Here is a 48,495-nt window from a genome sequence, read left to right as displayed (position 1 = left end):
TTAATAGACTAAATGAGCTATTTGATAATCAGATTGACTTTACAAGGGAAGGAGACGTTGATACCTTATATCTTTTTGTTGATAAAAGGATACAGTATCATGATAATGGAACAAATCGGCATGTCATTCCAATTTTTATGCTTGCTTATTTATTTGAAAATAATTCATCTAAGAGGCAATTAATATTAAGTGATGTGTTCTCGGAAATACGGGAAATGAAAAGTAGGGTGAGATATGAAAGAATTAAACTAAAAGAACCAGTACATCTTGGGGAAATAACAGTTATATAAAGTTGATGACCCATGGATATAAGTTATTTTGATTCGGTAGATTTCAGCTTGCAGTAATAATGTAATCATAGTAAACATACTAGTTCAATTCTTGGGGGATGCTTCATACTGGTCCATGGTACTGAATTAGTAATATATAGTAACACTTAATCAAAGAAGAAAACGCTGACAAGGAGGTAACATGGGAGAGATTGTTGGACTATGTATTGGAAGTTATGAATTTTTATCACGCAAAAATACTTTTGGTGATTTATTATCAATTTTTAGTCAAGATGATTTGACGATAGAAGAAGTATTTGACAAAGAACTAGATGAAAGTATTACTAGACGATATTTTACTACGACTGTTAATAATGCAAAAATGTGTTTAGATGTAATGGGACATACAACTCTAAAGGCAAAAAGTTTATTTGAATACCATAAGAAGAATTATTTAGACTACTTAGAAGAAGATTTTGATGATGAAGTCGATAGTGACAATATTGAAAGAAAGTATACCTTTGAAAATTGGGCCCGAGCAGTAAAAAAGTATTCTTCAATATTAGCGTCCGATATTTATGAGAATGGTGATTATATATCATTAGAGAAATGCAGGGGAGAGAACAATTCTCTGTGCGAGAAAATAGTATTAGACTCATTACCACATTGTAAGGATGATACATATTTTGGCATTGATTTCTATTATTTAGATGAAGAAATAGGATCACCGTGGGATGTATTTCGTATTATTTTAGAAGCATTTAAATCGGAAGACATAATTACTCTTGATTATACAAATCTATTTGAGGGTGGATGGTGTGATGAGGTTCCAGAGGAAAAAGAGTATTTAGTATCTAAGACAGTTATACTTACAGAAGGTAGTACAGATGCAAGAGTTATATCTGAAGCAATGAAATTGTTGTATCCTCACATGGTAAAGTTTTATTCTTTTATTGATTTTTCAACTTATGTTGTGCAGGGAAGTACAAATTACTTAACGCATTATTTAAAAGCATTTATTGCTGCTGGAATCAGGAATAGAATTATTGCATTATATGATAATGATTCAGCTGGTTTAAGTGAAATAAAAGTTTTAAAAAATATTCCAATTCCATCAAATGTAAGAATTATGCACTTGCCAGATTTAGAAATGTGTCTCCATTATCCAACTATTGGACCGGGAGGAAGTTCAATAGACAATATTAATGGTCGTGCTTGCTCAATAGAAATGTTTCTTGGTAAGGATATTCTGAAAAAAAGTGGAGAATACGAGCCTGTTCGTTGGAAATCCTATATTGATAAAGTAGATGCATATCAAGGTGAAATAGTTTCTAAATCAGAAGTGTTGAAACAGTTTAAATTGAAGGTTAAAAGAAGTCAGGATCAACTTGTTTTAGATGAATGGGAAGAGTGCGATTTGCTACTTAGGGAAATTTTTGCTGCTTTTGAAAAGTAACCGCTTAATTTTTAGGTATGATAGAAAAAATCCCCGACTACTTTTCAGTAGCCGGAGCACCTTGACAATTCACATATGATTGATTTGATTCGTTTGCACGACGTTTGATTTCAGCTTTGACGGTTTCGTTCCATGGCGCCAGAAGTTCTAATTCATCATCACTCATCCTATCATCAGGCAGTTTTTCCAGCAGATAGGTAAGATATTGATAGACGTTTACTCCATTGGCTTTTGCCATTTCTACTATTGTGTACACGATGGCACTGGCCTGGGCTCCGTTTGGTGTATCGCAGAACAGCCAATTTTTACGGCCTACTGTAAACGGGCGGATCGCATTTTCGCTGAGATTATTAGAAAAACTGCAGCGGCCATCTTCCAGATAGGTGGAAAGATAGGATCGGCAGTTCTGAATGTAGGTGACAGCTTTATCCATTCTGCTTCCACGGGTAGGGCTCTGCTGATCAAGCCACGACAAAAAGCCTTCTACTACCGGCTTTTCTTTTTCAAGACGCGCCTTTTTGATAGCATCGAAGGAAGAATACTTTGATCTGATCACATCTTCCAGATGGAAGAGCTGGTTAATGTACAGCATTCCCTGTACGGATGGCTGGGTATAATCCAGAGCCTTTCCCTTAGGGATGGCATCTGTCAGATATCTTCTGCAGTGTGCCTTATCCAAGTACTCGAATAAGGCACACTGCAGACGTCGCTTCTATGATGCGTTAGAAGTCATCCCGAAAGCGCATCAGAAAGAATCTATCCTGCATCTGTTTATAAAACAGATACAAGCCATTTACCGGGAAGAAGGAAAACTAGCAGGTCTTTCATCAGAAGAAAGGCTTGCCCAGCGTCAACTGGTGGTGAAACCACTAGTGGATGCTTTCTTTGCGTACCTAAAACAAAATGAGACTAAAGCTCCAAAAAGCGGAAAAACAAGGGAAACTTTTACCTACGCTTTAAATCAGAAACGGTATCTTAGAGTGTTTCTGGACGATGGTGATCTTCCAATCGATAATAACGCCAGTGAACGTGCAATCCGAGGTTTCTGTATTGTAAAGAAGAACTGGGAGATGATTGATACGATCAACGAAGCAACAAGTTCAGCAATCATCTATAGTATCGCAGAAACAGCAAAAGCGAATAATCTGAAGCCTTTTGATTATTTTGAATATCTGCTGACAGAAATCCCAAAGCATGCAGAGGATAAAAACACTGACTTTTTAACGGAATTTCTTCCATGGTCTAAGTCTTTACTCGAACATATCCGGAAGTCTAAGAAAGCAGTTGAAAAATGATATGGCCGCTGAAAGCGGCCTAATATTTTGCAAATTATGCTTAAACGGAATGCCAGTTCCGCTACTGCGGAACGGCCATTCCATTTTTAACGGTACGAAGTACCGCTAGATGATATCATTCCGTTTCACGCATATTTATACCGTTCATCTCCAAACGATATGTATGATGTTTATCTGTGATACGTGTAAGGCATGCATCAGCGTAGGTGTTATCGGCAAACATATCAAACCATGTACTGACTGGAAATTGTGAGATAACTACAGTTGATTTTCTTCCATCCCTGGTATCAAGGACTTCAAAGAGATCCCGACATTTATCAAGGGCGAGATCCATAAGACCGAAATCATCGATCACAAGCAGATCCAGTTTGGTCAGTTTATTCAGGTAATCCAAATTTGTGGATTTGATGCGTGCCTGTTCCATTTCACTCATAAGGGTGTTTGCCTTTATATACTTTACACTTTTAGACTGCTTCATTGCAGTTACGCAAAAAGCATTGATAAGATAAGTTTTTCCGCTGGCAGAAGAGCCTGTTACAATGAGATTTTTTCCTTCCTCTATCCAATGGCAGGTGCTCAGCCGTTCTATTGTCTGGGTGTCAAGCTGACGTTCCGGACGGTAAATGGTTTCGTCAAGATCTGCCGCCGGGTATCGCAGATGCGCTTCTTTCATTAGACGATTAAAACGTTTATCTGCCCGTGCCTGCCACTCTGCATCAACCATTGCTGTCATGCGTTCCATAAAAGTGTTCAGATCTGCATTGGGATCTTTCAACTGTTCTTCCAGGATATGTGCCATTTCTGGAACACGGAAACTCTTCAGACGCATGATCAGAGCCTGTTCCTGAGGCGTTAATGTAATGTCATGGGATGAACTCATTTGTATGCCTCCTTTCCGCGGATATTTGTATGGGAAGGAAGTTTTCCGGTTCCGTTCATACCGCTGTTGGAATGATTGTTCCGGACCATGCCAAGTGCTTTCTTGAAATAAGAATACTTGCAGGCATTGGCTTCTACGCATTTCTCAGCAGCCTTCTGAACCAGTCTGTGTGGAACATCCTTACAGGAATGGAGTACACCGGCACAGCTGTTGTATGCCTGTTCCTCATGTTTGGGACTGCGGAGTATCCTGTCAATAAGAGTTACCATAGCCTCTCCATAAACAGATGCCCACCGTCTGTAATAAGCTCCGTCATGTGCATTCACTTCTTTATAATACAGGTGTTCTGGAGGCATATGATTGTCATCTGTAATGTAAAGAGGAAAATCACGGTAAGATCTTGGATGGCGGCAGATCAGCCGGTTATACTCATCACAGATCCGTATCTCCGTCATTGTAGCCTTAAGAATTGCAGGCTTCCCTTTATAGGTATACAATACAGAGTAGTAGTGGGCATCATACTCAAGGTGGTAATTATCTGGAACTTTAAGAAAGTATTTATAATCACAAAGTGTATAACTTTCGCCTGGAAGCTGGTTCATACGCGGTTTGTCGTACTTTTCGAATCCATTCATGCGGGATTTTCGAATGTCAGATTTTTTCTGGAAAGGACGCTGGTTGATGTCCGCTACGATCTTTTTGACCGCAGCATTCAGAGCTTCCAGAGAGGTATAAGTATCTTTCTTTAATTCTTCTACCAGATGCGTCTCCAAGAAACGCACATGATTTTCAACTGTTGGTTTGCCTTTCGGTTTCCTTGGTGGTGGCGGCAGAATGATCGTATCATAAAAAGTTTCCAGATCTGAAAAAGCTGACTGCAACACAAGTTCATCTTTACTATGCCTGGTAACAGCTGTTCTCAGATTGTCCGGGACAAGATATTTAGGAACTGCCCCATAATAAGACAGTGCATGTACTGTGCCGGCAATAAAATGTGGAAGTTTCTCATCCAGAAAGATCTCTGCATAAACAAGACTGCTAAAACCAAGTGTAGTCGTAAAAATATGAACTTTTCGAAGTTCGCCAGTAGTTGTATCCAGTAGCAGTTCCGGCTGGTCGCCTACCCAGTCAATATACATCTTTTCGCCAGGGATCCGTTCCACGGGCATTGAGGTTTTAGAAGTACCGTAAGTATCTACCATAAAATCGCGGTACAGCTTATAAAACTGGGCGAGCTGATAACCATTAGGATGTTCTTTTTTGTAATCAATCCATAGAAAACTTAGATCAGCATGTTTCCCCATCTGAACCATCTGTTCATGTATTTTTCCAAAATCAGGCAGTGGAATATCCTTGTGTCTGAGGTTTGCTTTTGGATAGATAAGATCAACCACTTTTGAGGCAGGCATTTGCCGAAGATCATCCAGTGATAATCCGGACTCGTTATAACGTTTCATAATCAATGTGATTCCACTTCGACCAATCCGGTAACGTTTTTGTACGGTATCATAACTGACTTTGCTAAGTCGAAGTTCTATGACACCAAGAATAGTATTGTAGTCGTGCATAATAGTTCCTCCTTTGCACTGTGATGAATAATAGTTACATCACAATAATAAAGGAAAAGCGTACCGATTGGAGCAGAAAACGTGTACCGCTAAATCAGAATGAATGTACCGCCGATTTCAGAATAAGTGTACCGTTCGGGCAGAATTTGCTGTTGGGCGAGAAAGCATTTCAGTTTTCTCCGGCTGAATGGCTGACGATTCATCGCAGACTGTTTGAGGGCGTGTTTACCCATGCCGGTCAGATTCGCCAGTATAATATTACAAAAAAGGAATGGGTATTAAAAGGCGATACCGTCACCTACGCAGCGTGGAACAGTATCAAAGACACGCTTGATTATGATTTTGCAACGGAGAAACAGTATTCTTATGAAGGCTTATCCGTGGAGCGTTGCGTAAAACATCTTGCCAAGTTTGCTTCGGATATCTGGCAGATTCATCCGTTCTGTGAAGGCAACACCAGAGCTACGGCTGTTTTTATAATTAAGTACATGAAAACATTCGGGTTCAAAGTAAACAACGATGCTTTTGAGAAGAACTCTTGGTATTTCCGCAACGCCTTGGTAAGAGCAAATTATAACGATCTGCAAAACAGCGTTCATGCCACAACAAAGTTTTTGGAAATGTTCTTCAGCAATTTAATTTTGGGAACGGAATATGAGCTGAAAAACAGATATATGCACGTGGACTATGTGGATGATAATTCCCAAAGTGTCACTCCAAAAGCTCCAAAGTCTCAATTTGACACTTTGGAATGTACTTTAGAGGAGCTAGCGTTCTTGGAGTTGATTTACAAGAATCCGTCAATTAAGCAGAAGGATCTTGTTGCTGAGACCGGAAAATCGCTCAGCACCGTAAAACGAATTATGGAGTCCTTGCAGAAAAAGGAATATATCCGTAGAGTGGACGGAAAAAGATATGGAAAATGGGAAATATTGATTTGAATAAGTATTAAGAAAGAGGAACTGCACCTCATTTGTTAGACAGTATGGTATACTATCTAATAAGTGAGGTGCAGTTTCATAATTGCGAGGGATTTAAGGAGCGCTGGTACGATAAAGAAGGAACGTAGAAATCCGAATGATCCTGCTCGATTCATAGGGAAAGTCGCAGTAACTGAAGATGGAGAAACTGCAAAGATCTACAATTATCTGGACACAGAAAAGATCGAACAGGAAGCCTTATATGATGGGATGTATGCAGTAACTACAGACCTCTTAGACGATGACGCAAAAGATATCTTAAAAGTCAGCGAAGGTCGTTGGGAAATCGAGGAATGTTTCCGTATAATGAAAACTGATTTTGAAACAAGACCAGTTTTTCTTCGAGATGATATACGCATAAAAGCCCATTTCCTTATCTGTTTCCTTGCATTAGTGATATATCGTTACCTCGAAAGAGACCTGAAAAATGCCTTCAGCTGCGAAACGATCTTGGATAAATTAAGAACAATGAATTTCGCCGATATACAAGAACAGGGTTTTATTCCACTTTACACACGAGACAAGCTAACCGATGCATTGCACACAGTTTGCGGCTTTGGAACGGATTATAAATTTATCACCAAAAGGCAAATGAAAAACATTCAGAAAAAAAGCAAAGGCCGGGAATAAAATACTATATTCCAAAACGGCACAAAAAATCGCCGAACCCCAGTAAATTCAAGAGGTACAGCGATTTTTTTGTTTAGCAACTGTCAAAGACAGGATTATAGCACAAAAACATAAAATCTGTGTTAAATTTCTGTTCTTAACGAAAATTTTATATCCGATGTGCTACAATGACGCCAGAAAATGAAAGGAGTGATTGAATTGACCAGAGCAAAAAAGGCTTTATCACAGGCAGTACTGCTTATTTCGGGAGCTATTATGCTCGGCTTCGGTGCGATGCGTGGCGAAGTTGAAACCGTTTTGAGCAAGGCAATCAGGCTTTGTTTGGAGTGTGTAGGAATTGGATAAAAAGAAAACAAAGAATAAAAACCATAATAAGAAAAAACATTCGGCATCTAACCAATTAGCCAAATTCCGAGGATGGATTCAGGCAGGAGCAACTCTGCTGACAAATATTCATCTGCCAAACTTTTTTAAAGGCGAAATTTATCAAGGCAAAGGCAAGGCCGTTTGTGTGCCGGGTCTGAACTGCTATTCCTGTCCTGCCGCATCGGGTGCTTGCCCAATCGGCTCATTTCAGGCGGTAGTCGGCTCGTCAAAATATAAGTTTTCCTATTATATAACAGGATTTCTCATTTTGTTGGGAGTTCTGCTCGGACGCTTTATCTGCGGATTTTTGTGTCCGTTTGGTTGGTTACAGGATTTGTTGCACAAAGTCCCGACCAAAAAGTTTTCAACAAAAAAACTCAAGCCACTGACATATATCAAATATGCAGTACTGCTGTTGGCAGTTGTTTTATTACCGGTGCTCATAGTAAATGATTTGGGGATGGGCGACCCATATTTCTGCAAATATATATGTCCGCAAGGTGTGCTTGAGGGTGCGTTGCCACTTTCGGCAGTCAACGAAGGTATCCGTTCGGCATTGGGAAAACTGTTTTCGTGGAAACTTGTTGTGCTGATTTCGGTAGTCGTTTTGAGCGTGCTGTTTTACAGACCGTTCTGCAAATGGATTTGCCCACTCGGTGCATTCTATGCACTGTTCAACAAGGTTTCGCTGTTTGGGATGAAGGTAGACGAGCACAAATGCGTTTCGTGCGGAAAATGTGCAAAGGTGTGCAAAATGGATGTTGATGTTACAAAAACGCCTAACAGCACCGAATGTATCCGATGCGGAAAGTGTATAAGTGCCTGTCCTACCGACGCAGTCAGCTTTCAATACGGCTTTGGCATGCTTGGAAAAACAGTAGACGAAAACGCAAAAATCGAAAACAGAACAAACAAAAAAGAAACAAAAGAGGAATTATAACGGAGGAATAATTATGAAGTTTTCAAAACTCTCAAAAATCTTAACAGTAGTATTATTAGTTTCTGTGTTGGCAATCAGCCTTATTGCTTGCTCAACATCAAAGGACAACAAAGACGAAAAACAATCAACAGATTCAAGCATTTCAACCTTGATGGCAACAGAGCCAAGTGATGCTGATGAAGCTTTAAAGCTCTACAATCAGCTTATGAAAAAAGAAAACGAAATTTTGTCAACAGACAAAGCCCTTTGGGAAAAAGTATTTATGGCTTCAAACAAGGAAACCCCAATGATTGAGGACGGCACAAACTACGGCGACTTTCTTCTCAAGACAATCGAAAGTGCAAAGGACCAATTCACAGATGAGGAATACAAAAAACTCGTTGCCGGTGCAGAACAAATCAAGGAAATTGAGGGCAAGCTCACAATCTTGGAACAGAAATATCCTGAATGTGCAAAGGCTCCGGGCAACGGCGACAGCGTTCCGGCTGACAGTAACGGCGTTGTTTTAAACAGCAGTGACGCAACAAGTTTTCCGTCATTTGACGGCAAGGACCTTGACGGCAACGATGTAAAGAGCAGTGAACTTTTCGCAAACAGCAATGTAACAGTTGTTAACTACTGGTTCAGCACTTGCAAGCCTTGTGTCGGCGAACTTTCCGAATTGGAAGCACTCAACAAAAAGCTTGCAGAAAAAGGCGGTCAGGTTGTCGGCATCAACACTTTTACACTTGACGGTGACAAGACAGCAATTTCAGAAGCAAAGGATATCCTTTCAAAGAAAGGTGTAACATACAAGAACATCTGGTTTGATTCAAACAGCGATGCAGGCAAGTTCACATCAGGCATTTTCTCTTACCCAACAACATATGTTGTCGACAAGAACGGCAACATTGTAGGCGAGCCAATCGTTGGTGCAATCACTGAAAAAAATCAAGCAAAGACACTTGAAAAACTCATAGACCAGGCTTTACAGGTCAAATAAGAATAAAGCATAAAGTGATAATCTCTCCCGAATTGAACTGCCCCAAGTTGTGCAGACAGCACAAAAAAACAGGTCTATGGTAGAATAATTAAATTTTAAGCAACAAACTGATTTCGTTTTTCTAACGGAGTCAGTTTTGTTTGAATATGGTAATTGTTGTGCGAGATTGAGAACAAATTAAAAACTATTATATCTGGTAGTCTTCAGGAATATTTTGGTACATCTTGGCTAGTTAAAGGCCTTCCTAAAAACACCTATACCAAGGCAAAGAAACTGGCCGATGAGAAAGCATATGATCTTCAGTTAAATAGCGGTGACGATGCAGAGGATGTTAATGTCTGGGATTTTGTTTCATTAGCGGATTATGTTTCGATTGTAACCAATGGAAAAAAATGGTCTTCTTTCTTTGAAGAGATGTTAGTTAGACCGGAGGAAACAAGGATTGCAGGAGGCAAAGAAGCTAAGACACAATGGATTCTTAGATTGAGTGCAATTAAGAATAAACTATCCAAAGAATCATATAGTGTTCCAGTTGACGAATATAGTTATGTAAAAAGTGTTTACGACTGGATTATGGAAATGTTGACATTGTAATGAACGATGCAATTACTAAAAACACTGAAAAGAAGCGCAGGCGCTTAGCCATAGTGTTTGTGGGTCTTTCGCCTATTACTACTTGCTCTGTAAAGTCAAAACAGTTGCACTGCAGCAGGCCGGATTCGTTGAACTGCCTGTGCCAGACTCAAAATCTGTTCCGGTAAAAAGCATTCTTCGAAGAAGTTGACGGTTATGTTCCTACAATCAGCATAACTGCATTGTAAAAACAACTGGGAGAAATCCCATGTTCGATATACTATGTAGCATCCGTCAGTCCACTCTGTCTGCATTCCGTTACTAGTTCCATCCATTCATCCAGGAACCGCCCCGGAGTACGTTTATGACTCAAAATGAAACCTCCAGTTGTAAGGATTTCTGCTTCCTATCAAAAAATGAAGTAAAAATCTATTTACTATCATTATGAGTGATAAAGTGTTTTTTGCAAGCACTTTTTGGATAAGTGACGAATGTCTAGCTATCCAATAATTAAGCGCTTACGATATAATAGAGCACAGCAACTGTCTGAAGAGTTTCAGATGGGTGCCGTGCGTTTTTATTCTATTATTCAATGATTTTAGCTTTTAGAATGTTCTCCGTATTAATAATATAACTGAAGAAATCTTTGGTTTTGATACGGACACTTGCAGAATTGGAGCCACCGCCCATTATCACATATTCGGTATTGATGCGATCTACATTAAGTAGATAAATCTGTTCCCTGCAGTCGGATTTTCTCTTTAAATCTGTTATTACAGTAAGCGGAGATATGGTTCCCTGATAGAATCTTCTTACAACAGATGGCTCAGGAACAAGTTCGAACTTGGTATGATCGAATGTCACCCGTTTATCATATGGTAGAATGGCATAAATCCATGTGTGTCCGTTCTCTTTTCGATTCCTATTCTGTAAAATAACAGTCTTGAGAAGAGTGGCATTAGTTGCTGAAATATTATTTGCCTGAAGACTCCGACGCAAGCTCTTTGAATCAGGGGAGAGCATATGCGTAATTGAATCAAAAGGAATTCCTTTGCTCTGAAGATGATCTAGCACCATAGATTGATCGGTAGGAATATCTCGATAATTTCTTTTATGGGCAATCAAATTTATTAATTGTCCATGAGAGCCTTTTTTTGCATACAATTTATCAGCTTCACGAATCTCATCCAAAATCTCTCGTGAGTATTCACCGGGATCAATCAGGGCAGAGATATATGGATACGTGGACAGACTGATTTTCCCCTGATCGAAAAATGGCAGGAAAGCTGACAGGAAGTTTTCTGGAGAATATGCCTTCAGTCTTTTCAGCATAGAGCCCTGCTCACTGGTTGTATGGGTCCAGTAATCAGCGATATATGTAGGAGAAATCTCAAAACGCTGATCATGAATATGATGTTTATTTAGAACGATAGCATCCTTATTATACACGGATATGAACATGATTCCGTTTTCTGACAGCCAGTTATAAGCATACCGGATAAAACGTGTCAAATCGTTGATCTGACTTCCAGCACCATATCCTATGACAAGTAGATTAACTTTTCCATTAAGCTCTTCAGGATACTGGTGCATCATATATTCCGGATTCAGATGACATAAGCGTAAGGACACATTCTCAGGAAGATAACGATGCTTAGATTTTTCTTCCAGCGTATTCATAACGTAGTAAGCATTTTGCGAAGCAGTAAGCAGAATGACTTTTTGGCAACGTTCGATAATGTTAAGTGTTGTGAGTGAGTTTGGAGAACATACTTCAACCACAAGAGGGAGTTTTTCTTCCTTCGAATTTAAGACTTTATCTACTTCTTGAGCAACCTGTGTTCGTTCGTAATAAATTGTGTGTCTAGATAAATACGAATACTGACAGATATCTTTGAGTAAGGTGTGTTTGGCATAATGCTCAAAGTTCCGTTTATTGGTACGTTCACTATATGAGACCAGAATTTCGTTCAAGGCTTTTTCGGCTGTTTCGTCATCTTTTGCTCGATCGAGTTCCTTATGAAGTTTTTCACGATAAGGAACAAAGATAATTTCATTACTAATAACGGCCAGATAAGACATTAGCCTCTCGAAAATCAGCTGTGCATATTTGTGGCAATCAATAATCTGAGCAAAATTTGCGGCATCCTCCTACTGAAGTTGCAATCCCTGAATCGAAATCTGATCCAATGTTTTGCGTGTTATAAACTCAAAGAAGAGATTGTGCTTTTCCATTAATGCCGATTGAACAGAAAATGATACTGATTTCTTGTCTATATCGGTAACAAAAAGGATCATACTCAGGTTGTTTGAACTCTTTAAGCGATCTATCATATATGAAAAATAGCCGAGTTTACTGGTATCTGAATAATCTATAGGATAATTCGACAATAAGATACCAACATGATATGCATTAGGAAATTTCAAAATTAAATAGTTAAGTTGACTAACCCCATGAATTGGTTGTGATGTATATCCAGAGCTATATATCAAAGGAGCATAAGCAGGCTCTAATCCATTTTCATTGTCATGTATAACCTGCTCACTGACCTGAAAATAATCTCTGAAAGGTGAAAGTAATACTTTAGCCTTTTGAATAATATTTTCGGTACCAATTCGATCCTGCAAATAGTATTCCTCAGAGAAATCAAGTAGTAGCAACTGATCTATCATGGTTTTGAATGGTTTATTATCATCAAATATTTCCTGTACATATTCCCTGATAATACCATTATTTTCCAATACGGACAGTGCATATTCGGAAAAATCATTGAAATGTAAGGAGATTTCGTTCTGTAAAGCATTAATCACAGTATTAAAGTTTCTGGTTTGCACACGTTGATTCTTTTGAATAGACCATGCTTGCAGTGATTTTATATCTTTTCCGGTTTTCTTTTCTAACTCATAAAATGACATTTCTTTCTTTTCATTGAAATATTTCAGAATAATGGAAAGAAGCAGTTCTTTCGTGATTTTCATGACTAATTCTCCATAGGGTAAACAACGGTTTCATGTAAAGTATACCATATAAACATAAAAATGTGTCAAAATCATCATAAAAATAGTGGAATTTAGTGGAATTTGTAACTGCTTAAATAATAAAAAATCCCTCTAATCATCTCTTACAATTTCTGTGTCCATGTGGTAATAAATTGATATGAGAAAAAAGGGAGGAAAACTATCATGGACAAACAAAGAATCGAAAAGATCGCAGTGAACCGGGAAAAGAGCATCGAGGATATGCTGCCAATTGCGACAAAATGTGATTGATGTTGCTTAAAACTATGGGCAAAAGGATTCTGTTATTATATTATCACAGAATAAATAGGAAGGAAAGGTGAGCAGATATGGAAAATATTAAGTTTAAAGAGAACTTTAATAATTGTCGTACATCAATTTACAAACCTGAAACAAGACAGTTCTTACTGTCAAGAATTGCTGGAAGCGAACAGGAAACAGACATGTCTGTTCCTTCTAACTGTGATGGCTTTGGACGTATCCATCATTTTAGACGTAATGTTGATAAATGGGTACAGGATCCGTTACCAAATGATCCGGTATGTAAAGCACTGGAAATTCCTTATACTGATGTGCTTGAGGCACAGGTGTTTCAGATTGCATCATGTAATGCTCATTGCTGGTATTGCTTTGTACCAGATGAGTTGAAGCGTGGGAAAATGGTTAATGCAAAATGGCTTACAGCTGAACAGATGGTCGAGTTGTATAAGAAATCAGATACTGACATTAGAGTGATAGATTTGTCAGGAGGAAATCCGGAATTAGCACCAGAATGGACCTTAGATACAATGAAGGCTCTCGAAAGGAATGAACTCCAAAATAAAGTATATCTGTGGACTGATGACACATTGACCACTGATTATGCTTTTGAGTACCTTTCTAAGGAAGAATTAAGTTACATGGCGTCATACAGAAATTTTGGTAAAGTCGGTTGCTTTAAAGGTTTCGATGCTCATTCATTCGCTTTTAATAGTAAGCTTCCGGAAAACATGTACGAAAAACAATTTGAACGGTTTGAAAGATATGTTGATATGGGATTGGATATATACGGATATGTAACATTAACCTCTGATAACTATGATGGTATTGAAGAGAAGATGGGGAAATTCGTAGATCGTTTGCAAAAGATTCATCCAATCCTGCCATTGAGGACTGTCCCTCTTAAAATTTTTATTTTCACACCAACTGGTTCAAGATTAAATGATCGCTACAGCATGGCACTTGAAAATCAGACTCGTGCTATTAAAGCATGGAAAGTTGAGCTTTCAAAACGTTATTCTAAAGAACAGCTTGCTGGTAGAATTTCAGACAACACATATTAAAATGAATAGGTAATTGCGAAACTCGCGATGCTCGTTCGCACTCTTGAACTTAAACGGGGAAGAATTCGTGCAGAGCACGAATTCTAAGATAAAAAAGTGGATATCTGCCAGTTTTAGGCGCACTCTAATAAGCCCCTGGCTTTATGGAGTTGGTAAGTCCTATGCTATGAGAGGCTTTATGCTTCGAATGTATTCATGATGGTTGATTTTGTCTGCAAGAACAACAGTAATGAGTTGTGTGATACCGGCAAGAATCAGATCTGCATACAGAGTCTTTTCATTTTGAGTCCGGCGCCCTGCAAGACACAGATTATCCTTGATATGGTTGATATCTCTTTCCACTACAGTCCTGATTTTATAGGTATCATCCCATTCTTCGGTTTCACGGATTGTCCCGGGATAAGCACGAAGGTTCTTTTCAGGATATATGTATACCATGCGACCGCATTTGAAGAAAGTACACGGGTTTTCACAAAAACATTGGCGATGTGCTTTTCGAGTCGTTTTGTCATAGACCCATTTCATTTTTGGACAGACAAACTTGAAAGTTGGTATACCGCTTCGTAAGTTTGATTTACTGCCCTCGGGTTTCATAGGCAGAGAAGGGGCGTGAGGGCAACAGGGAACACCATTTTCATTAATGGAATAATCCTTATTTTCAAGACCCGATCTTGCATTCAGAGGGATATAAGCTTTCGAGAAATGGTTATCATCACCGAAGGTGTCACCGGTAAGGAGGTTCTTATAAAGCTCAACGGTATCAAAAGCCGCATCTCCGAGGAAGGTTTTCGGATTAATTAGCGGATGTTTGGAAAAGAAGTCTTTTAGTGTTGGAATCAAAAGCTTTGAATCATGAACACATTTATCTTCGTCAGGAAAATCGGATTTCTTTTCGACAACGATATCCGGATGAGACAGCATAAATTTTTTGTTATAAAAAGAGATATGTCGGATAATGCCCAGCCCGTTGGTGACAATGCCAAATTTGAAGACATAGCAAAAATGCCCATTGATATATAGCTGTTTAATCTCAGGATTAGCAGAGGCATGGGAAGGCATGGAGCCATAGGCAGCCTTGTAGGGATCATAAGATTTATCAAAGCCATAAGCTTTCGCATACGCCTTAAGCTGTTTGATGATCCTGTTCGCATACTTCGGATTATTTTCGGTAACAAATGCTTCAATACCGGAAGAATCAAAGATGGTTATATCTGCTTTCGCAGAGTCAATTGCCTGGCAGATAGGTTCGGTAACATCAACAAGCTTATCGAATATGAACTGTAAGTCAGCTAAAAAGTCCTGTTTGAAACGTGTGATTTTGGAAGCGTCAGGGACTTTGGTAAAGCCGCAGAACTCACGAAGCGGTTTTGAATAAGCGAGAAAAGTCAAGAGAAGCTGATCTGTAGGGATAGAGAAAATACGTTGTATAATCAAAGCCCACAGAAAAGCTTGCAAAGGGTATTTACGGGTTCTGCCCGTCGATGCATAGAAATGATTTCTGAAAGAAAGCGGAATAAACTCATCAATATCGATATGGGTTTCCAATAGAGAAAGAAACGCAGGTTTGTCATTTTCAAATTTTTCCTGGCAATCTGAAAAAATATCTGCCAAAGAAAGCTGTTTATATGGTATCATAGGTATCAGAATAACTCCTTTCTTGGATAGTGGATTTTAGTTTTTGGCAACTCTATTATACCATATCCGGTGAGGAGTTATTTGTTTTTAGGTAACAAAAAATGCCGTATTTATGCGGCTTGTGGCGTTTCGCAAACGCCTAATTAAAATGAAGTAAGAAAGGAGATTACCATGGTAGTTGATAGCATTTTACAGTTTATGAGTCAGATGGATGAGACAGTATTAGCTTTAATGGATGATTATGATGACTTTTATATGATTATGAAGAATAATCGTGGTATTCATCCAATCGACCTTCAGAAATCTATTAAGAGACTGTATAGATCAAACAAGATTAGAAAATCTAAATATATTAGAATAATGGCATCGGCATCAAACACGAATATTCACGGTTTTGAAGATATGCCAGATGTACTTCCAGTTCCTCATATTCTGGATTATGACTGGCGATTTAGCCGTCAGGGACTTGAGTATATGGCTAATGCCGTTAAAAAAATCATAAAAAAGAAAAATGCAGTGATTGTTTTCCTCGGAGCTCCAACATTATTTAGATATTGCTATAATAAGTCTTTTTTACATGCAAAACTGGTACTGGTGGATATTAATGCGGACAAGCACTCTATCGGAATTGACCCAAATCGTGCATTATGTATTAACTGTAATTTAAATGGTTCCTGTACAGAGCTTCTTTCAATTCATGCAGATATTGTTGTGATGGATCCGCCATGGTACTTAAACTACTACCAGCTCTTCTTTGATAGAGCTGCTATTATGAGTGCCCTGGATACTCAGATTATGTGTATTATGCCGCCAAAGTTTACCAGGGCAAAGACAGAGAGTGAAACCTACTCACTGTTGGAGATGATCAAGAAGGATTATGGCTTTGTTAAAAAGCATTATTTCACTGGCGTAGTAACTTATCATACTCCGCCATATGAACAGAATGTTTTAAAGACAAATGGAATTTACTGTAATCCTGAAAATTGGAGAATCGGTGACCTCCTTATTGTTGAAAAGGTGTATAATGTTATTACCACATGTACACATGATGTCAGTATTATAGAACCTGAATGGGATGAAGCATGTGTAAATAACATCCGTATCAAATACAGAACATGTGAAAGCAAGATTGATAATTATAACATTGAGTTAGAACGTATTTTCAATGATGATATTTATCCATCTGTGAAAAGAAGCTTTGGTGGGAAGAAAACTATCAATGTTTGGACCAGTGGCAACCGCGTATTCTGGTGTAATAATATGGCGGTTTTAAAAATGATCCTGCGTAATATTGATAGAGATATCTTTGAAGTTATTGTGGAAAATGGCTATAGAATTCCTAATAAGGAAGAACTGGAGCAGCTTGAGAAAATTCAGGGAAAGCTTCTAGATGTAATACGTCTTGAAGCAGAGGAATATGGTTCATCATGGAGGATTGCAATATGATTGATAAAGAAATGATTCTGACACAATTAACTGATCGAATTAAAGCATCTGGAGACCAGTACTGGATCTCAAAAATTGAAGTTCTTCGTGACAGCCATATTCATGTGGCTGTCATGGTTGAACCTTATATAACAAAGATTATGAAAGGGGAAAAGACCATTGAATCTCGATTTTCACAGAATAAAATTGTACCGTGGAAGAGAGTATTTCCTGGTGATATTATAATCATTAAACGGTCTGGAGGAGGTTTTGAATCTGTTTTTGAGGCTGGCAAGGTGATTTCAAAGGAGATAATGTCTCCTGCTGAAGTAGAACAAATAAAAAATGATTTTAATGATCGTCTGTGTATAGAAGATGATTGGTGGGAAAGAAAATCAAAAAGCAGATATGCTACTTTGATTCCAATAACGCATCTGTTGGGGTTCGACCCGTTTGTAATCAAATTTAAGAATCGCCAGGCTTGGTTGGAACTATATCAGCCCAATCAGGATGATAAAGAGCTAGCGTCGGAGGATGTTATAGGAGACGAGGAACCTTCAGTTGCTTCAAAGATGATGCAGGCACCAGTATATTGTATTTCTGGAAAAATTGGAAGCGGCAAAACAACTATTGGTAAAATGATAGCAAATGAAATTGGTGGTATACACGGTTCAGTAAGTGATTTCTTGAAAGCTGAGTTGAAAAAACAAGGCATTACAACGCCAACAAGAGAACAATTGCAGGATCTTGGAGTAGCCTATATCGAAAATGGTTGGGTTGAATTTGCATCTCAAACAGTGAAACATATTGGACGCAAGAAGGAATTACCTTTTGTAATTGATGGAATTCGCCATATTAATTTTTTAAATGCTATAAAAATGATATGTTGGCCTGCACCTGTTTACGAAGTTGTTCTTCATGCTAATGACGATACTCTTCAGCAACATATCTCTATTCGTGGAGCTGAAGTATTTGATTCTACACATCGTGCTGAAGGAGATCTGGAAGGACTTCTTGCCATCGCAGACATTGTGATAGACATTGATGGAAAAGAAAAAGAAGAGGTGTTGAAAGAACTTTTAATGAAACTTTCAGATGCAACAGCATTATCAGATGATAATTTACCTCTTTGTCAAATTCGTGAATTTATTGATCTGTTTAACAAAGATCGGAAGTGGAAATCGTATCACAATGCAAAAGACTTGATTGTAAGCATTAATATAGAAGCATCGGAACTGTTAGAAATCTTCCAGTGGACGAATAAGAAGACTGAGCCGTCTCCTGAAATGATGGAACGTATAAAAGAGGAGCTAGCAGATGTTCTGATATATAGTATTGATCTGGCCAATGCTTACGGTATAGATATGACTCAGATGATTATGAATAAACTCGTTAAAAATGCTGAAAAATATCCGGCTAAATAAGTACTTGCAGAATCATTAGATGCGAGATTTTGTAACAGTAGTGCACTCTGTAAGTGGCACTGGGGGTCAGACACAAATGCGGTCAACTTAAGCAATCCGACAGTATGACAAATTTTGAAATTGCGGTTTGAAATTTTATTATAGCGTATGCACTTGAATTTCCCAGAGTTCAGTTGGCTGTTTTTTGTGTTATGGGCGCAGTGGTAGACTGAAAATAGATGATGCCATACCGGCAAGTATTAAAAGATGCATAATGCGCCAGCTTTGAACATTCTTTTGACTTGCGGGAATGTTCGTGCAAACAGTATTATGACTTCTGACAGACAGGCCCGGGACTCACCGCCTTTCATGAATATTGCATATGTAAGATAAGGAAGATCCTTATACTGATGATTTTTTTATGATTGAAATGGGTTCGTATATTATCCTTCTTCTTTTTGCGCGAAAACTTCCGGCCTGGCTATATTTGAGACCGATGTCTGGAAGCGGAGCGAAAGAGATCATATATTACACTGCGTTGAAACTCTCAGCAAAGTAACCTGATAACCAGGTATTTTAATCGGCCAATAATATAGGAGCGGTTTGCCTGATACTGATATTCATTATCTGGTCTGGAAGATGCAGCTATTTTCTCATCAGCATCGTTCTTAACGATTGCACAAAGGTTGGAGTAAAGCATATTGATATAAAATTCCTGTTCAACAGAGACGGGAGTTGCACCGGAAAATTCTTTCATCTTAGGCTGGTAGGAGCCGGTTGCTTCTGCAAGGTCTTCTTGAATTAGATTTCGCTCCACACGAATATCTTTCAGGATGTTGCTGATTGCCATCCAATCACTTCCTTTAACTTTATTATTGTTTCAACGGCCAGTTTGAATGGCACGGACTGTATTACGATTATTGAAAACCGGGGATGTCGGAAGCATCACACTTGCCGACAACTCTGCCGAATATTTTAAAAGAGTCCGATTCCTGAATTGCGATAGGTTTGTATTTTTTATTCAGGGAGATCAGGAATAATCCATCCGGTTCATCATGGAGTTTTTTGATGTAGGCATCTCCATTGAGGTAGAAAATACCAACCTCTCCATTGCAGATGCTGTCTTTTTGCTGGATCCATGCAATTTCCCCGTTGTAGTATTCCGGTTCCATACTGTCACCAGATATCCGGACTCCGAAGTCTACATTGTCCGGGGCAAGATCGCCAACTTCATAAGATTCTTTTGGCGCATCTGTCAGGAAATTACCGGTACCTGCAGAAACAGCATCTCCGAAGATGTCCATAAATATTTCTTTTTTGCGGAAAGGAATAATGTTTGCAACTACTGGTTCAAACAAGCCGGAGGCTTTTAGTATTTTTGCGTAATCTTTTATTTTATCTTTTCCTTCCTGATTCAGACCGTCCATTACACTGTATGGGTTTTTCCCAAAATAAGCATCATAAATATCTTCAATATCCAATAATTTACAGAGAGTCAGAAAAACATGCAGTCCTGGTTCTCGTGCATTCGTCTCCCATTTGGAGATTGCCTTCGCTGTAACGTCAATGCCCTGCTGTGAAAGTAATTCTGCAAGTTCTGGCTGCGAAAGCCCTTTCTTTTTTCTGTTTTCTGCAATAATCCTGCCAATAGAACGCATATATTCGCCTCATTTCTATGAAATTCCGTTAGATTTTTATAGATGCATTATACAGCACAAATACAATAAAATCAAGAGAAATCTCCAAAATGTAGATAATACAACCAAAATATCAGTTAACTATCTCCATAATGTCGACTTATACTAACCATGCAAGGAATGATAAGAAAGCCGGACGGAGGTGAGAACAGGATGGGTGACAGGACAATTTTACATAGTGATATGAATTGTTTTTATGCCAGCGTAGAAATGCTGCATCATCCGGAACTAGAGGGAAAGCCACTTGCTGTAGGCGGCGATCCGGAAGCAAGACATGGTATTGTGTTGACGGCAAATTATATTGCGAAGAAATGCGGGGTAAAAACAGGAATGGCACTTTGGCAGGCAAAACAGGCTTGTCCGGAAATCATTTTTGTGCCGCCGAGGATGGATCTGTATTTGAGATTCTCCAGTATGGCGAGAGAAATCTATTCAGAGTATACGGACAAAATTGAGCCGTATGGAATAGATGAAGGATGGCTGGATGTGACAGAAAGCAGCATCATCAAAGGTGATGGAATGAAGATCGCCCAGGAAATCAGTGACCGGATTAAGTACGAACTTGGTATTACCGTGAGTATTGGCATTTCTTGGAACAAGATATTCGCAAAACTTGGCTCTGATTATAAAAAGCCGGATGCCATCACACAGTTTCATCGTGGCAATTACAAAGAAATCGTCTGGGGGCTTCCAGTGTCAGATTTACTGTATGTTGGCAGGCAGACAAACAAGAAATTGCAAAAACTGGGGATCCATACCATTGGCCAGCTGGCACAGACAGATGAAAAGCTGCTGGACAGCCATTTTGGAAAATCGGTCTGGTGTTATGGGCATTTGCAAATGGATATGACTCGGATCCGGTTTGTACGGAAGGATATGAAGCTCCGGTCAAGTCGATTGGAAACAGTACAACGACACCGAGAGACCTGGAAACGGATCTGGATGTGTGGATTATTCTGATGGCGTTATCGGAAAGTGTATCTGCCAGATTACGGACACATGGTTTCAAATGTAATGTGGTGGAAATATCAATCCGGGACAACGGGCTGGACAGCATCACAAGGCAGATGCATATCAGCCAGCCAACGAATATTACGGATGAAATTGTAAAAGCAGCATTTGAATTATTTAAGAAACATTACAGATGGGAGCATCCGATACGGAGCCTTGGCGTGAGGGGGTCTGATCTGGTAATGGAAGATATTCCGGTTCAGCTTGATCTATTTGATAATCAGGAGAAACGGGAAAAATTAGAAAGGCTGGATCGGGCTGTGGATGAGATCAGACGACGGTTTGGATATTTCAGCATACAGCGGGCAGCAATGTACCAGGATAAAGTCTTATCCCACTTGGACGCCGGTACACATACGGTCCATCCTCACAGTTATTTTCATGGATAATGGGAGGGATAGATTTGAAACAGACATTAACCAGAAAACAGGAAGAAAGCTATCAGTGCATTGTAAGATTTACCGAGGAGCATGGATTTCCGCCAACGGTCAGGGAACTGGGGGCATTACTGGGAGTTGCTTCAACATCAACGGTATTTTCAAGGATCAGGCAGTTAGAGAAAAGTGGATATATCCGGAGATTTCCGGCATCCCCAAGAGCAATCGAAATCCTGTGATGGAGGTGGCGGTATGAATAAGGTATATGTTGATGTGGTAGCAGAGTTCAGTAAGGAAGGCTGCCTGATTCCAATCTTATTTGTTTGGGAAGACGGCAGAAAATACAAGATTGATAAGGTGCTTAAGATTGAACGATGTGCCAGCAGAAAAGCAGGCGGTGTTGGTACGATGTACACCTGTATGGTACAGGGAAAGGAAAGCCATTTGTTTTTTGAAGTGGACAAATAGTTCATGGAAAGGAAGATTTCATAATTAATAAGAAGAATATTAACCGGCGGAGATAGTCACTTTCCCTTTATATCCCGTTGGTTTTACATAAGGATCCGTATTCTGATCAGCTGGTGTTCCCCACAAATACCATTTGGAATATGGATTCTGCAAAGAGTAATTTAGATTGCTTTCCATCAAAATCATGGGGAAGGCGAACTGGTCTGCAAGACCTACCAGTTAGTGTGATTGTTGATAAGGAGAAATAAAGATTTATGACAGACAGAGATTATGCAATTAAATCAATGAAAGAGATTACGTTCCAGATGGCAACCCATGCACAGGATTATCTGGAAGTAAGCATGGACAGGCATTATGAAGACATAAAGGCATTGATGGTGAATTACCAAAAATTGATTTTGGAAAATAAGATGGTACTGAAAGAACTGGAAATGGAGTGCCAGGAGAAGATCAATGAGGATATGGCATATGCGTTGAGCTATCTTGATATTTACGGGAAGCAGCTGAATGTAACGAAACTGAGGCATGAAATGAACAATCTGATGGTCATATATGGATTGTCGGATATGGTTTACCGGGGGATTACACTGGTAAAGTACTATGTGCCGGACGGAGTGATGCTCAGTGAGATTATTCATTCCTGTTTTTGTAGCCATTACAATAAAACAGATGTGGAAGTCCAGCAGGAACTTGGCATTGGAAGGACTTCGTTTTATAAAATGAAGAAACAGGCATTGCGGTATCTTGGGTTCTACTTTTACGAGATCGTAGTGCCGCAGGCAAAAAACAAAAGATTCAAACCCTCCTTGGGTGTGGAAGAAGAGTAGGTGATTGGGATGAAATACGAAGATTCAATGGTAAAGATTGCAGATGATATTATCCAAGAGCAGAGAGAAGATAACAGGATTTGGTATACAGAGAAAAAAGTACGATGAATAGTTTACTTTAATTCGTTATCTGCAGAAGTATCGGAAACTTGCAGGAGAGAGAAGTTCAGCTTTAGGTATGAATTGAATAGTGATGATTATAGACAGACTTAAGGATAAATGTATATATAATGTACAGGAACAAACTAGTTTAATCAGTGGATTTGTGATATGCTTTTCTATAAGAAATTGAGCTAATAGAAAGGGCAAAGCAAAGATGTATTTACTGCTCAATCAATTAAAATGGGAAAGATGTAAATGATACAAAGGCACAAATGCACAAACGCTATGTTTCTTGTGGTGACTGAGATTGTTGAGATATATAATAATGTTATTGCGAATATATAGATCTGATAAATCCTTGGCAATGTTAGAAACACTGAAAAAACAACAGATGGAGGGCTAAATAATTGGATAAAAAGATAAAAACAATACATGATGTCTTTAAGCTTGGGAGTAGAGCTGTTATTAATAATCAGGATTATCAATTAGAGGAAATCATGATTTGGGGAACCGCTGAGATTATATATACAATTTTGAGGTTTATCGCTAAAAATGGTAAGAATATTGTTTGTAGTGTGGATATTGAAACAAATGAAATTATGCCGTTGTCATCTGAACAAAGTACGTTGTATCATGAAAATCTAAATATGCATAAGGAAAGATTGGTTAAGACCGATTCTGCAGGTATTCTGAATTACAAAGCCAATAGTCATAGAACCGAAAACAAAGTTGCTATTGAGAAAATAATTAAACAAAGAAACGTAAAATGGGTTACGTCAATAGTATCACTGAATGATGAAGATTATAAAATTACTTGGTTTAGTTTTTTGTGTAATAAAGAGGGAGATTCATTATTGGTTTGTGTTTCGGAAGAAGAGATGCAACGTGGATTGTCTACACAATCGTTATATTGTGATGTGGAGCTATCGGTTGATTTACCGGAATATGATTTAAAATATAGGGGAAATATTGTTAGAATCGAGAAATGTGATGCAGAGTACTTGTTATATATTCATCCATATCCAATAGAAATTATGCAGTCCACTCAATGCAAAAATACTCTATTTGAGAATATTTGCAATCCATTTTCAATGATGGATTTTATTGTAAACCATGCGGATAGCAATGTGAATGGAGTAGTATTTCCTAATTCAGATGAAAAACATATACATAATTATATAGTCGTAGGTTTATTAAAAAATATAGAAATAGACATAGAAGATTGTGTTATTGGAAATGTTAGGATTGGAAATGGGATTAATGTATCGGAAAAATTTAAACAATATCTAACTGATTTATCAGAAGAATGTGTTACAGTTGCCTGGGTAAATATAAAATCCGATTCTTTATATAATGCGTTCTCTTCAGGGAAAAAATTATTAATTTTAGCGACAGAGTTCTTATCATTCATGTTAAAAAATGATATGTATACTGATTGGTTTGGAACTGGACAGTTCGATTATAATGTTTGGGATATAAGGAGTCATTATCCACGTATTAGTCTCGGTTCGGTGTTTTATATTGAGAACTGCATTTTAGGGGAGTCAATAACTCTTGCAGATGAAAATATGAAGATCCCGGCATCAATCAAACTGGATGATAATGCAGAGTATTTGTTTGATTATGATTGGATTGAAAGCTTTTTCTGTAAGCTGCAGACGGAAAACAAAAAGATTCTTAGATTACAGTATGCATTAAAATGGATTGTACAAGCATGGAACACCGATGATGTTTATGATAGAGTGATTTATTGTTCTATGGCACTCGAATTCATTGTAAATGGTGAAAAAGGAAAAAATATTTTTGATGAATATGCTGATAAAGCTGGTAGAGGTTGTTTTACGAAACCAGAAAGAAGAGTTCTTACTAATAGCATAATTGAAAAAATAGAAATTAAGGAAATTGATGGCTTTTCGGAAGATAATATAGTTGCAATTAATGAAAGTATCCAAAAAATGGTACAGAGTAAGTTGACAGAGGTAAGCTTTGGTACAAAATTAGATCTTCTTATTAGAAGACTTGATATACCGGTATCTTCAGATGAAAAAGATCTCCTGAATAAAGCCAGAAAAATAAGAAATGAATTAATTCATGGATTAAATATGTCTAGTATTTCGACATTACAGATAAAAAAACTTTGTGGTGTTACATCTCGGATTTTAATGTACAAACTTATGAATGAATTAGAAAAGGAGTAGAAAAGAATGAATGTGCTAGATTATTCGATTAGATTGGGAAAACTTCTTCGAAAAACAGAAGAAGGTAGAGAATTATTTCAATTAGAAATGGGTATCGAAGAAAAATATAAAGATAATGAAGCATTTGGCCAATATGAACAATTTGCTGAAAAGAAAACATCTCAATTCTATTTTTATTCTTGGAATATGGCATATAAAACATTTGTTAATGTTCTTACAGATGATTCAATAGAACATAGAGATTTTTTTCTGCCAACTGCTGAGTTAATATCTTCCGATGATGAAATAAAATCATTTGCATTAACGGCAGTTAAGTTTGGAAGTATATTTGAACAACTTGTAGCAGTTATTATTTCAGGTGGAGAGTATGAAAAAGTTATACCTGAAAGCTGGACATATAAAGTGAAAAATGCTATTTCAGATGTTCAAATATCAGTCGAAAGAACATTATTGGTAAAGACAATTGCTGTATTCTATAAAAAACATCAAAATTTACTCAATAGTTCCGCAACTCAGAAGTATTTATTAATGAGGGAAAAAGAAAAGTTACTTCCCTTTTCAGAAAAAGCACTAGAAATAATATCAGAAACGGAAGATGTATCAGAGGAAGAAAAACTACTCTATGAAAAAATGTATTTAATTATGGAAGCAGTTAAAAAAGGCATTTTTTATGGCTTTTGGGGAATGACAAATGAAATACAGAAAGAAGAACTACTTAATGCCGATGGATTATATAGTTCGCCACTGCATGAAGTGACTTTCTCACATAAGAATAATTATTCTTCATTTTGGGGAGCGGGATGGCTATATAAAATACAGTTAGAAAAAGAACACGTTTATTTTATGGCACATAGGAAACAAGTGCATCTCGATCCCAATAATCAAACGTCTACTATTTCAGGAATAGTGTATCCGGCTGACGATAGAGGGTTGTTTGAAATAAAAGAATGATAATGAAAAATACCGCTAATTATGAATAATTTAGTGATATAAATAATAAAAATAGTTCTATAGAACGATAACTTGTTTTACAGCTTCTGTATATCGGAACAGGCGGTAGTTATACTAACTTTAGACCGAAAAATAGTTCTAAAGGAGGTGCTGCGATGGATCTGAAAGCTGTAGGACAGAGAATTAAGATGGCAAGGGAAGCAAAAGGTCTGACACAGGAAGATTTGGCTGCCATGGTGGAACTGAGTCCGACACATGTAAGTGTGATTGAGCGGGGATTGAAAGCCGCAAAACTGGATACGTTTGTTGCGATAGCCAACGCTCTGGAAGTTTCTGCAGATTCACTTCTGATAGATGTTGTGGCACATTCTGTAACTGGTGTGACGAATGAATTATCAGAAATGATCGGGAAACTTCCAAAAGAAGAGCAGAAGAAAATTATCAAAGCGGTCAGGGCATTAACAGAATAATATTTATTAGGAGGGGCGGAAAGCCCTTCTTTTTTTGTGGTTTTTGTCACAATTTGTCAAACGAATAGGGATTCTGTTTTGTTTTTATCTGTGCTATAGTAGTTCTAAAGAACTAATACTAATTCAAAAAGAGGGGATATAAAATGAACAGAAATACTATTTTTGAGAAGGTCGCTGAAAAATTCCATACCACTCCAGAAGAGGTATATGCGAAAATCCAGAGAGCAATTGATGCCGGATATGATAACCCGGATCCAAAGGTACAGGCGGAATGGCGCAAGGTTAAAATAAAAGGGAATGTGTGCGGTAAGATGATTTTGCCACCACATGGTAAGGAGTTTTTTCACTCCACGGTAAGCAGTTTTTTCTTGCCGCGGTAAGCACTTTTTAACATTTTTCCTACATGTGGTGAGTAAATCAAAGGAGAACACAGCCGATTTCCACGGTATACTGAATTCAGTAAATATACCGAAAGGAGATCACTATGCTGCGAAAAACACAGATGCAGGAAATTCAAGACTTAAAACTTCGCGGCTATACGAAAACGGAGATCCTGACCTATTACAAGGAACAGGGTCTGAAACCCCCAAGCCGCCCTACGATATCCAAGTACTATGACATGGATGTCATCCCGGAGGATCCGGGAAAAAAGCTTATTAAAGACAAGGCATTTGATGTTTCGCCTTTTAAGGAAGCCATCATTTCCATTCTGGAAGCGAACAGCAGAAAAGATTTCTGCATATCCTCTGTTTATGATCTCCTCGAGGAGAAATTCATTGAAAACGGATCGTTTGACTGCCTTCCGGAAAATGAGCAGACCCTGCGTAATTATGTCCATCATCTGGAAGAAAGCGGACAGATCGATCCCAGTGACCAGCATCGCAGGATCTATGATCATGTGTTTGATACTCCTCCGGGAGAACAGATGCTAATTGATTTTGGGGAGGTCACACTCTCCAGACGAGGTTCCATTCACTTTATCTGCCTTCTCCTGCGTTACAGCAGGATCCTGTGTGTTTATGCCCAGGACCATAAGTATAATGCCACAAAAGCCTGCCAGGCGATCTACCGCAGTTTCTGTAAGCTTGGAGGCAGACCGGCTGTCCTGGTCATTGATCAGGATGCTGTATTTGTAGCCAGTGAAACTTATGGTGAAGTTATCAAGACCAGAATCTTTGGGGATTTCTGTACGGAACAGGATTTGAAGCTCTGGGTATGTAATAAAGCAGATCCTGAAAGTAAGGGACCTATAGAAAACTCGGTTGGTTTTGTGAAGAAAAACTTTTTCAGTGCCAGAACAATCACCTGTATCGATGATGTCTGGCGTTCCCTGCCGGGATGGCTTGAACGGAAAAATAAACGTATCCATCGGGCGACTTTAAGGATCCCGATGGCAGTCTTCAGGGATATCGAAAAAGATTCCCTGCGTTCTGTACTTCCGTCTGTTTATGAAACATCGCCAAATAGTTTTATTGCTTATGAATGCAAAGGAACACCCTATGTTCTTTTCAGATCCTGCCGCTACTCTGTCCCGCGCAGTTATGCGTACAGTGTAGTCAAATATAAGATCACGGCAGGAAAGATACATATTTATGATGAAGATCTACGTTTCCTCTGTACGCATCTTTTGAGTGAACGCAGAGGTAGCTTTAATCAGCTTCCGGAACACCGTAAAGGTGATTCAGGAGACTGGATTGAGATCATGGAACGGCTTTGTGATAAATGGAACTGTTATGATTTCCAGCATTTCATCAACGGTGTGAAGAAGGAAAATCCACGCCATATCAGCAAACAGCTTGGAGCAATCGAACAGTTCCTGGATTCAGAGAATCCGGACAGAGCGCTCGTTGCAGATGTAATGAAACGCTGTTGCGACAACTACAGATATCAGTTCTCACAGTTTAAAGTCGTGTATGAATACGTCAAAGCAGGAAGAAGTCTTGCGGATTCTGACGGGGCCAGAGTTGTGGTTTCATCTGACCGTGTGGAATACAAGGATCTTTCCGTATACGGAAAAGCCTTTCAGGAACGTGTGAACCGTTCCGGGCAGGAGGCTGCCGTATGAACAGACAGATCATGAAAAGCATGGATACCGGACGTATTCCTGTTGAAAGACTGATATCATTACTTCAAACTTTTACTTTGAAACATTTAGCCAAAGCATTACCGGACCTGCTGGAAACAGCAGATCTGGAAAGTTCTTCCTGCAGGGAATTCCTACTTGCTGTACTTGAAACAGAAGTAGTCGGAAGGAATGAACGCCGCAGGAAAAGGAACTACTCTGCAGCACATTTTCCTCCAAACATCAGGCCGCTGGAGGAATTCGATCCTGAAGAACTTGATTCCGGGATTACACAGGCACAGCTGGATAAACTGAAAGGATTATCCTAGCTGGACAATGGCGGAAACATCGTTTTGGCAGGCCCGCCTGGCCTTGGTAAAACAATGGTTGCGGCAGGACTTGGGCTGCATGCGGTCAACAATGGTTATACCGTCTGCTTTGAGAAGATGGTCAATCTGGTAAAGATACTGGATACTGCAGAAACAGAACGTTCTGCTGGATTCCGGCTAAAAAACCTGAAGAAGGCACAGCTTATCATCATTGATGAGATCGGATACACACCTATCACCAGAAGTCAGGCAAACCGTTTCTTCACTTTCATCAGTGATACCTATGAAACATCATCCATTATCTTTACTACCAACAAAGAGATCATGGACTGGGCTGAGATGATGGGTGATTCAGTTCTGACCACGGCCCTGCTGGACAGGATTCTTCACCATGCGAACTGCTATTCTTTCAGAGGAGAGTCCTTCAGGCTGAAACATCCTGATATGTTCAGCTAAAGGGACTACCTTATCTAGGCAGGAAGAGGTGTAAAAATCTCTTTACCATAGGGAGTAAAATACTCCTTACCATACAATGTAAAAATCTTCTTACCGAACAGTGTAAAAAACTGCTTATCGTACGAAGAAAAAACTCATTACCTTACGATGTAAAAATTTGCTTGACATTTACAAGGGAACCGACCAACACCGGAGGAAGTAATTAACTATGCAGTAAGTATTTTGACAGCAGACTGGAGGTGATCATCAAAGTGAAGAGGGAAAAGCATACGTTATTATGTCTGTTATTGGCAGCAGCCCTTGTTTCGGGCTGTGCGCAGAAGCATAAAGAGGGAGAGCCGGATGTCATTAGCAGTATGAAAATAAATCAAGATGAAACACTTACTGTTGTTGCAAACAGAAAACAGATTGAAGATAAAGAGGATTTTGCAAAACTCCTTGTCAAAAAATGCAAGGATAATTCTTTTCAGTCTGTTAGATTCTCTACAGATTATGGGTATGCCACCAGCCTGAATCTTAGAGTATATCTCTGGGAAGATGAGATAGAAGGACAGGAACCGGTAATGGTGGTGGAATATAAGCCTGTTGAATGGGGAATGGACTATGATATTGTCCATGATCCAGAAAAGTTCCAGATGTATGTGGATGGAGAGCTGATGAAAAATCCTTAGATTTTCAGATAAAAATGGATGAGCTGTTAGGGAAAAAGAGTAAGTGAACATTTCCCTGGAAAATGTGTACAAACCAATGAGAATAATGAACTATTAAGCCCTGTAAACGGACACTTTCTGAACATTGTTCTGATACAATGGTTATGCTGATGAAAGAAGGCATAGAAAACTGAATTATATTTGAGAGACGGAAGCCTCAGTAGTTAAAAAAGACTACTGGGGCTTTTTTTCGTGCCTGAATTTTTCAGCCAATACCTGCAGGTTTTACCTGGCAGTAGTTGGTGGAGTAGGCATGAACCAGATCAGAGGACCGCCTTCTGAATTTGAAACTGGCAAACAAATTTCAAATTCAGGAGGACGGATATGTATATTGAACATCCATATAAATACGACGGGAAATACTACGCAAATGTAGATGGAAAGATGATTGAAATCACAAAGGAAGTGGCTTATGCCATGAATAATTTTTACCGAAGCAGCCAGCCAAGGAAGGTCGAAATTAAAAATGAAAAAGGTGAGAGTGTTGAATGGAAACTGCGGGAAATCCCTTACAGCGAGACGAATGGACAGGATTATGAATTCTCTATCGAGGATTTCCCGGACTATAGCTGTGATGTCGAAGACAGCGTGATCAGCAGTGTGGAGAGACGAGATATCCATAAGGTGATTAATCAGCTGGATGCAGAAGAACGGATGATTATTTACAGTATTTATTTTGAGAATAAAACGCAGGTACAGCTGGCAGGGATTATGGGAGTGTCCCGGCAGGTTCTGGCGTACAAGCTGAAAACAATTTTACACAAGATGCGGAGAATGTATCAGGAAAATATTTTTGAAAAATCAGCAGATTTTTTTGCATCCGGGCAAGTCGGTTGAATTTAGTAATTAGAGAGAGTTTTAAGGACTCCTCAAAAGCACATTGGAAACTGAATACCCAGTAATAACTGACGTGACATCTTATGCAGGAAGCACAAGGAAACTGCCGCCATGACTCTGATGAAGATCGGACGAGCGAATAAGCACTGACCGAAAATCAACTGGCAGGTTGATGATACGATGATCTGTATAGGGTGCGATACACTTGCGGACCGTGAAAAGTCTGTAACCGGCAAACCTATGAACTGTCGGAGCCTGTGTGCGTGAGCATATGGGTTGTGATCTGGCGAATGCAGTCAGATAGGTTATTATTCCCTGCCTGCGTCAGCAGGATAAACGATTCGGGGTATCGAGGATAAATAGAATCGAGCGAGCACTGTTTAATAATCGAAAATTGGCTATAGAGGTTATGCGGCAGAGCGTTCATTTTGAATGTCTCTGCCGTATTCCTGTGGAGCTAATAATGGATGCTTTACGATTAAATTTCAGGATGGGAGGAACGAATAAATGAAAATTGAAAGAGGCGATATCCTTATGGTTAATTTGGGATAGGTTCCGGGTACTTCCCTTCAGAGTGGAATCCGTCCGGTAGTGGTTGTCAGCAATAATAAAGCGAATACATACAGCCCGGTGGTAACGGTAGTGCCGTTTACTTCAAGGGTGTACAAAAAACGTTATCTTCCGACCCATGTGTTTATTAACCGTTATGAAATGGTTGGCTTGAAACGGCATGGGCTGGTACTGGCGGAACAGATCACAAGCATTGATGTTCAGAGTATCATCCAAAAATGTGGTCATGTCAGCTCTGATGCAATGCGGAGGATTACCAGAGCAGTGGAGATTCAGACAGGAGTTTATGAGGAGGGGGATTATGACAGCAGAAGAATATAGAAAGTATCTGGAACAGGATTTTAGTGATGTAAATATTGATGAAATGACAGATTTACTGACTGTAAAAGCAGACAGGAATAAAAGCCTGAAGGAACGGCGGGAATCATATCTGAATAAGGTAGGAAATCCGTATCTGGTCCGGATCGGCAATATGAAGGTCAAAGTAAGGTTTGCCAATAACGGGATATCTTTGGAGCAGGCATTTGAAAATATGCTTCTGAGTGTCTGAAAAAGTACTGGAAAGTTTGGGGTGGCTGTGCTAAAATGTCTGTAAGGACAAATTATGCGGCCCCTTTTATTACATGGGTTTTTTGACGTAATAAGAGGAGGTAAGATATGTATCAGAATTTCAATAAAATCTATCGTGCCGCCATCTATGTCAGATTATCCAAAGAAGATGGCGATCTTTCCAGTTCTGCAAAATTGGAAAGTAACAGCATTTCTAACCAGAAGGCTCTGATTCTGGATTTCCTGAAAGACAAAAAAGATATAGAAGTTGTTTCCGTCCGGGTTGACGATGGCTACACAGGCTCTAATTTTGAGCGCCCTGCATTCCAGGCTATGCTGGAAGATATCAGGCGTGGGATTGTTGATTGCGTAGTGGTGAAAGGTTTATCTCGGTTTGGGCGGGAATACATTGATTTCGGGAAGTACATTGAACGTTTATTCCCGGCTCTTGGTGTGCGCTTTATTGCCATAAATGACAATTATGACAGCCTTCAGGGAAAGAATCAGGCTGATGACATTATTATCCCATTCAAAAAATTAATCAACGATACTTATTGCCGTGACATTTCCATTAAGATAAGAAGTAACCTTGAGATTAAGAGGAAAAAAGGCGAATGTGTCACACCTTTTGTGGCATTCGGGTATAAGAAAGCAAAGGCAGACAAGCATAGGCTGGAGATTGATCCGGTTGCAGGCAGTGTAGTGCAGGACATCTTTAAGATGAAACTGCAGGGAATGAGCCAGGATGCGATTGCCAACCGCCTGAATGAACTGGGTGTGCTTTCCCCATTTGAATATAAGATTAGCAGCGGGAGTCATTATGAAACCGGGTTCCGACAGAAAGAGCAGGCTCTTTGGAGTTCTGTTACCGTACGCAGAATACTGGAAAATGAGGTTTATATTGGAAACCTTGTGCAGGGGAAACGTACGACACCGAACCATAAAGTGAAGCAGTCCTACGTAAAGCCGGAAGATGATTGGATCCGTATTGAAAAGAACCACGAACCGCTGGTAAGTGAAAGGGATTTTGAGATCGTCCAGCGGCTTTTGGGGATGGATACCCGTACTTCTCCTGACCAGAAGCAGGTGTATCTGCTGTCCGGCATTGCTGTATGTGCGGATTGCGGGGCACCGATGACGAGAAAGGTCTCAACAGTGGGTGGAAAGAAATATGTCTATTATTTATGTTCCACAAATAAAGAAACGAAACGCTGCTCCAGTCACAGGATCCCGGAAAAAGATCTGGAAAACGTGGTATTGGTAATACTGAAACAGCATATCCAGAACATCCTGCATTTGAAAAGGGTGTTGGAGTTTATCGGGACTGTACCATTTCAGGAAATCAATGTGAAAAAACTCCAGGACAGGCTGGAAAAGAAAAAAATGGAGACAGAACGCTGTAAGGAACTCCGCATGATGCTTTATTCCGATATGAAAGAGGGCATCGTATCAAAAGAAGATTATGTAGAATTTCATGCAGCATATGGAAAAAGGCTAAGGAATGCAGAAGAGAGTATCCGGGCAATCCAGAAAGAAATGGATAACATGCTGGAAAAAGCAGACGCTTCTAACACATGGCTGGATTATTTTGTGAAATATCAGGATATTGAAGTGCTGACCAGGACGGTAATTGTGGAATTGATTCGGGAAATCAGAGTCCATGACAAAAAGAATATTGAGATCGTCTTTGACTTTGATGACTGTTATCAGGCATTGCTGACACAGCTTCCGGCTATGGGAGTGGAGGCTGCAACAGATCTGGATAACAATCTGCAGGTCAAGATAAAGGAGGTTGTATAAAATGGCACGAAAAAGCAGGAAAAGCATTCCTGAAACGGTCAGCAGTGCAGCCGTCCAGGAAGAGATCAAAAGACCGTTCCGGGCAGGGTTATATGCAAGGATTTCTACGGAAACAGAGGAAACGATAGAGAGGGGGACGATAGAAACCCAGGTGGAACTGATGAAAAACTATGTGGCTGATACAGAGGATATTTCGGTTGCAGAAGTTTATAAGGATTCTGATTATTCCGGTACAAATTTCGATCGTCCTGGATTTACGCAGATGATGGAAGATATCAAGCATGGGAAAATCAACTGCGTGATTGTAAAGGATTTGTCCAGGCTTGGCAGGAATTATGTAGAAACAAGCAATTATATTGAGCGTGTATTCCCGTTCTTTCATGTACGGTTCCTGGCAGTGACGGATGATTTTGATTCTTTCCGTGAGGGAGTAGATCTGACTGTTCCCTTAAAGAATATTATCAATGAGTTCTATTCTAAAGACCTTGCAAAAAAGAGCAGCAGTGCAAAAAAAACCTATGAAGAGAAGGAAAATTTACCGGTGCCTGGGAACCCTATGGATATAGGAAATCAGAACAGGACAAGCACCAGCTGGTAGTTGATGAGGAAGCTGCCGGACATTTACGGGCAATTTTTTCTATGTATATGGATGGCTGCAGCTACAGTGATATTGCAAAAAAACTGAATGCAGATGGTGTCTTGTCCCCAACTTTGCAAAGGGAGTACTACAGATCCGGGGAAAAACCGTCCTCAGAGTCCAAACCGTGGAATAATTATGAAGTAAAACGTGTGCTTCAGGATGTACATTGTACCGGCGATTCCGTATATGGAAAATATCAGCAGAGCGTTTTTCAGGGAAATAAGCAGAGAAACCGACCAGAGAGTGAGTGGATCTATGCAGAGAATACCCACGAAGGGATTATAGATAAAAAGCTGTTCCGCCAGGTGCAGGAAAAAATCAGGGAATTTACGGAAGAATATAAAAAGAGGCATCAGCTGAATAATGGAGCCATCCGGAGCCAGAATTTTTATATCGGCAAGATCAGGTGTGGAGGATGTGGCAACCGCATGATCCTGTCCAGGGAAAAGTCCGGGACATTTTATTATATCTGCGGTGCCAATGCAAACCATAAATCAGGAGGAAACCAGTGCAAGGGGCACAGGGTCAAAAAAGAATACATGGATGAAGATGTCCTTCGTCTGATCCAGTCACATATGAAAAACGTATTGGATACAGAAAAAATGATCCGGGAAATGAACTCCGCTTCCAGAAACCAGACGCAATATTTGCTTTTGGACAAGGAAGTAGGGAAACTTCGGCGGGAACTGAGCCGGATCAGTAAGCGTAAATCTGATTTATATGAGGATTATTCGGAACGCCTGATTACAGAAGAAGAGTACATGCAGTTTTCCCGTATCTATTCCAATAAAATAGAAAACATCAAGAGACGTCTGGATGCAGTATTGACGGCGCAGGTACGGTATTCCAAAGATTATCATATCGAAGAAGGATGGGGGAAAGTGATACATACTTATATGTCTAAGCGGAAGCTGACAAAAGAAATGGTGGAAGCCTTTGTGGATTCCATTATTATCCATGGTAAGTATGATTATGAGATCAAACTGGTATATGATGACCAGTTCGCTGAATTGCAAAAGATAATGAAAGAGAAGGAGGCACAGTCAAGATGACAGAAAATAGGAAAACAGCTGTCTATATCCGTTTATCTATGGAAGATGGGAATGTGGATGGCAGAACCAAACTGGAAAGTGACAGTGTGACTTCTCAGAGGATCCTGTTGAAATCGTTTGTGATCGATCAGCTTGGCGTGGATGGGGCAGATATCCTGGAATATGTGGATGACGGTGTCAGCGGCACCCATTTCAAACGCAATGGTTTTCAACAGCTGCAGGAGGATATGAAAAGCGGACAGATAGGCTGTGTAGTTGTGAAAGATTTTTCCAGGTTTGGCAGGGACTATCTGGAAGTGGGATTTTATATTGAATATATTTTCCCGCTTCTTCAGATTCGGTTTATTTCCATTAATGACAGTTATGACAGTGAAGCCAGCTCTGGGATGACCGGCGGTATGAATGTGGCTTTCAAGAATCTGGTTTATAACATGTATAGCCTGGATTTGTCGAAAAAAATCTCATCCGCAATGCAGACCAGAATGAAAAACGGTACAAGGCTTCCGGTAAATGCCAGATATGGTTATAGAAAGGGCAAAGATGGAAGGTTGGAAATTGATCCGGATTCGGCTAAAGTGGTGAAGATGATCTTCCAGATGGCTGCAGAAGGTATGAGCTTTGCAGAGATCACAAGGGAACTGAACAAACAGGAAATTGCCACCTGTGATGAGCAGAAAATGTCAAGAGGAGAGCAGGTTCAGTCCCGACGGTTTGATACCATCATGAAAAAACGCTGGAATCCAACCACAGTATCTGCAATCATCCGGGATGAGATTTATATTGGAACCCGGATATGGGGTAAAACACGCTGCAGTATGCACACCGGTCATAAAGCGGTTCTTAATGACGAGTCTGACTGGATCAGACTGGAAAACCACCATGATCCGATTGTTGACAGGGAACTGTTTGAAAAAGCGAACAGACTGCATCCGAAAAAATCCAGGGGTGTTGCAGAAACAAGAACCAATTATACGCTGGCAAGACACAAGAAACAGCCAGCACTGATGCTGTGTGCACACTGTGGTCATTGTCTGGTAAGAGAAACGGAGCATCTACTGAAATGTTCGGATGGGCGTACCAGCGGTGATCATGTCTGTCGAAGTTTGGTGGTCAGACGTGAGCCAATGGAAAAGCATATCCTGGAGCTTGTTCATCAGTTTGCATCTTCCATGCTGGAAAACCGGAAGATTGTTGAATCAAAGAACCAGAGCAAAGATATGGAGACGAATGTTGCAGAATTATTGAAACAGAGCCGCCAGTTGTCTTCTGAAAAAATGAAACTTTATGATGAGTACAAAGATGACCGTATTGACCGGGAATTGTACAAGCAGAAAGCGGAAAAGATAGGCAGACAGCTGGAAGAAATCAGACGAAAGATAGCAGAGTCTGAACGTGATGCAAAGATGCTTGAGCAGGACAATACTGCGAAGGAAATGAAACTGGAAGAATTTCTGAACATGGAGAAATTCGATACAGAGAAATTACGGGAGATCATCAAGGTTATCCAGGTGCATAGCCAGGAGGAAATCGAAATTGAATGGAATTTTGATGATGTATTTTTGGGGCAGAGATAAAATGTTCTAGACAAGAGCGATTTTGTGGAACATAATAAAAGTGCTGGGGTACCTGATAGGAATGGTCAGGTACTTTCCGGCAAGAAAAAAGAAATACTTTTTTTGTCCCATACTTGACACGTCCACATATTTGTCGACACACGTATTGCAGCAATATGGCGAAATCGGGAATGAACCCGAAGACGCTACAGTACCTTATGAGACATAGTTATATAGGTGTTACGCTTAACACCTATACGCATCTGGGACTTGAGGATGCAGAGGATGAATTGAAGCGGCTGGAAGACCTGCAGAATGCCAGAAAGGAATTGGAACGGACGCAGGCAGAAAAGACGGTGTTGCAGAAGATGTTTAAGGCGATATGATTATAGAAGAAAACGAAAGACGCTTTGCGGTTGCAGGGCGTTTTTTGTATAGAGAATCTTGTATAAATATGGTACAATAAATCCGTTGAACAACGCGAGTAGAAATATATCAAAGAAGAAATAGTATTATATAATTTATGTGAGAAAGACAAGGTGATTACTATGGAATATCCTCATACATTACAGTTTAACGTGGAAAAGATTTTTGGCAACCAAGAGGTTCAAATAACACTGTATTCGGGATTAACAATATTGGTTGGTACAAATGCTTCCGGAAAGACTCAAACATTGAAAAAAATAAGGGATATTATGAAAAGAAAGTTAGGTGGCGATAAGGTTCGATATTTATCATCAAATAGAATTGGAAATATGGAACAATATAGATCAAAAACAAATCAATACAGTTATACCATTGATGATTATACACTTGGGGATCAAGCGACAAAACGTGCTCGTTTACAAATTGAAACTGCAAGTGGAGATTTCTTTGCAATGGACGAACGAAAGGATGTTTTTATTAAGGTATCTGAGAGGTTATCGGTGTTATTTAATAGAAATATTTTTATTCGTTGGGATGCTGGACATATGAAGGTGTTTTTTGGAAAGACCGATAGTGAGCAAGAATACTCAGTTGCAGCAGAAGCAAGTGGATTAGTTAATGTTATTTCAATTTTGGCTGCCCTATTTGATGAAGTGGTTGAAGTATTATTAATTGATGAGCCAGAAGTATCTTTGCATCCGCAATTACAATCATATCTTCTTCGTGAGATGAAAAGTGCTGCAAAAAGATACAATAAAACTATTATTATTTCAACCCATTCTGCAGAGATGCTTGAATTAAATACTGCATCTGAGTTGTGTAACTTTGTGTTTTTTAGTAAAGATGCATTACCTAAACAAATTTCGCCAGATACACCGGAATTGAATAGCATAAAATTGAAAGAATTTCTTTTGCGAATGAGTCTTATATATAATGAGGGCTTTTTTGCTAAAAAAGTAATGCTTATTGAAGGTTCCAGCGATATGATTTTATGTCGATATCTTTGCAATAGACTTAACTTAAATTTAGATGTGGCAGGTTCACAAATTATTCCGGTTGAAGGAAAAGGACAGTTCCCTATTATTACAAAACTGTTTAGACTTATTGGTAAAGAAGTATGTGTCTTAACGGATTTAGATGGCTTTACAGATGATAATAGTATTATTAATTTATTTTCGGGTTTACCTGAAGCAACTGACATTGCTAATGATTATGGCAATGGGGATCTTCAAAGTATGATTAGGGATATAAAGACAAAAACAGATGAGTTAATTCGAACTCAAAAAGAGAATATGGTAACGATTTTTAACCAACATCCGTATTGGATAAACCGAGATCCAGAAGCAGAGGAAGATAAAATTATCCGTCGTGCATTGGTTGCACGGTTATTTACGGTTAGTGCAGATGAACTAGCAACTTGGCCAGATTCACATGAGTGGATAAGTCTTAAGAAGAGAATTACTGTACTGTTTGATATTTTAGAAAATTTAGGATGTTTTATTCTTCGACGGGGGGCGGTGGAAAGTTATTACGCTTTTTCACCGAATACAACGTTTAATGGAAAGCCGTCTGCAGCCGCTAATGAAGTTAGTTATTGGGAAGAAAAAAGTAATGAACAAATCTATGCTCAATTCTCTGACATTGTTCGTTCTTTGCAATTTGCTGCACTTGATAAAACGGTAGATGAAAGTTTTGCGGTAAAGAAAGAGTTATTAAGTGAATTAGCATTGATACTTGGAATTTTACCACAAGTATCAACTGAAAAAGAACTTCTGTCTTGTATTAAACAAGCAAAAGGGAGCGCAGAGTCTCTTTTTGATTATAGAATAATAAATGATAGCAAGCGTCTGGGTGTAGAAGTATCATTAAAATCTGAAATAATAGATGTTGATGGATTCCCATTTAAGGCTTTTGTCGGAGACAATGTTAATATTCTCATTGATGAAAGAATTCAATCGCATTTAAGTGAGGAAAGTCAGTAGTACCTCCACCCGCTTTTTACTACGTTTCTACTACGATTACTGTACACATCTTGCAATATTTTGCTAAGTTTTGCATTTTCTGTATAGAAATGACCGATACATAAAGAAGAATTTACACCGCGCAAATCGCTGCAAATGACAGCAGGATAGCGCATTTTGAAAGGAGAAAATATGAGTATACGCGTACTCTTTGTATGCCACGGCAATATCTGCAGATCAACCATGGCCGAGAGTGTTTTTACGCACAAGGTAAAAATGCTCGGCCTTTCAGATCAGTTTTTGATCGACAGTTTTGCAACAAGTACAGAGGAGATTGGGAATCCACCTCACAGAGGAACAGTGAACAAGCTGAGAGAAGTGGGAATACCACTGGTTCCGCACAGAGCGAAGCAGATTACGTGGGCGGATTATGAAAAATCCGATTATATTATTGGTATGGATTCTGCTAATATGCGTAATCTTAACAGGATGCTGAAGAATGACCCGGAAGAGAAGCTTTATAAGTTTCTGACTTTTGCCGGATCAGGACGGGATATTGCGGATCCTTGGTATACAGGAAATTTTGACGAAACTTATGAAGATATACAGGAAGGTTGTGAGGGATTTCTGGATTATCTGGAGAAACATGGAGAAATCCATTACTGATATTTCGGAATGAGACACAAATCTTAAACAATACAAAAGGTATGACAGCAAAAGGCAGCGGAAGCTGCTTTTTCTGTCGATGAAAACTTCTTTACAAATCTGAAAACTTCTATTATACTTGTCCATATAGCAGGCAACTCAGATTCAGCAGAGAAATCTGCTCTCTGCAATTCTACAGTGGAAGTTCTTTCCACAGAAATATCTAATCATGTTATCAGATCAGAATCATTTTGTGCGTCGTTGTGAGAACGCACAGGATTTTGTCGGGACATTCGTCCGCTTTGTTTCACAGAAAGGAAATTAAATATGGAAAAAAGTTATGAAACTTTTGTCACGGACCTGAGAAAGCTTCTTCTTGCGGCTATGGACCTGAAGGAAGAAGAAATTTATTTTTCAAACGATGGAGAAAAATATGGCTGTTTGGGAGATAGGCTATTTGTAGAGAGTGGTCATATGGAAAAGGCAAAAACAGTCTGCGGGTTGCATACAGAAGAGCTTTATAAAAGGTACTGTCAGGAACATTCTTTTGAAAATATCGTTCATGATTGTGTTAGGGAGATAAAAAAAGTCAGTGAAAATTGTGTGCTATGTGATTTGGACGATCTGAAAGATTATGAGAAGGTAAAAAGCAGACTTTTTATTCGACTTCTGAATGCAGATAAAAACAGGACTATACTGAAGGAGTTGGTTCATCACAAAATCGGAGATATTGCTTTAGTGGTTTATTATCTTGCAGGAGAAAAAGAGGGATATGTTCTGAGTGCAAAGATCAAGAAAAGCTTTGTGGAGAAATGGGGAAAAGATGCGGATACTGTTTTCGAAGCTGCTCTAATAAATACATATTTTATCAGTCCACCAAGAATCTATCATTGGGAAAAAATGCTGTTTGATAAGACATATGAAGGAGATAATTTCATGGATATCCTTGGAACATACCATCCAAATAAAGGGATTGCCGGGAATTGCCTGAGTACAGAAAAGCGTACTAATGGAGCGGCAGCAATCTTTTTGCCCGGGGTAGCCAGACGTCTTTCTGAACTTCTGGGTTCAGACCTGTATCTGGTTTTCACCAGTGTTCATGAAGTAATGGTCCATAATGCGGATGTGGTTTATCCGGAAGATTTGAAAGAAGTTCTAAGTGATACGCTCGAGAAAGCAACTCCGGAAGAGGATTATCTGACATCTTCCATTTATCGATACAGCAGAAGGAGTGGTGAATTCTCTGTGGAATTGAAATGAGCTAAAGAGAGGTGACATATGGAAGTGCTTTGAGTTTATCGTTATTTGGGCATTAGAACAGAAATTAAGGCCGGAATCCATCATAAAGAATGAAATTCCGGCCAGGTTCTTTCCATGTGTTATGCTGTTTGTCTAACTATTATAAGAGTTCTTTTTTTGTGGTTTAGCTGAGAAGTGCGGAATCGTTGGAAAATTCTTCACCGCTGGCTTCTTCGAATTTGTCCAGGAGATCTTTGACTGTAAGCTTTTTCTTTTCTTCGCCCTGGATATCCAGAATGATCTTTCCCTCCCACATCATGATCAGACGATTGCCGTGAGTGATTGCATCACGCATGTTATGGGTGATCATCATGGTTGTCAGATGATCGCGGTTTACGATCATGTCTGTGATCTCGAGAACCTTGGCTGCAGTCTTCGGATCAAGAGCAGCAGTGTGCTCATCCAGAAGAAGAAGCTGAGGCTTCTTTAAAGTTGCCATCAGAAGTGTCAATGCCTGACGCTGGCCACCGGAGAGGAGTCCGACTTTGGAAGTGAGCCGGTCCTCAAGACCAAGACCGAGAATCTTCAGGAGTTCGTGGTATTCTTCCCGTTCCTGGCGGGTAATGCCCGGACGGAGAAGGCGGGATTTTCCGCGGCGTTTGGCAAGAGCGAGATTTTCTTCAATTCCCATAGTTGCAGCAGTTCCGGTCATAGGATCCTGGAATACACGACCAAGATACGCGGCTCTTTTATATTCGGAAAGTTTTGTGACATCGGTTCCACCGATAATGATCTTTCCGGAATCTACAGGCCAGGCACCTGCAACTGCATTCAGCATAGTGGATTTTCCGGCGCCGTTTCCTCCGATGACTGTAACAAAATCACCTTCGTTCAGATGAAGATCCACGCCGTTTAAAGCAACCTTTTCATTGATGGTGCCCGGATTAAATGTTTTATGTATATCGATCAGTTTCAGCATGATCATTTACCTCCCTGTTTGGCTTTTGTAAAATATTTGCCCTTCCAGTATGGGAAAGCAAGGAAAAATGCAACGACGAGTGCGGAAAGCATTTTCAGAAGGTCTGTATCAATTCCCATCCAGATAACAATCTGAAGTACCAGATAATAAAGAATAGAACCAAATACAACGCTTAACAGCTTCAGTGCAAAGTTGCGGAAAATACGGCTGAAGATCGCTTCACCGATAATTACTGCAGCAAGACCGATAACGATGGAACCACGTCCCATGTTGATATCTGCAAATCCCTGGTACTGTGTGAGAAGAGCGCCGGAAAGAGCAACAAGTCCGTTGGAAAGCATCAGTCCCAGAACCTTATTGCGGTCTGTGTTGATACCCTGTGCACGGGACATGCTTGGATTACATCCGGTCGCACGCAGGGAACATCCGAGTTCAGTTCCGAAGAACCAGTAAAGGACTGCAATCAGAATGATGATCATAATTGCTACGATAAAAAGCGTATTCTGTGTCAGAGCAACACCCTTGACACGTCGAAGGGATACCAGAAGATTAAATTTATCAACATTGATCGCCTGGTTTGCTTTTCCCATGATCTTCAGGTTGACAGAGTAAAGGGAAAGCTGTGTCAGGATTCCGGCAAGGATAGCCGGGATGCCCATAAAGGTATGAAAAATACCGGTGGCAAGACCGGCCAGAAGACCGGCTCCTGTTGCAGCCAGCATGGACACCCATACATTGTGTCCGCTGAGCATCATCATGATACAAACAGCGCCGCCTGTACATAAAGTTCCGTCAACGGTAAGATCCGCAATATCAAGAATGCGGAATGTAATGTACACACCGATCGCCATGATTCCCCAGATAAGCCCCTGTGCGGCAGCTCCTGGAAGTGCGGTTATTAAACTCATAATCTGCATGTTAAATTATCCTCCTCTTTTTTATGCACGAACAGCGAGAAGGGGAACTCCCTTCTCGCTGTATCAGTGTATAATAGGTTTTTTACCGATTATTCAGCTGTTTTATCTGTTTCGATTGCTTCATATCCATCCGGAATTTTAATACCAAGCTCGTCACAGATGTCTTTGTTGTATTCTTTTGTGAATTTTGGTGCATATTCAATCGGCATTTTGGAGATATCTTTACCATCCTGAAGGATGCTGACTGCCATTTCGCCGGTTTTGTATCCAAGATCATAGTAGCTGATGGAAAGTGTTGCAACACCACATGCCTGGCAGATACCTTCTTCACCAGCAATTACCGGAACCTTTGCCGGAAGACAGATGTTGTTGATGATCTCAGTATTGGATGCTACAGTATTATCTGTAGGTGCATAGATCACATCACTGTCATTGGCAGCTGTGGTAACAACGGATGAAAGATCGTTGGAATCAGAGAATGCATAATCTTCACAGGTATAACCAAGCTTCTCAAGAGCATCTTTTACTGTATCTACCTGATACTGGGAGTTTGGCTCTGCTGAGCAGTAGAGAAGTCCGACATTTTTTGCATCCGGGAAAAGCTCATGGAGCATATCGGCCTGCTCATCAAGAGGAGCAAGATCAGAAGTACCGGAAATGTTCCCGCCTACTGTTCCGTCAAAGTCATCGATTCCAAGAGCGACACCATATTCGGTAACGGCTGTTCCAAGGATCGGGATATCGGAAGTTCCGGCAGCTGCAGCCTGAAGAGATGCGGTTGCGTTTGCAAGGATCAGGTCTGCCCCTTCTGAAACAAAGCTGTTGATAATGGTAGAACAGGTATTAGAATCACCCTGTGCATTTTGCTCGTCAAATTTTACGGAATCACCCATCTTTTCAGTGATGGCATCCTCAAAACCCTTGGTTGCGGCATCCAGTGCGTCATGCTGGACCAGCTGGCAGATACCTATTGTGTAAGTCTTTTCTTCTTTGGCGCTTACTGTGGCAGCACAGGTTCCTGTTACAAGAGCTGCTGCGAGTACAGCTGTTAAAATACGCTTTTTCATAATTGTTTTCCTCCTCACGATGTTGCTGCATTTTTGGATTATTTAAAAATACAACACTGATTGTGTTAATATAACACTTTAACGCTTAAAAGTCAAGAAGAATTAACGTGAAAATATGTTGAGTAAACAGATCCGAAAACAAAATAAAGCATGAAATGAAATGCAGGCACAGGAAAAAACATACAGTCATATCATATTGTGAATGAAATTCTCAAGGAGAAAGAACATGGCATATAAAATCGTTCTGGATGCCGGACATGGTGGAGAAGATCCGGGAGCTGTTTATAAAGATCGCAAGGAAAAGGAAGACAATCTGAAACTGACCCTTGCAGTAGGAAAGATCCTGGAAGAGAATGGCGTGGATGTGGTTTATACTAGGACTACAGATATTTATCAGACTCCTTTTGAAAAAGCGAAAGCTGCAAATGAAGCTGGAGCAGATTTTTTTATTTCTTTTCATCGCAACAGCAGTTCCAAGCCGGAACAATACAATGGAGTTGAAGTACTGATCTATGATAAGAAAGGCATTAAATATCAGATGGCACAGAATATCCTGGGAGCATTGGGAGAACTGGGGTTTCGGGAACTGGGCGTAAAAGAACGTCCGGGGCTGGTAGTACTCCGGCGCACAAAAATGCCGGCACTTTTGATCGAGACCGGATTTATAAACTCGGAAAAGGATAATCAGCTTTTTGAAAAAAAATTCGAAGAGATTGCCAGAAGCATCGCAGATGCCATTCTGGGAACATTGAATGAGGAAACGGTGGAAGAGCCATTGTATTATCGGGTACAGACAGGAGCATTTCGAAATCGGGAAAATGCAGACAGGATGTTGTATCAGCTGACAGATCAGGGATTTCCGGCGTTTATCCTGAGAGAGAATGATCTTTACAAAGTTCAGGTAGGAGCATATATGCAGCTTGGAAATGCGGTCAATATGGAACAAAGGCTGAGGGACAGTGGATATAGCACAGTGATCGTTACAAAATAGAAAACAGATGATCTATTAGTGCATCTGCCACGAAAGAGTGATATGATTAGGCAATACAGAAAGCTGGATAAGGGATACCTGTCAGATAAATATCTTTTGATCCGGGATTTAGCTGCAGATGGTAAAGAAAGGACATAGAAAATAATGTACGAAGAGTTTCTGAAACAGATAGAAGATTTCATGTTTATAGAAGATAAGCCGGAAAAAGCGGATGTGATCTTTGTTCCGGGAAACGGATATCCTCAAATGGCGGAAAAAGCAGCGGAGCTTTACAGGAATGGGTTTGCACCAAAGATCCTGCCCAGTGGAAGATACAGTATCACAGCAGGGAGATTTACAGGAGTTCTTGACAAGAAAGAATGTTATTGTGGGACATACAAAACGGAATGGGATTTTTTGAAAGATGTTCTGATGCAGAATGGTGTACCGGAAGAAGCAATTCTGAAAGAAGATCAGGCAACCTACACTTATGAGAACGCAATTTATTCCCGGCAGGTAACAGACAGAGAATACCTGGATATCAAAAAGGCGATTCTCTGCTGTAAAACCTGTCATGCAAGACGTGCGTTGATGTATTACAAGTTGCTTTATCCGGATACGGAATTCTTTGTGAGTTCGTGTTGTGTGGATTCTATAGATAAAAATACGTGGATTATGACAAATGATGGAATTGATGAGGTAATGGGGGAAATAACTAGAATAATTAAACAATTTTCATTGATGCTCAAAAAAAATTAATTTAGGGGTGTCGTAAAAAAAAGAATTGTGTTATAATGCATTTGACGAAAAAAAGAAATATCTGTTACGAAAGATTAACAAGATATTAATTTTTGGAGAAATATTGGTTCGAGCGCATGTTACATGCGTTCGATATTTTATATAACTGAATTTTTTGACAAAAGGCAAATATGAATCTTAGATTTTGAATATAGAGGTGCAGATTATTATGAAAAAGAACACAAAGATTACATTTAGCAGAAGCTTTTCAATACTGGCAGCAGCGGCATTGTCCATGACACTGATCGGAGGACAGACCTTTCCGGCATATGCGGAGAACTCTTCAGGTATAGAATCCGGTGCTGTGATCCCGGATAATATAACTATTGACAGCCCTACAGCTCTTGCTAACATTGCGCTCCCATCTAATGCGTATGGAACTCTTTCCTGGGCAGATAGTTCTTATGTTCCGGACAAACGTGTGCAATCCTGTGGGGTAGTGTTCAAACCTGCTGCAGGTGCTGACCTTTCAGGCCTTCCGGGGTGGGACAGTAATTCAGGAACACTTACAGGTTCCGTGACAGTTGTGGTCAGCAGCATTGACAGTACAGAGGAAAATTCCGGAAGTGAGGAAAGTTCCGATTCTTCTGATTCAGATTCAGGAGAATCCTATGGAACCGATGATAAAGAGGAAAATGGAACCGACGTCAATGAGAGTGATGCAGATACTTCTGTAAAAGAAACAGAGGACAGCACTGCAGAGAATGAGGAGAAGAACGAAGGTCTGCAGGATGACAGTGCCCAGGAAAATAAAGAAGATCCGGAGACAACAGGAAAAACGGAGCAGTCTTCTTCAGACTCTTCAGATACAACAGATGCAGCAGATGCCAGTGGAGAGGAAAAAAGGGATCCGGAGATAACAGAAGCTCCGGAGGTAACAGTTGCACCATCTGAGGATAATAAAACTCAGGATGGGGAAGAAGCAGAAGCTGTGGAAACTCCTGCTGTAACGATAACTCCGGCGGCAGAAGATGGTATGGATCCAGATGCAGCATCTGAGAATAGAAACGATGAGAATCATGAAAAAAATAACGATGCTGAAATTACCGCGATCCCGGAAATTACGGAGACTCCTGATACTGAAGAAAACAAGGATAATATTTTTGACAGGAAAGATGATACAGAGGATAAACGCCCTCAGAATGCAGCTACCGATCTGACAGAAACAGAAAAAGAGGAAATTGCGTCTCAAAATCATACCTGTGATGGAATAACTGTATCAGGAATCGATCTTCCGTGGTATGTACAGTTTCGTGTTTCTGGTGGTGAGGACTATCAGTTTACCAATGAAGAAGATGCAACAATCTTTAAATCCTATGAGTTTGAACTCTGGGATACACAGAATAATACAGAGTATAAAATTCCGGATGGGGAGTATATCAGTGTGACTGTACCTGTAAAGGCCGGCTATACATATTCTATTGAACACCTTCTTGATAATGGCGCAATGGAGACCATCATTCCAAGCATGGATGGTGCCACAATGACTTTCAGTACACATTCATTCAGCCCATTTGGCATCGCTGGAAGTAAATCTCTGGTAGGGCCAGATGCTGAAAGCAATACCGGTGCAACGGTTACACCTGCAGCTGATGCTTCATCTTCAGATACTGCATCTTCAGGTACTGCAGATTCTGCAGAAACAGACAGTACAGACACCAATACGGCAGAGACATCTCAGAATCTGACTTCAGATAGCACAGATCAGGAACAGTCTTCTTCTCAGAACAGTGATACGGCGGAAAATGAGGCTGAAGAACAGTCTTCTGCAACAACATCCAAGAAACAGGTAAATACCGGAGATAACACTCAGATCCTTCCGTTTGTGATCTTGTTTGTGGCAGCGGCAGTTGTAGCTGGTGTAGCAGTGTTTTTTAAGAAAAGAAAGAAGTAATGAATAAGAGAAAAAGCTCTCCCATATAATGACTGTGGGAGGGCTTTTTTATGAAGGGAAAAGCAATATTACGATCATTGCTGCTAGCCTATGGAGTGACAGGACTTTTTCTTCTGATACTGGCGTTTCTGCTCTTTCAGTTTGAATTTGGAGGAGGGACGGCGGCGGTGGGGATCATTATTATTTATGTAGTATCCT

Annotated in this window: 44 protein-coding genes and 5 pseudogenes (1 of these 49 cut by a window edge); 38 read left to right on the top strand and 11 right to left on the bottom strand. The window is 39.8% G+C overall.

Features of this window, described 5'->3' with window-relative positions:
* The coding region (locus NCY57_RS07265) for a hypothetical protein (RefSeq protein WP_330638981.1) at nucleotides 1-290 on the top strand (290 nt) is incomplete at its 5' end.
* Nucleotides 291-471: 181 nt separating this feature from the next.
* Nucleotides 472-1,725: a HEPN/Toprim-associated domain-containing protein gene (locus NCY57_RS07260; RefSeq protein WP_118753219.1), complete on the top strand. Its 1,254-nt coding sequence runs from the start codon at nucleotides 472-474 to the stop codon at nucleotides 1,723-1,725.
* Between the two features lie 37 nt (nucleotides 1,726-1,762).
* On the opposite strand, the pseudogene NCY57_RS07255 reads toward NCY57_RS07260, so the two are convergent.
* A pseudogene (locus tag NCY57_RS07255) lies at nucleotides 1,763-2,395 on the bottom strand (IS66 family transposase); the annotation flags it as partial.
* 25 nt (nucleotides 2,396-2,420) lie between these two features.
* Here NCY57_RS07255 and NCY57_RS07250 point away from each other — a divergent pair.
* Nucleotides 2,421-3,020 (top strand): annotated as a pseudogene (locus tag NCY57_RS07250) (IS66 family transposase); the annotation flags it as partial.
* 115 nt (nucleotides 3,021-3,135) lie between these two features.
* On the opposite strand, the gene NCY57_RS07245 reads toward NCY57_RS07250, so the two are convergent.
* Nucleotides 3,136-3,900, bottom strand: a complete 765-nt coding sequence (locus tag NCY57_RS07245) for an ATP-binding protein (protein ID WP_118753220.1) — start codon at nucleotides 3,898-3,900, stop codon at nucleotides 3,136-3,138.
* Nucleotides 3,897-5,468, bottom strand: a complete 1,572-nt coding sequence (locus NCY57_RS07240) for a Mu transposase domain-containing protein (protein ID WP_173739513.1) — start codon at nucleotides 5,466-5,468, stop codon at nucleotides 3,897-3,899. Before NCY57_RS07240 ends, NCY57_RS07245 begins: the two co-directional genes overlap by 4 nt.
* A gap of 23 nt (nucleotides 5,469-5,491) precedes the next feature.
* Between NCY57_RS07240 and NCY57_RS07235 the strand changes: the two genes are divergently transcribed.
* The 6 genes and pseudogenes from NCY57_RS07235 (at nucleotide 5,492) to NCY57_RS07210 (ending at nucleotide 9,960) form a co-directional block, all read left to right on the top strand.
* On the top strand, nucleotides 5,492-6,409 hold the full coding sequence (locus NCY57_RS07235; protein WP_118753182.1) for a Fic family protein: 918 nt from the start codon (nucleotides 5,492-5,494) through the stop codon (nucleotides 6,407-6,409).
* A gap of 105 nt (nucleotides 6,410-6,514) precedes the next feature.
* A pseudogene (locus NCY57_RS07230) lies at nucleotides 6,515-7,078 on the top strand (IS1634 family transposase); the annotation flags it as partial.
* Between the two features lie 180 nt (nucleotides 7,079-7,258).
* Nucleotides 7,259-7,423 (top strand): CD1871A family CXXC motif-containing protein, encoded by a 165-nt coding sequence (locus tag NCY57_RS07225; RefSeq protein WP_015541225.1) that lies wholly within the window; start codon nucleotides 7,259-7,261, stop codon nucleotides 7,421-7,423.
* Entirely contained in the window at nucleotides 7,416-8,384 is a 969-nt protein-coding gene (locus NCY57_RS07220; RefSeq protein WP_118753181.1) for a 4Fe-4S binding protein, read from the top strand. The genes NCY57_RS07225 and NCY57_RS07220 overlap by 8 nt, the downstream gene beginning before the upstream one ends.
* Nucleotides 8,385-8,397: 13 nt before the next feature.
* Complete coding sequence (locus tag NCY57_RS07215) at nucleotides 8,398-9,366, top strand: TlpA family protein disulfide reductase (protein ID WP_173739512.1); 969 nt, start codon at nucleotides 8,398-8,400, stop codon at nucleotides 9,364-9,366.
* 156 nt (nucleotides 9,367-9,522) lie between these two features.
* Nucleotides 9,523-9,960: a hypothetical protein gene (locus NCY57_RS07210; protein ID WP_118753179.1), complete on the top strand. Its 438-nt coding sequence runs from the start codon at nucleotides 9,523-9,525 to the stop codon at nucleotides 9,958-9,960.
* Between the two features lie 564 nt (nucleotides 9,961-10,524).
* Here NCY57_RS07210 and NCY57_RS07205 read toward each other — a convergent pair.
* Both NCY57_RS07205 and NCY57_RS07200 read right to left on the bottom strand, forming a co-directional pair.
* Entirely contained in the window at nucleotides 10,525-12,021 is a 1,497-nt protein-coding gene (locus tag NCY57_RS07205; protein WP_250789584.1) for a hypothetical protein, read from the bottom strand.
* A gap of 69 nt (nucleotides 12,022-12,090) precedes the next feature.
* Nucleotides 12,091-12,918: a hypothetical protein gene (locus tag NCY57_RS07200; protein WP_250789583.1), complete on the bottom strand. Its 828-nt coding sequence runs from the start codon at nucleotides 12,916-12,918 to the stop codon at nucleotides 12,091-12,093.
* A gap of 368 nt (nucleotides 12,919-13,286) precedes the next feature.
* On the opposite strand from NCY57_RS07200, the gene NCY57_RS07195 reads away from it, so the two are divergent.
* Nucleotides 13,287-14,279 (top strand): radical SAM protein, encoded by a 993-nt coding sequence (locus NCY57_RS07195; protein WP_118753177.1) that lies wholly within the window; start codon nucleotides 13,287-13,289, stop codon nucleotides 14,277-14,279.
* A 159-nt stretch (nucleotides 14,280-14,438) separates the two neighbouring features.
* On the opposite strand, the gene NCY57_RS07190 is transcribed toward NCY57_RS07195, so the two are convergent.
* The gene (locus NCY57_RS07190; RefSeq protein WP_118753176.1) at nucleotides 14,439-15,914 is read right to left on the bottom strand and encodes a transposase; all 1,476 of its coding nucleotides are present in this window, start codon (nucleotides 15,912-15,914) and stop codon (nucleotides 14,439-14,441) included.
* 171 nt (nucleotides 15,915-16,085) lie between these two features.
* Here NCY57_RS07190 and NCY57_RS07185 point away from each other — a divergent pair, with 171 nt between their 5' ends.
* Both NCY57_RS07185 and NCY57_RS07180 read left to right on the top strand, forming a co-directional pair.
* Complete coding sequence (locus NCY57_RS07185) at nucleotides 16,086-17,360, top strand: hypothetical protein (RefSeq protein ID WP_173739511.1); 1,275 nt, start codon at nucleotides 16,086-16,088, stop codon at nucleotides 17,358-17,360.
* The gene (locus tag NCY57_RS07180; protein ID WP_173739510.1) at nucleotides 17,357-18,763 is read left to right on the top strand and encodes a MazG-like family protein; all 1,407 of its coding nucleotides are present in this window, start codon (nucleotides 17,357-17,359) and stop codon (nucleotides 18,761-18,763) included. Before NCY57_RS07185 ends, NCY57_RS07180 begins: the two co-directional genes overlap by 4 nt.
* Before the next feature lie 526 nt (nucleotides 18,764-19,289).
* On the opposite strand, the gene NCY57_RS07175 is transcribed toward NCY57_RS07180, so the two are convergent.
* Nucleotides 19,290-19,592 carry a hypothetical protein gene (locus NCY57_RS07175; RefSeq protein WP_244092780.1) on the bottom strand — a complete coding sequence of 101 codons (303 nt, stop codon included), beginning with the start codon at nucleotides 19,590-19,592 and terminating at the stop codon, nucleotides 19,290-19,292.
* Between the two features lie 67 nt (nucleotides 19,593-19,659).
* The gene (locus tag NCY57_RS07170; protein ID WP_118753172.1) at nucleotides 19,660-20,400 is read right to left on the bottom strand and encodes an XRE family transcriptional regulator; all 741 of its coding nucleotides are present in this window, start codon (nucleotides 20,398-20,400) and stop codon (nucleotides 19,660-19,662) included.
* 192 nt (nucleotides 20,401-20,592) lie between these two features.
* On the opposite strand from NCY57_RS07170, the pseudogene dinB reads away from it, so the two are divergent.
* From dinB to NCY57_RS07060, 22 genes and pseudogenes are all read left to right on the top strand, one after another.
* Nucleotides 20,593-21,839, top strand: a pseudogene (gene dinB, locus NCY57_RS17020) (DNA polymerase IV).
* A gap of 14 nt (nucleotides 21,840-21,853) precedes the next feature.
* On the top strand, nucleotides 21,854-22,066 hold the full coding sequence (locus NCY57_RS07160; RefSeq protein ID WP_118753171.1) for a LexA family protein: 213 nt from the start codon (nucleotides 21,854-21,856) through the stop codon (nucleotides 22,064-22,066).
* A gap of 13 nt (nucleotides 22,067-22,079) precedes the next feature.
* A complete protein-coding gene (locus NCY57_RS07155; RefSeq protein WP_118753170.1) occupies nucleotides 22,080-22,295 on the top strand; it encodes a hypothetical protein in 216 nt (71 codons plus the stop codon).
* Between the two features lie 254 nt (nucleotides 22,296-22,549).
* On the top strand, nucleotides 22,550-23,122 hold the full coding sequence (locus NCY57_RS07150) for a hypothetical protein (RefSeq protein WP_118753169.1): 573 nt from the start codon (nucleotides 22,550-22,552) through the stop codon (nucleotides 23,120-23,122).
* Nucleotides 23,123-23,631: 509 nt separating this feature from the next.
* Entirely contained in the window at nucleotides 23,632-25,422 is a 1,791-nt protein-coding gene (locus tag NCY57_RS07145) for a HEPN domain-containing protein (RefSeq protein ID WP_173739508.1), read from the top strand.
* Nucleotides 25,423-25,428: 6 nt separating this feature from the next.
* The gene (locus tag NCY57_RS07140; RefSeq protein WP_118753166.1) at nucleotides 25,429-26,373 is read left to right on the top strand and encodes a hypothetical protein; all 945 of its coding nucleotides are present in this window, start codon (nucleotides 25,429-25,431) and stop codon (nucleotides 26,371-26,373) included.
* A gap of 155 nt (nucleotides 26,374-26,528) precedes the next feature.
* Nucleotides 26,529-26,843 carry a helix-turn-helix domain-containing protein gene (locus NCY57_RS07135; protein WP_002584939.1) on the top strand — a complete coding sequence of 105 codons (315 nt, stop codon included), beginning with the start codon at nucleotides 26,529-26,531 and terminating at the stop codon, nucleotides 26,841-26,843.
* Nucleotides 26,844-26,986: 143 nt separating this feature from the next.
* Nucleotides 26,987-27,223: a sporulation initiation factor Spo0A C-terminal domain-containing protein gene (locus tag NCY57_RS07130; RefSeq protein ID WP_244092779.1), complete on the top strand. Its 237-nt coding sequence runs from the start codon at nucleotides 26,987-26,989 to the stop codon at nucleotides 27,221-27,223.
* A 104-nt stretch (nucleotides 27,224-27,327) separates the two neighbouring features.
* On the top strand, nucleotides 27,328-28,908 hold the full coding sequence (locus NCY57_RS07125) for a DDE-type integrase/transposase/recombinase (RefSeq protein ID WP_118753165.1): 1,581 nt from the start codon (nucleotides 27,328-27,330) through the stop codon (nucleotides 28,906-28,908).
* Nucleotides 28,905-29,690, top strand: a pseudogene (gene istB, locus NCY57_RS07120) (IS21-like element helper ATPase IstB). The gene NCY57_RS07125 and the pseudogene istB overlap by 4 nt, the downstream one beginning before the upstream one ends.
* A 251-nt stretch (nucleotides 29,691-29,941) precedes the next feature.
* A complete protein-coding gene (locus tag NCY57_RS07115) occupies nucleotides 29,942-30,361 on the top strand; it encodes a hypothetical protein (RefSeq protein WP_250789582.1) in 420 nt (139 codons plus the stop codon).
* Nucleotides 30,362-30,724: 363 nt separating this feature from the next.
* A complete protein-coding gene (locus tag NCY57_RS07110; protein WP_118753161.1) occupies nucleotides 30,725-31,237 on the top strand; it encodes a sigma-70 family RNA polymerase sigma factor in 513 nt (170 codons plus the stop codon).
* Between the two features lie 579 nt (nucleotides 31,238-31,816).
* Nucleotides 31,817-32,128, top strand: coding sequence for a type II toxin-antitoxin system PemK/MazF family toxin (locus tag NCY57_RS07105; protein ID WP_330605124.1), 312 nt, complete (start codon nucleotides 31,817-31,819; stop codon nucleotides 32,126-32,128).
* Nucleotides 32,109-32,357 carry a DUF6870 family protein gene (locus NCY57_RS07100; protein ID WP_118753160.1) on the top strand — a complete coding sequence of 83 codons (249 nt, stop codon included), beginning with the start codon at nucleotides 32,109-32,111 and terminating at the stop codon, nucleotides 32,355-32,357. The genes NCY57_RS07105 and NCY57_RS07100 overlap by 20 nt, the downstream gene beginning before the upstream one ends.
* A 107-nt stretch (nucleotides 32,358-32,464) precedes the next feature.
* Entirely contained in the window at nucleotides 32,465-34,156 is a 1,692-nt protein-coding gene (locus NCY57_RS07095; RefSeq protein WP_118753159.1) for a recombinase family protein, read from the top strand.
* 1 nt (nucleotide 34,157) lies between these two features.
* A complete protein-coding gene (locus NCY57_RS07090) occupies nucleotides 34,158-34,754 on the top strand; it encodes a recombinase family protein (RefSeq protein ID WP_244092778.1) in 597 nt (198 codons plus the stop codon).
* A 41-nt stretch (nucleotides 34,755-34,795) separates the two neighbouring features.
* Nucleotides 34,796-35,848, top strand: a complete 1,053-nt coding sequence (locus tag NCY57_RS07085) for a recombinase family protein (protein WP_244092777.1) — start codon at nucleotides 34,796-34,798, stop codon at nucleotides 35,846-35,848.
* Nucleotides 35,845-37,422: a recombinase family protein gene (locus NCY57_RS07080; protein WP_118753158.1), complete on the top strand. Its 1,578-nt coding sequence runs from the start codon at nucleotides 35,845-35,847 to the stop codon at nucleotides 37,420-37,422. Before NCY57_RS07085 ends, NCY57_RS07080 begins: the two co-directional genes overlap by 4 nt.
* Nucleotides 37,423-37,535: 113 nt before the next feature.
* Nucleotides 37,536-37,787 (top strand): tyrosine-type recombinase/integrase, encoded by a 252-nt coding sequence (locus tag NCY57_RS07075; protein WP_330605112.1) that lies wholly within the window; start codon nucleotides 37,536-37,538, stop codon nucleotides 37,785-37,787.
* 162 nt (nucleotides 37,788-37,949) lie between these two features.
* Complete coding sequence (locus tag NCY57_RS07070; protein ID WP_118753157.1) at nucleotides 37,950-39,809, top strand: ATP-dependent nuclease; 1,860 nt, start codon at nucleotides 37,950-37,952, stop codon at nucleotides 39,807-39,809.
* Between the two features lie 171 nt (nucleotides 39,810-39,980).
* Nucleotides 39,981-40,454, top strand: coding sequence for a low molecular weight protein-tyrosine-phosphatase (locus NCY57_RS07065; protein WP_173739881.1), 474 nt, complete (start codon nucleotides 39,981-39,983; stop codon nucleotides 40,452-40,454).
* Nucleotides 40,455-40,760: 306 nt separating this feature from the next.
* Entirely contained in the window at nucleotides 40,761-41,693 is a 933-nt protein-coding gene (locus tag NCY57_RS07060) for a DUF5688 family protein (protein ID WP_129975279.1), read from the top strand.
* Between the two features lie 163 nt (nucleotides 41,694-41,856).
* On the opposite strand, the gene NCY57_RS07055 is transcribed toward NCY57_RS07060, so the two are convergent.
* From NCY57_RS07055 to NCY57_RS07045, 3 genes are all read right to left on the bottom strand, one after another.
* Entirely contained in the window at nucleotides 41,857-42,651 is a 795-nt protein-coding gene (locus NCY57_RS07055; protein ID WP_021977269.1) for an ABC transporter ATP-binding protein, read from the bottom strand.
* A gap of 2 nt (nucleotides 42,652-42,653) precedes the next feature.
* Nucleotides 42,654-43,568, bottom strand: a complete 915-nt coding sequence (locus NCY57_RS07050) for an ABC transporter permease (protein WP_173739882.1) — start codon at nucleotides 43,566-43,568, stop codon at nucleotides 42,654-42,656.
* A gap of 89 nt (nucleotides 43,569-43,657) precedes the next feature.
* Nucleotides 43,658-44,635 (bottom strand): ABC transporter substrate-binding protein, encoded by a 978-nt coding sequence (locus NCY57_RS07045; RefSeq protein ID WP_044960660.1) that lies wholly within the window; start codon nucleotides 44,633-44,635, stop codon nucleotides 43,658-43,660.
* Nucleotides 44,636-44,861: 226 nt separating this feature from the next.
* On the opposite strand from NCY57_RS07045, the gene NCY57_RS07040 reads away from it, so the two are divergent.
* From NCY57_RS07040 to NCY57_RS07025, 4 genes are all read left to right on the top strand, one after another.
* Nucleotides 44,862-45,626, top strand: coding sequence for an N-acetylmuramoyl-L-alanine amidase (locus tag NCY57_RS07040; RefSeq protein ID WP_250789581.1), 765 nt, complete (start codon nucleotides 44,862-44,864; stop codon nucleotides 45,624-45,626).
* A 144-nt stretch (nucleotides 45,627-45,770) separates the two neighbouring features.
* A complete protein-coding gene (locus NCY57_RS07035) occupies nucleotides 45,771-46,364 on the top strand; it encodes a YdcF family protein (protein ID WP_021650371.1) in 594 nt (197 codons plus the stop codon).
* A gap of 208 nt (nucleotides 46,365-46,572) precedes the next feature.
* Nucleotides 46,573-48,297, top strand: coding sequence for a hypothetical protein (locus NCY57_RS07030; protein WP_173739884.1), 1,725 nt, complete (start codon nucleotides 46,573-46,575; stop codon nucleotides 48,295-48,297).
* Between the two features lie 50 nt (nucleotides 48,298-48,347).
* Nucleotides 48,348-48,495: the beginning of a TIGR04086 family membrane protein gene (locus tag NCY57_RS07025; protein WP_021650373.1), read on the top strand. The gene runs 203 nt beyond the window's last position; only the first 148 of its 351 coding nucleotides appear in the window; it begins with the start codon at nucleotides 48,348-48,350; its stop codon lies off the right edge, out of view.

Origin of the sequence: Blautia sp. MB18-30 (assembly GCF_023669475.1) — a bacterium.
GTDB lineage: Bacteria > Bacillota > Clostridia > Lachnospirales > Lachnospiraceae > Blautia_A > Blautia_A fusiformis.
Note: the sequence above shows the minus strand (reverse complement) of the source record. Positions and strands in the feature narration are given on the sequence as shown.

Coding starts and splice junctions, on each gene's coding strand:
- NCY57_RS07260 (WP_118753219.1), top strand. CDS start 472: ATGGGAGAGATTGTTGGACTATGTATTGGAAGTTATGAATTTTTATCA.
- NCY57_RS07245 (WP_118753220.1), bottom strand. CDS start 3,900: ATGAGTTCATCCCATGACATTACATTAACGCCTCAGGAACAGGCTCTG.
- NCY57_RS07240 (WP_173739513.1), bottom strand. CDS start 5,468: ATGCACGACTACAATACTATTCTTGGTGTCATAGAACTTCGACTTAGC.
- NCY57_RS07235 (WP_118753182.1), top strand. CDS start 5,492: ATGAATAATAGTTACATCACAATAATAAAGGAAAAGCGTACCGATTGG.
- NCY57_RS07225 (WP_015541225.1), top strand. CDS start 7,259: ATGAAAGGAGTGATTGAATTGACCAGAGCAAAAAAGGCTTTATCACAG.
- NCY57_RS07215 (WP_173739512.1), top strand. CDS start 8,398: ATGAAGTTTTCAAAACTCTCAAAAATCTTAACAGTAGTATTATTAGTT.
- NCY57_RS07205 (WP_250789584.1), bottom strand. CDS start 12,021: ATGTCTTATCTGGCCGTTATTAGTAATGAAATTATCTTTGTTCCTTAT.
- NCY57_RS07200 (WP_250789583.1), bottom strand. CDS start 12,918: ATGAAAATCACGAAAGAACTGCTTCTTTCCATTATTCTGAAATATTTC.
- NCY57_RS07195 (WP_118753177.1), top strand. CDS start 13,287: ATGGAAAATATTAAGTTTAAAGAGAACTTTAATAATTGTCGTACATCA.
- NCY57_RS07190 (WP_118753176.1), bottom strand. CDS start 15,914: ATGATACCATATAAACAGCTTTCTTTGGCAGATATTTTTTCAGATTGC.
- NCY57_RS07185 (WP_173739511.1), top strand. CDS start 16,086: ATGGTAGTTGATAGCATTTTACAGTTTATGAGTCAGATGGATGAGACA.
- NCY57_RS07180 (WP_173739510.1), top strand. CDS start 17,357: ATGATTGATAAAGAAATGATTCTGACACAATTAACTGATCGAATTAAA.
- NCY57_RS07175 (WP_244092780.1), bottom strand. CDS start 19,592: ATGGCAATCAGCAACATCCTGAAAGATATTCGTGTGGAGCGAAATCTA.
- NCY57_RS07170 (WP_118753172.1), bottom strand. CDS start 20,400: ATGCGTTCTATTGGCAGGATTATTGCAGAAAACAGAAAAAAGAAAGGG.
- NCY57_RS07155 (WP_118753170.1), top strand. CDS start 22,080: ATGAATAAGGTATATGTTGATGTGGTAGCAGAGTTCAGTAAGGAAGGC.
- NCY57_RS07150 (WP_118753169.1), top strand. CDS start 22,550: ATGACAGACAGAGATTATGCAATTAAATCAATGAAAGAGATTACGTTC.
- NCY57_RS07140 (WP_118753166.1), top strand. CDS start 25,429: ATGAATGTGCTAGATTATTCGATTAGATTGGGAAAACTTCTTCGAAAA.
- NCY57_RS07135 (WP_002584939.1), top strand. CDS start 26,529: ATGGATCTGAAAGCTGTAGGACAGAGAATTAAGATGGCAAGGGAAGCA.
- NCY57_RS07130 (WP_244092779.1), top strand. CDS start 26,987: ATGAACAGAAATACTATTTTTGAGAAGGTCGCTGAAAAATTCCATACC.
- NCY57_RS07125 (WP_118753165.1), top strand. CDS start 27,328: ATGCTGCGAAAAACACAGATGCAGGAAATTCAAGACTTAAAACTTCGC.
- NCY57_RS07110 (WP_118753161.1), top strand. CDS start 30,725: ATGTATATTGAACATCCATATAAATACGACGGGAAATACTACGCAAAT.
- NCY57_RS07100 (WP_118753160.1), top strand. CDS start 32,109: ATGACAGCAGAAGAATATAGAAAGTATCTGGAACAGGATTTTAGTGAT.
- NCY57_RS07095 (WP_118753159.1), top strand. CDS start 32,465: ATGTATCAGAATTTCAATAAAATCTATCGTGCCGCCATCTATGTCAGA.
- NCY57_RS07090 (WP_244092778.1), top strand. CDS start 34,158: ATGGCACGAAAAAGCAGGAAAAGCATTCCTGAAACGGTCAGCAGTGCA.
- NCY57_RS07085 (WP_244092777.1), top strand. CDS start 34,796: ATGTATATGGATGGCTGCAGCTACAGTGATATTGCAAAAAAACTGAAT.
- NCY57_RS07080 (WP_118753158.1), top strand. CDS start 35,845: ATGACAGAAAATAGGAAAACAGCTGTCTATATCCGTTTATCTATGGAA.
- NCY57_RS07070 (WP_118753157.1), top strand. CDS start 37,950: ATGGAATATCCTCATACATTACAGTTTAACGTGGAAAAGATTTTTGGC.
- NCY57_RS07065 (WP_173739881.1), top strand. CDS start 39,981: ATGAGTATACGCGTACTCTTTGTATGCCACGGCAATATCTGCAGATCA.
- NCY57_RS07060 (WP_129975279.1), top strand. CDS start 40,761: ATGGAAAAAAGTTATGAAACTTTTGTCACGGACCTGAGAAAGCTTCTT.
- NCY57_RS07055 (WP_021977269.1), bottom strand. CDS start 42,651: ATGCTGAAACTGATCGATATACATAAAACATTTAATCCGGGCACCATC.
- NCY57_RS07050 (WP_173739882.1), bottom strand. CDS start 43,568: ATGCAGATTATGAGTTTAATAACCGCACTTCCAGGAGCTGCCGCACAG.
- NCY57_RS07045 (WP_044960660.1), bottom strand. CDS start 44,635: ATGAAAAAGCGTATTTTAACAGCTGTACTCGCAGCAGCTCTTGTAACA.
- NCY57_RS07040 (WP_250789581.1), top strand. CDS start 44,862: ATGGCATATAAAATCGTTCTGGATGCCGGACATGGTGGAGAAGATCCG.
- NCY57_RS07035 (WP_021650371.1), top strand. CDS start 45,771: ATGTACGAAGAGTTTCTGAAACAGATAGAAGATTTCATGTTTATAGAA.
- NCY57_RS07030 (WP_173739884.1), top strand. CDS start 46,573: ATGAAAAAGAACACAAAGATTACATTTAGCAGAAGCTTTTCAATACTG.